The sequence below is a fragment of the Flavobacterium sp. PLA-1-15 genome (assembly GCF_049060005.1).
GTDB lineage: Bacteria > Bacteroidota > Bacteroidia > Flavobacteriales > Flavobacteriaceae > Flavobacterium.
This window is the reverse complement of the sequence record NZ_JBMGQS010000005.1, coordinates 114,751-160,707: the sequence shown is the minus strand read 5'-3', so window position 1 is coordinate 160,707 and position 45,957 is coordinate 114,751. Positions and strand designations below refer to the sequence as shown.

General features: G+C 37.4%; 37 protein-coding genes and 1 pseudogene (1 of these 38 only partly in view). 27 read left to right on the top strand and 11 right to left on the bottom strand.

Annotated features, from left to right (window positions below; genetic code table 11):
• Positions 1 to 7: 7 nt before the first annotated feature.
• Positions 8 to 1,453, bottom strand: a complete 1,446-nt coding sequence (gene miaB, locus ACI6PS_RS05875) for a tRNA (N6-isopentenyl adenosine(37)-C2)-methylthiotransferase MiaB (RefSeq protein ID WP_421011614.1) — start codon at positions 1,451 to 1,453, stop codon at positions 8 to 10.
• A 479-nt stretch (positions 1,454 to 1,932) separates the two neighbouring features.
• Between miaB and topA the strand changes: the two genes are divergently transcribed.
• The 7 genes from topA (at position 1,933) to ACI6PS_RS05840 (ending at position 11,591) form a co-directional block, all read left to right on the top strand.
• On the top strand, positions 1,933 to 4,452 hold the full coding sequence (gene topA / locus ACI6PS_RS05870) for a type I DNA topoisomerase (RefSeq protein ID WP_421011613.1): 2,520 nt from the start codon (positions 1,933 to 1,935) through the stop codon (positions 4,450 to 4,452).
• Between the two features lie 3 nt (positions 4,453 to 4,455).
• Positions 4,456 to 5,607, top strand: coding sequence for a formimidoylglutamase (locus ACI6PS_RS05865; protein WP_421011612.1), 1,152 nt, complete (start codon positions 4,456 to 4,458; stop codon positions 5,605 to 5,607).
• Positions 5,608 to 5,753: 146 nt separating this feature from the next.
• Complete coding sequence (gldK, locus tag ACI6PS_RS05860) at positions 5,754 to 7,145, top strand: gliding motility lipoprotein GldK (protein ID WP_421011611.1); 1,392 nt, start codon at positions 5,754 to 5,756, stop codon at positions 7,143 to 7,145.
• A gap of 59 nt (positions 7,146 to 7,204) precedes the next feature.
• Positions 7,205 to 7,852, top strand: coding sequence for a gliding motility protein GldL (gene gldL, locus ACI6PS_RS05855; RefSeq protein ID WP_421011610.1), 648 nt, complete (start codon positions 7,205 to 7,207; stop codon positions 7,850 to 7,852).
• A gap of 53 nt (positions 7,853 to 7,905) precedes the next feature.
• A complete protein-coding gene (gldM, locus tag ACI6PS_RS05850) occupies positions 7,906 to 9,441 on the top strand; it encodes a gliding motility protein GldM (RefSeq protein ID WP_421011609.1) in 1,536 nt (511 codons plus the stop codon).
• Positions 9,442 to 9,488: 47 nt separating this feature from the next.
• Positions 9,489 to 10,481 (top strand): gliding motility protein GldN, encoded by a 993-nt coding sequence (gene gldN / locus ACI6PS_RS05845; RefSeq protein ID WP_421011608.1) that lies wholly within the window; start codon positions 9,489 to 9,491, stop codon positions 10,479 to 10,481.
• Between the two features lie 63 nt (positions 10,482 to 10,544).
• On the top strand, positions 10,545 to 11,591 hold the full coding sequence (locus ACI6PS_RS05840; RefSeq protein ID WP_421011607.1) for an NAD(P)/FAD-dependent oxidoreductase: 1,047 nt from the start codon (positions 10,545 to 10,547) through the stop codon (positions 11,589 to 11,591).
• Here ACI6PS_RS05840 and ACI6PS_RS05835 read toward each other — a convergent pair whose 3' ends face one another.
• Positions 11,592 to 11,969, bottom strand: coding sequence for a DUF983 domain-containing protein (locus ACI6PS_RS05835; RefSeq protein ID WP_421011606.1), 378 nt, complete (start codon positions 11,967 to 11,969; stop codon positions 11,592 to 11,594).
• A 98-nt stretch (positions 11,970 to 12,067) separates the two neighbouring features.
• On the opposite strand from ACI6PS_RS05835, the gene ACI6PS_RS05830 reads away from it, so the two are divergent.
• On the top strand, positions 12,068 to 13,972 hold the full coding sequence (locus tag ACI6PS_RS05830; RefSeq protein WP_421011605.1) for an ABC-F family ATP-binding cassette domain-containing protein: 1,905 nt from the start codon (positions 12,068 to 12,070) through the stop codon (positions 13,970 to 13,972).
• A gap of 392 nt (positions 13,973 to 14,364) precedes the next feature.
• Here the strand turns inward: ACI6PS_RS05830 and ACI6PS_RS05825 are convergent, their stop codons facing one another.
• The gene (locus ACI6PS_RS05825) at positions 14,365 to 15,078 is read right to left on the bottom strand and encodes a hypothetical protein (RefSeq protein WP_421011604.1); all 714 of its coding nucleotides are present in this window, start codon (positions 15,076 to 15,078) and stop codon (positions 14,365 to 14,367) included.
• 24 nt (positions 15,079 to 15,102) lie between these two features.
• A complete protein-coding gene (locus ACI6PS_RS05820; RefSeq protein WP_421011603.1) occupies positions 15,103 to 15,381 on the bottom strand; it encodes a helix-turn-helix domain-containing protein in 279 nt (92 codons plus the stop codon).
• A 247-nt stretch (positions 15,382 to 15,628) separates the two neighbouring features.
• Here ACI6PS_RS05820 and ACI6PS_RS05815 point away from each other — a divergent pair, with 247 nt between their 5' ends.
• The 5 genes from ACI6PS_RS05815 (at position 15,629) to ACI6PS_RS05795 (ending at position 19,406) form a co-directional block, all read left to right on the top strand.
• The gene (locus ACI6PS_RS05815) at positions 15,629 to 16,402 is read left to right on the top strand and encodes a DUF2971 domain-containing protein (RefSeq protein WP_421011602.1); all 774 of its coding nucleotides are present in this window, start codon (positions 15,629 to 15,631) and stop codon (positions 16,400 to 16,402) included.
• A 162-nt stretch (positions 16,403 to 16,564) separates the two neighbouring features.
• Positions 16,565 to 17,182, top strand: a complete 618-nt coding sequence (locus ACI6PS_RS05810; RefSeq protein WP_421011601.1) for a hypothetical protein — start codon at positions 16,565 to 16,567, stop codon at positions 17,180 to 17,182.
• An 89-nt stretch (positions 17,183 to 17,271) separates the two neighbouring features.
• Positions 17,272 to 17,904, top strand: coding sequence for a hypothetical protein (locus ACI6PS_RS05805; protein WP_421011600.1), 633 nt, complete (start codon positions 17,272 to 17,274; stop codon positions 17,902 to 17,904).
• A 300-nt stretch (positions 17,905 to 18,204) separates the two neighbouring features.
• Entirely contained in the window at positions 18,205 to 18,819 is a 615-nt protein-coding gene (locus ACI6PS_RS05800) for a hypothetical protein (protein ID WP_421011599.1), read from the top strand.
• A 110-nt stretch (positions 18,820 to 18,929) separates the two neighbouring features.
• Complete coding sequence (locus tag ACI6PS_RS05795; RefSeq protein ID WP_421011598.1) at positions 18,930 to 19,406, top strand: hypothetical protein; 477 nt, start codon at positions 18,930 to 18,932, stop codon at positions 19,404 to 19,406.
• A 16-nt stretch (positions 19,407 to 19,422) separates the two neighbouring features.
• Here ACI6PS_RS05795 and ACI6PS_RS05790 read toward each other — a convergent pair whose 3' ends face one another.
• Complete coding sequence (locus tag ACI6PS_RS05790) at positions 19,423 to 20,391, bottom strand: App1 family protein (RefSeq protein WP_421011597.1); 969 nt, start codon at positions 20,389 to 20,391, stop codon at positions 19,423 to 19,425.
• Between the two features lie 60 nt (positions 20,392 to 20,451).
• Between ACI6PS_RS05790 and ACI6PS_RS05785 the strand changes: the two genes are divergently transcribed.
• Positions 20,452 to 21,321 (top strand): diacylglycerol/lipid kinase family protein, encoded by an 870-nt coding sequence (locus ACI6PS_RS05785; RefSeq protein WP_421011596.1) that lies wholly within the window; start codon positions 20,452 to 20,454, stop codon positions 21,319 to 21,321.
• 175 nt (positions 21,322 to 21,496) lie between these two features.
• Positions 21,497 to 21,814 (top strand): annotated as a pseudogene (locus tag ACI6PS_RS05780) (endonuclease domain-containing protein); the annotation flags it as partial.
• Between the two features lie 68 nt (positions 21,815 to 21,882).
• Here ACI6PS_RS05780 and ACI6PS_RS05775 read toward each other — a convergent pair.
• Positions 21,883 to 22,323: a hypothetical protein gene (locus ACI6PS_RS05775; protein WP_421011595.1), complete on the bottom strand. Its 441-nt coding sequence runs from the start codon at positions 22,321 to 22,323 to the stop codon at positions 21,883 to 21,885.
• 98 nt (positions 22,324 to 22,421) lie between these two features.
• Entirely contained in the window at positions 22,422 to 23,216 is a 795-nt protein-coding gene (locus tag ACI6PS_RS05770) for an SPFH domain-containing protein (RefSeq protein WP_421011594.1), read from the bottom strand.
• Between the two features lie 37 nt (positions 23,217 to 23,253).
• Between ACI6PS_RS05770 and ACI6PS_RS05765 the strand changes: the two genes are divergently transcribed.
• Positions 23,254 to 23,412, top strand: coding sequence for a hypothetical protein (locus ACI6PS_RS05765; RefSeq protein WP_421011593.1), 159 nt, complete (start codon positions 23,254 to 23,256; stop codon positions 23,410 to 23,412).
• Between the two features lie 78 nt (positions 23,413 to 23,490).
• Here the strand turns inward: ACI6PS_RS05765 and ACI6PS_RS05760 are convergent, their stop codons facing one another.
• The 3 genes from ACI6PS_RS05760 to ACI6PS_RS05750 all read right to left on the bottom strand — a co-directional run bounded on the left by ACI6PS_RS05760 (position 23,491) and on the right by ACI6PS_RS05750 (position 27,648).
• Entirely contained in the window at positions 23,491 to 24,063 is a 573-nt protein-coding gene (locus tag ACI6PS_RS05760; protein ID WP_421011592.1) for a hypothetical protein, read from the bottom strand.
• Between the two features lie 144 nt (positions 24,064 to 24,207).
• Positions 24,208 to 26,280 carry a TonB-dependent receptor gene (locus tag ACI6PS_RS05755; protein ID WP_421011591.1) on the bottom strand — a complete coding sequence of 691 codons (2,073 nt, stop codon included), beginning with the start codon at positions 26,278 to 26,280 and terminating at the stop codon, positions 24,208 to 24,210.
• 93 nt (positions 26,281 to 26,373) lie between these two features.
• Positions 26,374 to 27,648: a PQQ-dependent sugar dehydrogenase gene (locus ACI6PS_RS05750; RefSeq protein ID WP_421011590.1), complete on the bottom strand. Its 1,275-nt coding sequence runs from the start codon at positions 27,646 to 27,648 to the stop codon at positions 26,374 to 26,376.
• A gap of 188 nt (positions 27,649 to 27,836) precedes the next feature.
• Between ACI6PS_RS05750 and hpt the strand changes: the two genes are divergently transcribed.
• The 5 genes from hpt to ACI6PS_RS05725 all read left to right on the top strand — a co-directional run bounded on the left by hpt (position 27,837) and on the right by ACI6PS_RS05725 (position 33,856).
• Positions 27,837 to 28,367: a hypoxanthine phosphoribosyltransferase gene (gene hpt, locus ACI6PS_RS05745; RefSeq protein ID WP_421011589.1), complete on the top strand. Its 531-nt coding sequence runs from the start codon at positions 27,837 to 27,839 to the stop codon at positions 28,365 to 28,367.
• A gap of 56 nt (positions 28,368 to 28,423) precedes the next feature.
• Positions 28,424 to 28,996 carry an adenylate kinase gene (locus ACI6PS_RS05740; protein WP_421011588.1) on the top strand — a complete coding sequence of 191 codons (573 nt, stop codon included), beginning with the start codon at positions 28,424 to 28,426 and terminating at the stop codon, positions 28,994 to 28,996.
• Between the two features lie 37 nt (positions 28,997 to 29,033).
• Positions 29,034 to 30,308 (top strand): hemolysin family protein, encoded by a 1,275-nt coding sequence (locus ACI6PS_RS05735; protein WP_421011587.1) that lies wholly within the window; start codon positions 29,034 to 29,036, stop codon positions 30,306 to 30,308.
• A 51-nt stretch (positions 30,309 to 30,359) separates the two neighbouring features.
• The gene (gene obgE / locus ACI6PS_RS05730; protein ID WP_421011586.1) at positions 30,360 to 31,361 is read left to right on the top strand and encodes a GTPase ObgE; all 1,002 of its coding nucleotides are present in this window, start codon (positions 30,360 to 30,362) and stop codon (positions 31,359 to 31,361) included.
• A gap of 353 nt (positions 31,362 to 31,714) precedes the next feature.
• Positions 31,715 to 33,856 carry a S46 family peptidase gene (locus ACI6PS_RS05725; protein WP_421011585.1) on the top strand — a complete coding sequence of 714 codons (2,142 nt, stop codon included), beginning with the start codon at positions 31,715 to 31,717 and terminating at the stop codon, positions 33,854 to 33,856.
• Positions 33,857 to 33,933: 77 nt separating this feature from the next.
• On the opposite strand, the gene ACI6PS_RS05720 is transcribed toward ACI6PS_RS05725, so the two are convergent.
• Positions 33,934 to 40,458, bottom strand: a complete 6,525-nt coding sequence (locus ACI6PS_RS05720) for an MG2 domain-containing protein (protein WP_421011584.1) — start codon at positions 40,456 to 40,458, stop codon at positions 33,934 to 33,936.
• Positions 40,459 to 40,579: 121 nt separating this feature from the next.
• On the opposite strand from ACI6PS_RS05720, the gene ACI6PS_RS05715 reads away from it, so the two are divergent.
• The 6 genes from ACI6PS_RS05715 to ACI6PS_RS05690 all read left to right on the top strand — a co-directional run.
• Complete coding sequence (locus ACI6PS_RS05715) at positions 40,580 to 41,275, top strand: tetratricopeptide repeat protein (protein ID WP_421011583.1); 696 nt, start codon at positions 40,580 to 40,582, stop codon at positions 41,273 to 41,275.
• A 39-nt stretch (positions 41,276 to 41,314) separates the two neighbouring features.
• The gene (locus ACI6PS_RS05710; protein ID WP_421011582.1) at positions 41,315 to 42,676 is read left to right on the top strand and encodes a UDP-N-acetylmuramate--L-alanine ligase; all 1,362 of its coding nucleotides are present in this window, start codon (positions 41,315 to 41,317) and stop codon (positions 42,674 to 42,676) included.
• Positions 42,677 to 42,821: 145 nt separating this feature from the next.
• A complete protein-coding gene (locus ACI6PS_RS05705) occupies positions 42,822 to 43,394 on the top strand; it encodes an acyltransferase (RefSeq protein WP_421011616.1) in 573 nt (190 codons plus the stop codon).
• An 18-nt stretch (positions 43,395 to 43,412) separates the two neighbouring features.
• Positions 43,413 to 44,378 (top strand): Gfo/Idh/MocA family protein, encoded by a 966-nt coding sequence (locus ACI6PS_RS05700; protein WP_421011581.1) that lies wholly within the window; start codon positions 43,413 to 43,415, stop codon positions 44,376 to 44,378.
• Between the two features lie 14 nt (positions 44,379 to 44,392).
• Complete coding sequence (locus ACI6PS_RS05695) at positions 44,393 to 44,893, top strand: acyltransferase (RefSeq protein ID WP_421011580.1); 501 nt, start codon at positions 44,393 to 44,395, stop codon at positions 44,891 to 44,893.
• Positions 44,890 to 45,957, top strand: partial view of an oligosaccharide flippase family protein gene (locus ACI6PS_RS05690; protein ID WP_421011579.1) — the 5' portion only. 369 nt of this gene lie beyond the right edge of the window; the window shows 1,068 of its 1,437 coding nt (coding positions 1-1,068); the start codon lies at positions 44,890 to 44,892; its stop codon lies beyond the right edge, outside the window. The genes ACI6PS_RS05695 and ACI6PS_RS05690 overlap by 4 nt, the downstream gene beginning before the upstream one ends.

Genomic DNA, 45,957 nt, shown 5'->3' with positions numbered 1-45,957 from the left:
TTTATTTTTAATTCATTTCGCTATAACCCACAACTTCCCCAATCAAGGTTCCGCTGGTGCAAGTATTGATTTTTACATTCACGAAATCTCCAATTTTATAATTTTCTCTTGGGAAAACCACCGTAATACTTTGCGAATTTCTTCCTGAAAATTGTTCCTTTGATTTTTTAGAAGTTTTCTCGATTAGAACTTCAACGGTTTTTCCGATGAATTCCTCGCTTCTGAACCAGCTGTGTTTTTGCTGTAAATCCACAATTTCTTGTAATCTTCGAGCTTTTGTTTCTTCTGGAACATCGTCTTCCATTTTTCTTCCTGCCAAGGTTCCTGGTCGTTCTGAATACGAATACATGTAACCAAAATTATATTTTACAAATTCCATCAAACTCAATGTGTCTTGATGATCTCGTTCGGTTTCGGTTGGAAAACCGGCAATCATATCTTGCGAAATACTACATTCGGGAATGATTGTTCGAATTTTCGTTATCAAGTCAAAATATTCCGCACGTGTGTGCAAACGGTTCATTTCTTTCAAAATTCTATCACTTCCCGATTGAACCGGAAGGTGAATGTGTTTACAGATATTTGGATACTTTGCAATAATGTGCAAAACACTTTCGTGCATATCTTGCGGATTTGAGGTTGAAAAGCGAATGCGCATTTTTGGGAAAGTAGTTGCCACCATTTCCAATAAGTTGTCGAAATTCACGGCAGTTGCTTTTTGCATATCCGATGCTTTTTCGAAATCTTTTTTCAAGCCACCACCGTACCATAAATAGCTGTCCACATTTTGCCCCAAAAGTGTAATTTCCTTATAACCTTGATTCCAAAGATTGGTGATTTCGGTCATAATGCTTTGCGGTTCACGGCTTCGTTCGCGACCACGCGTGAACGGAACTACGCAAAACGTGCACATATTATCGCAACCTCTGGTGATAGAAACTAAAGCTGTAATTCCGTTACTGTTGATTCTTACAGGAGAAATATCTCCATACGTTTCGTCTTTTGATAAGATTACGTTGATTGCGTCGTTACCTGATTCTACTTCTGCAAGAAGATTTGGCAAATCTTTGTAAGCATCTGGACCTACGACCAAATCGACGATTTTTTCTTCTTCCAGGAATTGGCTTTTCAAACGTTCGGCCATACAGCCCAAAACGCCAACCTTCATTTTCGGGTTGATGCGTTTTACGGCGTTGTATTTTTCCAGACGCTTACGGATAGTCTGTTCTGCCTTGTCTCTAATCGAGCAGGTGTTTACCAAAACTAAATCAGCTTCTTCTAGGATTTGGGTCGTATTGAAACCATTTTCAGATAGGATGGAAGCGACGACTTCGCTGTCTGAAAAATTCATCGCACAGCCGTAACTCTCGATAAAAAGTTTTTTGGTATTCCCCGTTTTATGTTCTAAAACCAAGCTTTCGCCTTGTTTGTTCTCTTCAATAATCTTTTCCATACGTCTTCCTTCAGCGGAATTTATTCGATTTGCAAAGATAGGATAAATTTAAGGAATGTGACAAGTTGGCAGGAAAATTTTAAGAGTTGCTAAGTAGTTGAAAAAGCAAATTTTTAAGTTTTGGCTTCTGTGTGATTTTATTTGGAAAATTGTTTTTGAAAGAATACTTATACCTTAATATATATCATTTGAAATTTTTAAAGATTTCAATTGTCGACAATATTGGTCCAGAAGATTCCAAAAACTAAAATAGATTTTCAACTAGCCCCGATGGGAGGGAAAAGCCTTTTTGTTCCGCTTCTTTAGCGGACAAAAAGCTTTGGAAGGACAGCGGGAAAATGGATTCCCAAAATACCTTTTGTTCCGCTTCTAAAAAGATAAATTTTATGCGCTGAAAATCAGCTAATTTGAATTTAAAAAAATCTAAAAACGCAATATTTAAAAAATTCACATACTTTTGCGACAGAAATTAAAGCATTATGGCAAAGAATTTAGTGATAGTTGAGTCGCCTGCGAAGGCAAAAACCATAGAAAAATTTTTGGGAAGCGATTACCAGGTGGAGTCCAGTTATGGGCACATTGCGGATTTGCCTTCCAAGGAAATTGGGGTGGATGTATTGAACGGATTTACACCAAAATATGAAGTTTCCCCTGATAAAAAAGCGTTGGTGACGAAACTAAAAGGACTAGCGAAAAAAGCCGAAATGGTTTGGTTGGCGAGTGATGAGGACCGCGAGGGAGAGGCCATTTCTTGGCACTTGGCGGAAGAATTGAATTTGAAACCAGAAAACACAAAAAGAATCGTTTTTCATGAGATTACCAAAACGGCGATTTTGAAAGCGATTGACAATCCGAGAGGAATCAATTATGATTTGGTAAACGCACAACAGGCGAGAAGAGTCTTGGACAGATTGGTAGGTTATGAACTTTCTCCGGTCTTGTGGAGAAAAATCAAAGGCGGTTTGTCGGCAGGAAGAGTACAATCTGTTTCGGTTCGATTGATTGTGGAAAGAGAGAGAGAAATCCAGAATTTTAATGCCGTTGCAAGTTATTCGGTTGTGGCTGAATTTGCTAACGAAGCTGGAAAAACATTCAAGGCGAAGTTGCCAAAGAATTTCAATACTAAAAAAGAAGCCGAAGATTTTTTAAATAAAAATATCGGGTCTATATATAAGGTAGCGGATTTGGAAACAAAACCTACCAAAAAATCTCCTGCGGCGCCATTTACAACTTCGACTTTGCAACAGGAAGCGGCCCGTAAATTGTATCTTCCGGTTGGAATCACGATGCAGTTGGCACAACGTTTATACGAAGCCGGTTTGATTACCTACATGAGAACGGACAGCGTGAATCTTTCTGCGGATGCGATGAATGCGGCGGAAGCGGAAATCATCAAATCGTATGGCAAAGAGTTTTCAAAACCTAGAAGTTTTGTAACGAAAAGCAAAGGTGCTCAAGAAGCACACGAGGCAATTCGTCCAACGGATATGTCGCGTCACACAGTGAATATCGACAGAGACCAAGCGCGTTTGTATGATTTGATTTGGAAGAGAACGTTGGCTTCTCAAATGAGTGATGCGCAATTGGAACGAACCAACGTGAAAATTGAAGCGAATAATCACAGCGAATTATTTTCTGCAACTGGAGAAGTTTTGCTTTTTGAAGGTTTCTTAAAAGTGTATCTGGAAGGAAATGATGACGATGATGAAGAGCAAGAAGGAATGTTGCCTGCGATGAAAGTCAATGAAAAATTGCAAAACAATTATATTACAGCGACTGAAAGATATTCAAGACCGCCAGCGAGATATACCGAAGCTTCTTTAGTTAAGAAATTAGAGGAACTTGGAATTGGCCGTCCGTCGACTTATGCTCCGACAATTTCTACGATTATCAACAGAAATTATGTTGAGAAAGGAAATTTAGAAGGAAACGAAAGAAACTATACGCAGTTGACTTTGGTATCTGGAAAGCTTGGAGAGAAATTGCTCAAAGAAACGACAGGTTCTGATAAAGGAAAATTGGTTCCGACAGATATTGGTACAATCGTTACTGATTTCTTGGTGAAGAATTTCGAAAGAATCTTGGATTATAATTTCACGGCAAAAGTAGAACAGGATTTTGATGAAATTGCAGAAGGAAATGTGAACTGGGCAAAAATGATGCAGGAATTCTACGACCAATTTCACCCGAATGTAAAAGATGTGGAAGCGAATGCTGAAAGAGAAAGTGGTGAAAGAATTTTAGGGAAAGATCCAAAAACTGGAAAACCTGTTAGCGTTCGTTTGGGGAAATTTGGTCCGATGGCTCAGATTGGGGATGCGGAAGATGAGGAAAAGCAGTTTGCCAGTTTGATGAATGATCAGAATATCGGAAATATTACTTTGGAAGAAGCTTTAAAATTATTCTTGCTTCCGAAAAATTTGGGTACACATAAAGGAGAAGAAGTGGAAGTGAACAATGGTCGTTTTGGTCCGTATGTTCGTTTTGGAAAAATGTTTATTTCGCTTCCAAAAGGTGAAGATCCGCTGGATGTGACTTTTGACAGGGCCAAAGAATTGATTGCTGAAAAAGAGGAAGCGGATGCTCCGATTGCAACTTATAAAAGTGAGCCGGTTCAAAAAGGTGTTGGTCGTTTCGGTCCGTTTATCAAATGGAACGGAATGTTTATCAACGTGAGCAAGAAATATAATTTTGACAATCTTTCGCAATCAGATATCGTGGAATTGATTGAAGATAAATTACAGAAGGAAATCGATAAAGTTTTGCATCATTGGGAAGACGAAGGTATCAAGGTTGAAAAAGCGCGTTGGGGACGTTCGGTAATTACCAAAGGAAAAATCAAAATCGAACTAAGCAAAGATGTTGACGCAACGAAATTGACGTTGGCAGAAGTTCAAGAAATGATCGAGAAGAAATCGCCTGCAAAGAAAACGGCGGCGAAAAAAACTACAGCAACTAAAAAACCGGCTGCAAAAAAAGCAGTTGCCAAAAAGAAATAATATATGGAGTTTGATTTCCTGTCGCCCTTAGATGATGAGATCTTAGAATTTATCAACGGCCTTTCTTCTCAGAATCTGGGAAGCAAGGTTGTTTTGCATACAAGCGAAGATTTTCCGGATTTGAGTAAAATTAAATTGGTGATTATAGGCGTGAAGGAAAACCGAGGTGCGCACATTGAAGTTGAAAATACCAAGCTGAGTCATATAAGAAAAGAATTGTATGGATTGTTTCCGGGTAACTGGGAAGCATCGATCGCCGATTTGGGAAATATTTTAGCAGGAAATGATATCGAAGATACTTATTTTGCTTTGCGTAAGGTGGTGTCGTCGTTATTAAGAATGAGAATCATTCCGATAGTCATTGGTGGTTCGCAAGATTTGACCTACTCCTTATATAGGGCATACGACGAATTGGAGCAAATGGTAAACCTAGTTTCGATTGACAATAAATTCGATTTTGGTGATGCGAATAAACCTTTGTCTGCAGGTTCTTACTTAACAAAGATGATTGTTGAAGAGCCGAACAATCTTTTTAATTTTAGCAATATAGGTTATCAAACCTATTATAATTCGCAGGAAGAGATTGATTTAATAGATAAATTGTTTTTTGAAGGATATCGCTTGGGAGAAATATCGAATAATATATCGATTTCGGAACCGGTTTTTAGAGATGCTGATATAATATCATTAGATTTAACATCTGTAAAGTCTTGCGATTCGGGTAATTTTATTACTTTTACCCCCAACGGATTTAACGGTAAGGAAATATGTTCTTTGTCAAGATATGCAGGAATTAGTGATAAAGTGTCGTTATTTGGCATTTTTAATCATAATAATTCAAAACAAGAGTCCGTTTTGATTGCTCAAATCATCTGGTACTTTATAGAAGGCTATCATTATCGCTCAAATGAATATCCATTTGGAAGCAGGGAAAGCTATTTAAAGTACATAGTACCATTGGACGACGAGCAATTAGTGTTTTATAAAAGCGACAAAACTGAGAGATGGTGGATAGAAATACCATTTATTTCAAATGTTAATAATAAATTAAAAAGAAATACGTTATTACCGTGTTCCTATGATGATTATCTAGGAGCAATCAATCAGGAAATACCTGAGAGGTGGTGGAAAGCCCAGAGAAGAAATATTCTCTAGCAAAAATTCATAGTTGAGTGTAAATTAGAATTGTATATTTAATTTCACATAATTTTAAGTTTTTGTTTGTAAAAAAATTGTTTTTTAGAAAAATAATAAATAGGTTTACGCCCTTAAATTTACGAATATATCATAACCCAATTTATATGAAGAAGTTCATTGCATTTGCAGCATTATCATCATTATTATTTAGCTGTGGCTCTAGCGACAAAGGGGAACTAGTAGGTGTGAAAGGAAAGAAATGGCATCCTGAAAAACCATACGGTATGACTTTAGTTCCAGGTGGGTCCTATATTATGGGTAAGTCAGACGACGATTTAGCCAATATTGGAGATGCTCCAACTAAGACCGTTACAGTACGTTCTTTTTATATGGATGAAACGGAAATTACCAATAGTGAATACCGTCAATTCGTAGAATGGGTAAAGGATTCAACAATCAGAGTTCGTTTGGCTATCATGGCCGACGAGCAAGGTCAAACTGCAGGTACAGGTGGTGGTAAAAACGCTTCAGGTATTGGGGATTTTGCTTTCGCTGATGCTGATCCGGCTAAAATGACTCCTTATGACAAATATATGTATGAAAACTACTATAGTGTTGGTACGGAAGATGATATGTATGCTGGTAGAAAATTGAATAAAAAAGTAAAATTGATTACCGATACTTCAAAGTATCCAGATGAATTTTATTCTGAGGTAATGGATTCTATGTATCTTCCTCTTGAAGAGTCATACAATGGTTTGAGAACTATTGACAATAGCAAATTGAAATTCAGATATACTGAAGTAGATTTGAATGAGGCTGTTAAGAAAAAAGGAAGAAAAGGGTTTATTAAAAAATCTGAGCCGGTAGAGATTTATCCTGATACAACTTCTTGGATTAAAGATTTCTCTTATTCTTATAATGAGCCAATGCATAATGATTATTTCTGGCACCAAGCATACAGTGATTATCCTGTAGTAGGAGTTTCATGGAAGCAATCTAAAGCATTCTGTGCTTGGAGAACTTTGCATAAAAATGCTTACATCAAATCAAAAAAGAAAAAAGGACGCAACTTGATCAATTCATTCAGATTGCCTACTGAGGCTGAATGGGAGTATGCTGCTCGTGGAGGTCTGCAATCTGCAACTTACCCATGGGGAGGTCCTTATACAAAAAATGACAGAGCTTGTTTCTTGGCTAACTTTAAACCAAACAGAGGAGATTATGCTGCTGATGGGGCTTTGTATACAGTAGAAGCTAAGTCGTTTGATCCAAATGGATATAACTTGTATAATATGGCAGGAAACGTTGCAGAATGGACTGATTCATCTTACGATGCTGGTTCTTATGAATTCGTTTCAACAATGAATCCAAATGTTCCTGATGCTAAAAATCAGCGTAAAGTTGTAAGAGGCGGATCTTGGAAAGATGTAGCCTATATGTTGCAAGTAAGTACTCGTGATTTTGAATATGCCGATACTGCTAGAAGTTACATTGGCTTCAGAACGGTTCAAGATTACATGGGAACTCAAACAACAGGTAACGCACCTCGATAATTGAATTATTTAAACCAAACTTTATAAACTATCTAAATTAACTAAAAAAAATTATTATTATGGCATTATTAAGCAAAAAAGCTATGAATTTCGCTTACGGTATGGGAGCAGCAGTTGTAATCCTTGGAGCATTATTTAAAATTGCTCACTTCGAGATTGGATTTTTGACAGGAACCGTAATGCTTTCAGTAGGTCTTATCACTGAGGCGGCCATCTTTGCATTATCTGCATTTGAACCAGTTGACAATGAATTGGATTGGACATTAGTATATCCGGAATTAGCTGGAGGTCAGGCAACAAAAAAAGAAGCTAAAAAAGAAAATCCAGCTGAAGCACAAGGTTTATTGTCTCAAAAATTAGACAACTTATTGAAAGAAGCTAAAATTGACGGTGAGTTAATGTCAAGCTTAGGAAACAGTATTAAAAATTTCGAATCTGCTGCTAAAGGAATTTCTCCAGCTGCTGACGGAATTGCTGCTACAAAAAAATACAGCGAAGAATTATCTATGGCTGCTGCACAAATGGAATCATTGAACAGCTTGTACAAAGTACAATTGGAAAGCGCTTCTAGAAATGCTGAAGCTAACAAAGAAATCGCTGACAACGCATCTAAATTAAAAGATCAAATGCAATCTATGACTGCAAACATCGCTTCATTGAACAATGTTTACGGTGGTATGCTTTCTGCAATGAGTAACAAAGGATAATTAGTTTTATTACTATATTTCATAAACAAAATAAACTAAACTAATTAGAAAAAATGGCAGGAGGAAAATTAACCCCTAGACAGAAGATGATTAACCTGATGTACTTGGTTTTCATCGCTATGTTGGCAATGAACATGTCAAAAGAAGTACTTTCGGCTTTCGGATTAATGAACGAAAAATTTGAAGCCGCTAATGCATCTGCTAAACTAACTAACGAGCAAATGATGCAAGCTTTAGACGCTAAAGCAGCTGAGGCTGGTGGAGAGTTTGCTGGTGCTTCTGCAACTGCTCATAAAGTAGAGGCTGCAACAAAAAAATTCTACGATTTTGTAGGGACTTTGAAGGAAGAAGCTGTAAAGGGTGTTGAAGTAGAAGACGGAAAAATGTCTTATGAAGCAATGGATAAGGCAGATAATCTTGATCACAGCTGGTTTACTGGAGACGGTTATACAAAAAGAGGAAATGAAGTTATTGCTGGAATTGAAGCTTATAAAGCTGAAATGAAAGCTGCTTTAGGGAACGAGAAGAAATATGCAGCAATACTTAATCAAGTAAATAAAGCATTTGATCTTTCTGATGTTGCTAATAAAGAAGGTGTTAAAATTAAATATTTAGATTACCACTTTAAAGGTTTCCCGCAAATCGCTTCTTTGGCTAAATTGTCTGCTTGGCAAAATGATGCTAAAAAAGCAGAATCTGATGTAATCAGCGCTGCTTTAGGTAAAGCTGCGGTACAAGCTGCTTCTTACAGCAACTATCAAGCGATTGTAGTTTTGGAAAAAAATGCTTATTTCCAAGGTGAAAATGTAAAAGGTAAAGTGGTTTTAGGTCGTTATGATGAAAATACAAAACCAACTTCATTCAAAGGACCAGGAAAATTAGAAAACGGTCAAGCTGTTATCTCTTTAACTGCTGGTTCTGTAGGTGAACAATCTATCAATGGAGAATTTACTTTCTTGGAAGATGGAAAAACAATTCCTTTGAAATTTGCTGGAAACTATGTTGTAGTACCTCGTCCAAACTCAGCTACTATTTCTGCTGATAAAATGAACGTTGTTTACCGTGGTGTAGTAAACCCAATCACAATTTCATTTGCTGGAGTTTCTGATAACAATGTTACTGCTTCAGCTCCTGGAATGACTAAAGGTTCTGGAACTGGTAAATACAACATCAGCCCTGGACAAGGTAATGAATTGACTATTAATGTGAATGCTAAATTGCCAGACGGAAAAACTGTTTCTGACAAAAAAGTTTTCAGAATTAAAAGTATTCCTGCTCCAGCCGGTGCTATCGGTGGTGTAGTAGGTTCTACAAAAGGTCAAAAATCTAGATTAGAAGTTTCTCAAGTTTCTGCAGTATTGCAAGATTTTGATTTTGCTGTAAATCTTAAAGTAGTTCAATTTAGCTTCAAAGTTCAAGGACAGCCTACAGTTGTTGTGAATGGAGACAGAGTAAATGCTCAATGTAAAGCTGCATTGGCGAGAGCTACTAGAGGTGACGTAGTTATCATTTCTGAAATCAAAACAAAACTTGAAGGTTCTGAAATTAACTTGAAGCAAACTGCTCCAGTTACTTACGAAATACAATAAAATTATTACATTAGCGTTATTCTTTCAATAACTTGAATATAGATACCATGAATTTAAAGAAAATTTTAATAGCCGTTTTTGCATTAGGAAGTTTGACTTCTTTTGCTCAATCTAATTTGTTGAACGCAAGAACACCAGATGAGATTGGTAAGAAAACTGCGGCTCAATTGATTTCTGATAACGACAAACCACTACCTTACGGATTTGTTGATGATAGAGATGTATTAATGGGTAAAGCTGTATGGGAGATTATTGATTTGGATGAAAAAATCAATTTTCCTTTATATTTTCCTGTAGACACTGCTAACATCGGTACTGATAGAAGATCTTTGTACGACGTTATTATCAAAGGTATCAAAGCTGGTAAAATTACTGAAGTATATGCGGATAGTTATTTTACAACCAAGAGATCTTTAGGAGATTTAGAGAATACTTTCAAATTTAGAGATACTCTTGATGCAGGTAGAGAAGAATTAAACGCTAATCGTGATCTTTATTACGGTACCAAAGTAGCGGCTAAACCAGCTAAAAAGAACAAGAAAGGCGTAATCATTTCACCAGCAACTGAAGCTAAAGAATTACCAGCTCAAAAGCAATTGGATCCTCAATTTATTGACGAAAGAGTTTTAACTGGTTATAATGTTTCTGGTTATAAGCTAAAAGGATACTGGTATTTTGACAAACGTCAAGGTGAATTGAAATACAGACTTTTGGGAATTTGCCCATTGGCTCCTGAAGCAAAAGAATCTACTTCAGATAATCCTGATGTTATCGAATTATTCTGGGTATATTTCCCTTCTGCTAGAGATGTCCTCAATGCATCTTATGCTTTCAACGATAAAAACTCAGCAATGCCTATCTCTTTTGATAGATTGTTGAACTCAAGACGTTTCAATTCTACAATTTATCAAGAAGAGAACGTTTACGGAGATCGATTGATTGAAGATTACATGAAAGACAACTCACAATTGCAGTTGTTGGAATCTGAAAGAGTAAAAAGCAAAATCAGAGATTTCGAACAAGATATGTGGAACTACTAATCAGTTTCCATTTAAACATAAAAACTCTTACCATATCGGTAAGAGTTTTTTTATTTTTGTGCCATGATAGAGTATTTAATTATTGGTTCGGGGATTGCTGGGATTTCCTTTGCGGAAACTTGTATTCAGAACGGGAAAAGCTTTTTTGTTTTGGAGAACAATTCGCAGAATTCTTCCTATGTTGCAGGAGGGTTGTACAATCCTGTTATCCTTAAAAGATTCAGCAAGGTTGAAGGCGCCCAAGAGCAATTGGCTTTGCTTAATTCTTTTTATGGTTCTATTGAAGAACGTATCCATGCTAAGGTGAATTTTCCTCTTCCAATCCTAAGGAAATTCTTTTCGATAGAAGAACAGAATAATTGGTTTATCGCTTCTGATAAAATTGGACTATCACCTTTCCTTTCTACGGATTTATTGTTCAAACAGTATGAAGGTATTGATGCGCCTTATGGTTATGGAGAAGTATTGCAAACGGGTTATTTAGATACGACTGTCTTGTTGGATGGTTATAGAAATTATCTAAAGGAGAATGGCTTGATTGGCTATGAAACTTTTGAGTACGATCAGCTAGCAATTACTCCTGATTTTATTCAGTATAAGGATATAAAAGCGAGGCATATTGTCTTTGCTGAAGGATTTGGGATGCACGCAAACCCTTATTTTAGGCACCTTCCGCTTGACGGAACCAAAGGCGAACTCTTTATCATCAAAGCACCGGGATTGAAGATTGATGTAATCGTGAATACGAGTGTGTTTATTTTGCCCTTGGGTAATGATTTGTTTAAAGTTGGGGCTACTTATAATTGGGCAGACAAAACCGACTTGCCAACTGAGGAAGGAAAGCAGGAACTGGTTTCGAGAATCAAGGAGATTTTAAATTGCGAGTTTGAAATCGTAAAACATTTTGGTGGCGTTCGTCCGACGGTGAAGGATCGGAAGCCTTTGGTTGGGACGCATCCTGATTATGCAAATGTCCATATTCTGAACGGTTTAGGGACTCGGGGTGTAATGCTCGGACCGGCGATGGCTCAGGTATTATACGAAAATATTGAAAATGGAGTACCTCTGGATAGGTCTTGTGATATCAAACGATTTGATAAGAAAAAATAATTATTTCTTGAAATCCTTATCGTAGGAAACAAACATATTGATGTAGATGTTTCGGGAGAGTCGCATGACCAGAGGAAACGATAGGATGATGGCTCCAATGATTACACCAAAATTGATGAGCATGCTCTTGGTGAAATAAAAGCAGATGATGAAAGCAATAATCCCAACCCCTACATTCAAACCGTAGCTCACATACATCGCACCATAAAAAAAGGAAGGTTCAATCTGGTATTTCAATCCGCAGTGGCTGCAGTTTTCCTTCATCTTGATGATTTTGCTCAAATGCAACAGGTTTTGATCCTCGTACATGCTCTCATTCTGACATTTAGGACAAGTTCCTGTTAAAATGCTATATAATTTGGATCCTTTTTTTAACATTTGCAAAAAATTTGTGTGGGCTTCATTTTAGTGCTACAAATTTACAATTTAATTGAGGTTTAAATCCTTAAATCTCGCAATCTTAATAATTTTTTTAAATGCTTAATATACACAATTTGTCGGTTTCCTTTGGAGGAACTTATTTGTTCGAAGAAGTTACCTTTCGTTTAGGAGCCGGCGACAGGGTTGGTCTTGTTGGAAAGAATGGTGCGGGAAAATCTACTATGCTCAAGATGCTGGCTAGAGATTTTGCTCCTGATTCGGGCACCATTTCCCAAGAAAAGGAAATCCGAATGGGGTTTCTTCGTCAGGATATTGATTTTGAACAGGGGAGAACTGTTTTGGAGGAGGCCTATCAAGCATTTACCGAAATAAAAGAAGTAGAAAAGAAACTCGAGGAAATCAACCATCAATTGGTGACGAGAACCGATTATGAAAGTGAGGAATACAGCCAGATTATCGAGGATTTATCGGACTATACGCATCGTTTTGAATTGCTGGGCGGTTACAATTATGTAGGCGATACGGAGAAAATTCTGCTTGGATTGGGTTTCAAGAGGGATGTTTTCAACAACCAAACGGAGACTTTTTCGGGAGGATGGAGAATGCGTATTGAATTGGCAAAACTGCTTTTACAATCGAACGACATCCTGCTTCTGGATGAGCCAACGAACCACTTGGATATTGAGAGTATCATTTGGTTGGAGAGCTTTTTGAGAAATTTCCCTGGGGTGGTGGTGATTGTTTCGCACGACAAGATGTTCTTGGACAACGTGACGAACCGTACCATCGAAATCTCATTGGGTAAGGCTTATGACTTTAATAAACCCTATTCGCAATATTTAGAATTGCGTCATGAAATTCGCGAAAAGCAATTGGCTACGCAGAAAAATCAGGCGAAGAAGATTGAGGAAACCGAGAAGCTGATTGAGAAATTTAGAGCGAAGGCTTCGAAGGCTTCGATGGCACAATCGCTGATCAAGAAGCTGGACAAGGTGGAGCGTATTGAGGTGGATGAAGATGACAATTCGGTGATGAACATCTCGTTTCCAGTTTCGAAAGTACCGGGAAGAGTGGTGATCGAGGCGGAGAATGTTACGAAAAGCTATGGCGATAAAACCATCTTGAAGGACATTTCGCTTTTGGTGGAAAGAGGCAGCAAGATTGCGTTTGTGGGGCAGAATGGCCAGGGAAAATCGACTTTTATCAAGGCGATTGTAAACGAATTTGAATACGAAGGGAATATCAAACTGGGACACAACGTTCAGGTGGGGTATTTTGCGCAGAACCAGGCGGAGTATTTGGATGGCGAGATTACATTGTTAAGAACGATGGAGGATGCGGCAACGGACACGAACCGTTCAAAAGTGCGTGATATGCTGGGGTCGTTTTTGTTTAGGGGAGATGATGTGGAGAAGAAGGTGAAGGTGCTTTCGGGGGGCGAGCGTAACCGTTTGGCGCTTTGTAAATTGCTTTTGCAACCGATAAACGTCTTGGTGATGGATGAGCCTACGAACCACTTGGATATCAAGTCGAAGAATGTCTTGAAGGCCGCCTTGCAGAAATATGAGGGGACGCTGCTTTTGGTTTCACACGACAGGGATTTCCTTCAGGGGATGTCGAACCTGGTGTATGAGTTCAGGGACCAGAAGATCAAGGAATATTTGGGGGACATCAACTTTTTCTTGGAACAGCGCAATTTGGAAAACATGCGTGAGGTGGAGAAAAAGGATGTAGCGAAGAAGGAAGCACCGAAGGACAACAAGGCTTCGTATGAAGACCAGAAGAAAAACAAGGCGCTGCAGAACAGGCTGAGCAAGGTGGAAAGCCAAATCAAGCAACTTGAGAACGACATCCAGAAGGATGATAAGGCCTTGGCGGCCAATTACGACAAGCATATTGAGGATGCATCGTTTTTTATGGCCTATAATAAAAAGAAAAAGGATCTGGATCGATTGCTGGAGGAATGGGAAGCCGTTCAATTGGAAATTGAGAATGCATGATACTAGAAACCGAGGCTTTGTCCTCGGTTTTTTTGTTTCCATAAGCTGGGAACTCTTTCCATAGGCTGGGAGTTTCTTCCCTAGGCTGGGAACTTTTTCCCTAAGTTGGGATACTCTTTCCATAGGCTGGGGCAAACCTTCCCTAAGCTGGGATGGAGTTTCCCTAGGCTGGGATATACCTTCCCTAAGCCGGGGTACACTTTCCCTAGGCTGTGATACTCCTTCCCTAAGCTGGGATGCACCTTCCATGGGCTGGGATAGAGCTTGCCTAGGCTGGGATGCTCCTTCCATAAGCTGGGACAAAGTTTCCCGCACACATTAGCAAACAGCAAACGGCAAAAAAAAAAAACTTCCCTAATCAGGGAAGTTTCGCCAGCATACCGCCTATAAAGTTACACCACCTTTTTAACAGGTTTCATATTCAGGGCTTTAGATACCTTCGAAAAGCTAAACTGATCCCTCAGTGCAGGATTATTTTTATAAAAGTTAGACGCTATTTTACAAATACTAATCACCCTATCGTACATGCCATTAAACACCTTCACACCCTCGGCCGTAATTTCCTTGCGCTGTCCCTTACTGCCTTCTTGCGCTACATTTGCGTTCTTCAATTTTTCCGCACTTTCAACAATACCTTTAATCGTTTTGTCCGAAATTCCCTTCTGCATCATCAGCGCTCTATGAGTGCCAATGTTAGTTCTAAAGGCATACAGCAAATTAACCATCGATTCCTGATCATCGTTTTGAACCCCTTTATGATATGCCTCAAACCCCAATGTAGTCAGGATTTCTTTTTGCAATTTAGGCTCATATTTAAAATCCTCAATAATTTGAACCTTTATTTCAGACAATAAAGGCTCTACAAAAAGCATAACCTCTAGGAGCAACTTGGTTTGAGCACGCATATTTTTAGCACTATCAACACCCAGATAATTATTAAAAATGCTATCAATTTCAATCGACAAGTTTTTAAAATACGGAGGAGCCCAAGTAGATCGTTTTTCAGCCAAAAAAGTCTCGTTCTTCAACGCACTTTCAACAATTGCCGCACTCACAACAAGCATGTCCACATCCTTAATTCTGTAATTTCTAGTTTCCTTTTCCATAACGTTTTGGTTTAATTGGTTAATTTATTTTCTATTGTTTACTTCTATAACTTTCTGAAAGGGTTCCGACTGGAAACTGCCTGTGAGATAAAGCTCATAGACGATTTCCTCAAAAAGTTGCGTTGGATTGATGTTGAAAATTTCGGAAAGTTGAACGAGCCTGACGACCGAGAGTTCGTTATGGACGTTTTCGATCTTGGCATATTGGCTTTGGGAGAGTTGTAGCCTAAGCCCCATATAGTCTTGAGAGAATTTTTTCTCCTGACGAATTTGTTTTATTTTACTGCATACCCCATTTTTCATACTTATCGTATTTAATTAAAAATTCTTGTTGCAACCGAAATTTCTGGCTGCGTAATTTTAGGGGGTATTTCGTGAGGCAATTATAGCAATTATTTTATTTGGTTAAAAATTTATAGGCTAGAACTTTAGTTGTTTTATAACTAAAGTGGAATATTTTTTTTGTAAGGGGTGTTTTGTAGGGGATTTTGGGTATTTTTGGGGGAAGGGATAATTAGAAAGACGTTTAAGTGCAATCAAAATTTAACATATGATAAATTATACAATTGATGATTCTCATGAAGTAAAGTTCAATACAGCTAGCGGAAAGCATGAAATATTGAAAAATGGAAAAGCACTAGAAGAAAAACTCCCTATCTTGTTTAAATATCTACCCTTCAATAATAATACAATAGCTTCTCTGATGCAAGGTTATTTTTCGTTAACAAATCCTGCTGACTTTAATGATCCTTTTGATTGCAATAAAACTATGATTGTAGATTATGAACATCCCATACATTTGAAGGATAAAGTGCGAAACTATTTTGAAGATGTTGGTATTTGTTCTTTTTCAGAGAAACAAAATAATCCGCTGATGTGGGCGCATTACACAAATAATTATAATGGAGTAATGCTTGAATTTCAATTTAATGATTTTGAAGGTTTTTTATATCCCGAAAGATTTAAAAGTTTAGAATGGAGAAAAGTAATTTATACTAATTATGTAAATGGACTTCATAAAGGTTTCCCTCTGTCCGAAGCAATACTTTTGACTTCAAAAATAAAACATTGGGAGTACGAAAACGAGTGGCGAATTATCGGAAAACTTGGTGATAGTGAAAATAGATATTTGCCCTTTCCAAGAGATGCCCTAAAAAATATTTATATCGGTCATAACTTGTTTGACAACCATTCCAGCGAAATTCATATTTTATATACTATTCAACAAACTTATTATCCAAATGCAAAAATATTTCGAGTAATTCCTGACCAAACAAGAAATTTTGCATATCGAGTTCAGAGGGTTTTTGATTTTCCTAAGTAAAAAAACCTTAAGTACCTTTGTGTAACTATTGCTAATAAAAATTGACAATTTTCAGTAACCAAAGTTTCATTTTAAGAACTTTATCTTGGTGTAGAAATCCATTTGCTTTGTAACTACAATTACTGGTAAAACGTTAAGAGCAACCCTTAATGAAAAAATATAATGAAAGAATTTTTCCAAACTTTTACATTGAACGAAGGACTTACAATAACAATTGCAATTTTAGCTCTTGCAATTTCCGTTATTAGTTATTTTAATACATCCAATCGAGATAAAAGGCAATTGCGAATAGGTCGAATTGAGGAGATTATTGAAATAATTCATGTTTTAATAGGTAACTATAGATACTTTGATGATACTTTCTTTCTTCAAGAAAAAATTAGAAAAGGAATTGAAATAGAAAGTAAAAAAATAGAATTGATAAATTTAGAGAAACGACAGGTTGATTTGTTGCAAAACATCTCTAATGAAATAAACCTCCAAGAAAAGCTTATAAGAATGACTGTTATTGTAAATGCGTATCTTCCTGAAAACAAATTGCGAAACAAACTTCGGACTTTAGTTACTCTTTATACAAGTCTTGCCGAAGCCACGTTAAACAGAAAATATGATGATACAAAAGTGATTTTTTCAGTATATCCTCGGCCTTGGATTATCTTACCCTTTATAGAAGAGATTCAAACAGAATTAATTAAAGAAATGAAACTAGGCTACGACAATAACATATATGGAGAAAATCCGTTTGATGAAGAGTTCAAGAAGAAAATGAATTTATTATAATTTAATGTATTAGTGAATAACAGGTTAGAGCCTATCGTCCACGATCGATATCGACAATAGATTAGAGTGTGTTTTATTTTATGATAACAATGAAAGAAAATAAATATATTTGGTATGCAAGTTACGGTTCAAACATTTTAGAAGAAAGATTCCATTGTTATATCAGAGGAGGTATGCCGAAAGGATCTTCAACAATCTATAATGGCTGTAAAGACAAAACGTTGCCAATTGACAACGAGGATTTCTATATACCATACGAATTGTATTTTGCTAAAAAATCTATAAAAACATGGAATGGAGGCGGTGTTGCTTTTATTGCAAATACATTGAGCAATGAACGCACTCTTGGTAGATTGTATTTAATTACCATGGAACAATTTATTGATGTTTTAAAGCAGGAATGTAGTATCAAACAAGAAATCAAAATTGCTTTTGACTCCATTATCTCACACGGAAGTTATGTGATTAAAGAAACTAATTGGTACAATAAAATCATTTATTTGGGTAACCAATCTGGAAAGCCTATATTTACTTTTACGCATGATGGGGATTATTTTGATGAAATCAATAAGCCAAATGATAATTATCTTAAAACAATCATGGAAGGCATTAAAGAAATTACCAATTTCAATGAGCATGATTTGGCTTTTTATTTTAGTAATCTAAAAGGTATTACAGGAGCATATTCAACTGAGGAATTGATTGCGCTTGCGAATAAATAAGTTGCTTTCTACTGCGCAAATCTCTTCGGGTGGCGCAAACAAAAAAACTGCAAGCTTCAAACCTTGTAGTTTTTTTATAGAAGTTGATTCTGATAGTGCTTTCGCCTCGGCGAAAACGATCCTTCCTCGTAATGACTTTGCGGAAATTTGCTGTGGTCCCTCGACTGCGCTCGGGATGACAATACTCATGATGGAAGTTGATTGTGGACATGAATGGAGGAATGCATTTTAACTTAGCTTTAAAAATAATTGAAATTTTAAATTGTAACTTAACTTGTATTAACAACTTAAGTTATGATTATGAGAATTTTACTTTTTATATTCCTTGTTGTCACGATGCAATCGTGTGCGACAAAAAAGGATACCAAGAAACGAATGCTTCCTGAGGGAATAAAATCGGCTACGGAAGAACGATATGAAGTGGTGGGCAATCAGAAGAAACTCGTATCGAAGACGGAAATGGTTTTTACCAAGAACGGCAGAATCAAATCGTCTAAAACGGTTGATGGTTCGGGCAAGGTGTTGCAGGAAACCAAAAAGAAGTTATGGTTTGTAGAGGAAACCTCACCCGGTAAAGAAAAGCTGTACCGCAAGACACGCTGGAAACCGAATCAGCGCGAACGCATCAGCACGTATGCGAAAAAGCGGGACAAGGCAAGCGAGAGTATCTATCATTATAACAAAGACGGAACGATTGATAAAATTGTAGATAATTTTAAGACCTTCAACACGCAGTACTTTCATTACTCAAACAATGAGCTGACTAAAATTGTAACGAAAGACAAGAATGATAAGGTTATTGATGAGGTGGTGGTGAAGTGTTTCAAAAAAGACGAGAAGGGGGCTTGCTTGAGTGAAAGCAGGACTTCTGCTAAGAAGCAGGAAGAGATTGTTTTTACTCCGGTTTATGAGTGATAATTTAGACGGCAAGTTGAAAAGCTTGCCGTTTTTTTGTGGGGTGCTTTGAGAATTTTGGTAGATTTGATGAAGATTATTCATTCAATTTAAAACTAAAAATAAAACAGATGTATATCACTTACGTGCAGGATATTCTTCCGATGAAAAAAGTGCTCTCATTAGTACTTATAGTAGCAAGTCCATTTATTTTTCTTCAGAATATTTTTATAGGAGTATTTGCTTTTGGAATTGGAATCAACATGATTGCCAGAGATGGTTCTCAAATAGATTTGGATAACAAAAAATACAGAAACATTAAGCATATTTTAGGTTTGAAAATTGGCACATGGAAACCACTACCTGCTTTTGAGTATGTTTCGGTTTTTAAGACTAAAGAAAGTACCGACGTAAATGCTTTCGGAGCAACGATGGGTATTTTTAAAAGTGATATTATACTATTGAATCTGTTTTATCCGGGGAATAAATACATTACGTTTTACAAGACAGACAACAAAGAAGATGCGTTTAAAGTGGCTGACCATTTCAAATTGGCATTAGATGTTGATGTTTTGGATGCTACTGGTGAAGAGAAAAAATGGTTGTGAGTCAGAAGCAAGAACTTTATTTTATCAGTCCAATCCTTTTTGAATGCTCAATCGCTTCGTTGCTGTCTTGGAAATAGCAAACTTCAACTCCAAGGCTTTCGATGTTTTTCATAGTAGCCACGGCTTTTGATTTCTTACTTTTTCCCGTCTGGCGGATGTAAACAGCCTTGACGTTGATGGGGAAAATCTTGCAGATGTTTTCGTATAGATAAGGGTCTTCCTGAGAATCATCGCCCAAAAGGGTATAACAGAGATTTGGGTAGAATTCAAGAATGTGCTTTATCTTTTCGAATTTGTGATTATGGTCGCCCCGACCGGTAATGAAGAAATCGGTTAGGCTGGTTTTGATGTCCTTCAGCAACATTACAGCTCTCGGAAGCTGGTGCAATTCGGTAAACTGAACAATGAATCGATAAAGGTTCCATTCGCTACTGGAAACGTAGAAAAAAGCATTCTTTTCGTCCTTCTTGTTTCTGCCAGAAGAACTCAGTGCTTGGTAATGGGGTACAACACCGTCGAAAATCTTGCGGTCGTTTACATTTCTGAACAATAAAATATAGAGTTTCTTGAAAGGATTCCGCGTATGCGATACTAGAAATGTATCATCAATATCGGATATAAAGCCCAGTGTTCCGGTGTGAGGGCGAACGTAACTTCCCTTGACGCTTATTTCTTCGCCTTCGTGAAAAATACTCACACGGTAATCCATCCATCCATAGCCTAAAACTTCTTTTATGGGAATGCAGAATTTAAAATAGCCATCGTCCAACGTCTTGGTGTGTATCTTTATGCCTTCACGCTCCAGATATACATCGGCATTGCCCTGCGTCTTGACACGGAACATCCTGATAACCGACTTTGCATTCCTGAATTTCTTCTTTTGAAAGTCATAATCTTCTTTTGTGGTAGGCTTAAATACATGACCCATTACGATCAATTCTTCTTCGTTGGCATATCCGCGGTATAATTTTAAGACAGGCTTCATTTTTAGGATTTTTTTATACTACAAATTAGCTAAATTTACTCAATAAAAGAAATAAAAAGCGTGAAAAAGAATGTGTTGATGGTCGTAAACCCAATATCGGGGGATATGAACAAGTCGGAGTTTACCGAAACGGCGAAAGTTTTTGCCGAAAAAGAAGGGATGGATTTCTTTGTGTATGAAACCACAGGGGAAGGAGATGTTGTGAAGATCCGGGAAGCTTGTGAGAAGCACAATCCGCATCGTGTGTTGATTGCAGGAGGTGACGGAACCATAAAGATGGTGGCCGATGCCTTGCATGATATAGATGTTGTGATGGGAATTTTGCCGGCGGGTTCAGCAAATGGCCTGTCGGTTGATTTGAATCTGCCTGATTCGCTTGAGGAAAACCTGCATATCGCTTTCAATAATAATTTTATGGAAATGGATATGGTGTGCATCAATGATGTGAAAAGTTTGCACTTGAGCGACCTTGGACTCAATGCGCAGTTGGTAAAGAACTACGAAGAGAGCTCGACAAGAGGTATGATGGGCTATGCCCTGCAAGCGATTACAACCTTGAGCGAACAAGAAGAACCTTTTACAGCAACAATTACAACCAACAACCGAACGATTGAAACCGTTGCAAGAATGATTGTGATTGCCAATTCTCAGAAGTATGGAACAGGTGTGACCATCAATCCGAATGGGAAGATGAACGATGGAAAGTTTGAGATTGTGATCTTAAAGAACTTGGACTTGATTGTTTTTGGGAAAATCATAACCGGAAACATGCCTTTGGATTCTGATGATGTCGAGATAATTTCTACAGATAAGGCTACGATTACGACTACAACGCCTGTAAGTTTCCAGATAGACGGTGAGTATATCGGGAAGGAAAACAAGCTTGATATTCATATTTTGCACAAGCAGATGAAAGTGGCGGTGCCTTAGTCGGTTTTTTCAGATTCCCCTCCTTTGGAGGGGTGCCCAAAGGGCGGGGTGGTTATAAACTCAAAAATAGAAGTAAATGCACACAATTCTAACCCATATTAATCAAATCCCCATTAAACGAAATTTCATAGAAAATCTTCCTTATAATTACAAACTCCAATAAAGAGCACGAGCATTAAGAAAAGCAGGTAATTTTTCTGAGGTTGTATTTTGGAAACAAGTACATAAAGGAAATTTCTGGAGGATAGATTTTGATAGACAGCGAATAATAGGAAATTATATTGTTGATTTTTATGTAAAAACGCTTGGTTTGATTATAGAAATTGATGGTGAAAGCCATAATCATAAAGACCAATATGATAAAATTAGAGAAGATTACCTAATGTCATTACATCTTAAGATTTTCAAGGTTAGTAATTTTAGAATCTTGAATGATTTAGATAATGTGATGAAAGAGTTGGAAGAGTTTATTATTAAGGAATATTCTATGTAATCTTTTGCCACCCCGCCCTTCGGGCACCCCTCCAAAGGAGGGGAAGTATTGCGGTACTTTGCTGGTGCTTATTCCTTATTCAATCCCGTAAACGGCCTATACTCTTTTCCTAGCGGTACCATGCATTTTACATCCCGATCTATGTACCATTCAAGGCAATAGCCATTAGGGTCTACTTCGTGCTGTTCCAATAGTAAATCGAAAGCACGTTTAATGCCGTCGAGATTCTCGGCATAATTAGCTATGAATAGTGTATTGTAGGGGCCGTTTTTGATGGTAAACGTTTCGAGGTGGGATAATTCGTTTCCATCGGTTTCCATACTATCGGCGGCAGCTTTATAGATAATTGATCCGTCTTCTTTTTGCCAAGATATACCGTAATAATTTCGGCGATCATTTTGCGGAAGCAAGGCATGTAGTTGTTCGTGTGCGGCTTGGATGCCTTCAGGAAAACTGCTGGCGGTTACGCAATAGGTTTTTACGTCGTGCTGAAAGGTAAAACTTTCCATAGGATTGAGGTTTTGGTTTTCTCAAATTTAATCAATTTTAGGGACGCTGTGTATTAAAATTAAATTAAAAAAGCCATCCGAAGACAGCTTTTGAAGTATTAGTTTACGCTTTTAAAGAATGCGGGCGCATTGCCGTAAATTGGTGTTTTTCCGTCCCATTTTTCTATGAATTGCTGTTGGATCAGGAGTGCATTCAGCGAAAGTTTCCTTAACTCATTTGCTTTTGCTTCAGATTCTGCCAAGACGATGAGTTTTCTTGCTTCGGCCTGGGCAATTTTAAGTTCGTTTTCTACTCGCATTGCCTGTTGTACTGCCGCATTTTTGGCATTAATAGCCTGAGTGATGGTTTCCGGATATTGGATGCCGCTGGTCATCTGCTCAAGATTGAAACCTTCCTTATTGAGGAGTGCTCCCATATTGGTTTGTATGGCAAACTCAAACTTTTCACGATTGCTGATGATGCTGTCGGTAGTGTACTTGTTGAACTCTATCCTGAAAGCGTCCTTGATGTAATTGAACAGCGTAGTCTCAGTAATCTCAGCGATATCTTTTCTGTATTTTTTGAAGATGATAGGACTATGTCCGTCTTTTACTTTGAAGGAAAGGGTAGGATCAACAGTGAAAACCGAACCGTCCTTTGCATTTACGGTGAAGGAAGAATAGTTGATGGTTTGCACATACGTTGGAAATTCGTAAACACTTTCGGTTAAAGGATTGTACCATACGCGACCGGTAACCAAGCTAACATCCTGAACTCCCTTGTCTGTTCCGTAAAGTTTTACGAGGATACCTTCATAACCTGCATCAATGCGTTCGTTGCAGGAAACAAAGGCGATGGAAAAGAAAATAAAGAGGATGACAGCCGAAATGATTAAGGTAAATTTTGATCTCATAGATAAGGTTTTAAAGGTTTAGAAATATTTGTTTTTGATGTATAGTATTAGAAATATGACTGCCGAAAACGTGCAACCCATAAGCAGAAACCCAAAGAACACAGAAGTGTCAGACGGTGCACTTATGAGGTTGAATGCTATCGTTAGAAGGTACAGTATTGCCAACAACAGTAATGGAATTAAAGCAAGTATATAGTATCTGGATTTTTTCATTTGTGTTGTTCTTGTTTGGACAATATAATAATTATTTTTAAATGAAAAAAAGAAAAAAGAATTATGGCTTTGTCTTGGCAATCTTCTGTAGAATTTCCTTTGAAGCCGATTGATAGGCCGGAGAATGATGGGCGAAATCCTTGGACAGTATTTCTTGTAGTTCCGGATAGATCCAATCGTGCAGCTTTCCGAATTCAAAAAGCGCTCTCATGGCATAAGCTTTTGAAGCAACCTTGGTATCGCTTATCAGCCAATCGAATGATGTTTCTATGATCTGCTGTGCTTGTTTTTCGGTAAGAAAAGTGTTGTTGGTTTTTAAACTTTTGAGATGATACTTGGCGACAAACATACAAATCTTGGAGATGGAACGTATGGCACCGACGTGTGAGAAACTCGGGAGCGTGTTACAGAATTGGTCCACATAGTCTGTGAGCCAATTGATGTTGTGCTCTATTACAAGCTCGAGTGTCCAGCAGGCTTTGTAGTGATTTTCGTTGTTAACATCGAGTGCAATCCCCATAATAACAGGGAGCAGTTTTGTATTCTGAATGACTTCTCCAGATAGGATGTCCCTAATCGGTCGGTGGGCGGTACTGTTTTCCAGTGCGTGTATGAAATTGGATATTTGTGACACGATAATGGTTTTGAATTGTAAATGTATTAAAAAGTATCACAGATTTAATAAGGGTTGTAGCAGAATTATTGTAATGATAATATGGTTTTGACACCTTTGCGTATGAAAAATTACTGTTTTAATAAATTGAAATTCTAAGACTATTCAAAACAAATACTCAAAAGAAATATTCCCATAATAATTCACGGGAAGACCAGGATAATAATATCTAGGTGTGGCGTTTCCGAAAGCTGTAGCGTTTACCAAAATCATTGATGCATAATTTTCTTCGGTAATATTGTTGATGCCGAACGCAATTTTGGAAGTCAGTCCATCGAAAATCTTAAAATTGTAGCCCGTTTTTAGGTTGATGATCTTGTAGCTGTCGCTGTAAACCGAGTTGGCATCGTTGAGCGGTAATTTATCCACAAATTGATAGTCGGCTGAAAGATACAGACCTATTCTAGTTGAAAAAGTGATGCCGGCGTTTGCCTTATTTGCTGGAACTCCGGTTAATTTATTACCTGAAAAATCATTGCCGTTGTCGATGAATTCGCGGAACTCATATTTTCCGATGGAAGCAGAAACGAAAGGGTTTATGCTTAGAAAGGCGTTTACGATGAGACGGTAATCGGCTGAAAATTCAATTCCCTGATGTAGAGTCTTGCCGGCATTTATGCCCACGTATTGATCGTCGCCGACCCTTTGGGCTACGAGCAGATCGTTGATTTGCATCGAATAGACAGAAAATTCGGTGTAGAGCTTTTTATCCAGAAAATAAAATTTACCACCTACTTCAAAATTATAGCCGCTTTCGGGTTTTATATTGGAATTGATGTTGCCATTTTCGGTAAGGGTTTCTTCTACGCTAGGGAGCGAAAAACCGCGACTGCCCGAAACATAGAGTGTGTGGAAATGATTTGGTTTGTATAATAATGAAACTTGTGGCGACCAAATGGCATTATAACTGTAGCTTTCTTTGAAAGCATTTTCTGTTGGAAAAGTGGTGTCCAACTCAAATTGTGTCTTGTTGATGTTCAATCCGGTTTGCAGTTCCCATTGCTCTGAAAAGGCAAAACGAAGTTGGGCAAAGGCGTTGTAGAAGTTTCTTTTTTGAAGGTTTTGCGTGAGTCTGTTTCCTTCCAAGCTTCCGAGACCGTTGTTTTCCTGATAGAGATTTTCAAGTGTTTTTCCAGAATAATCGTCACGGAAATATTCCAATCCGAAATTGAAATTGCTTTTGACGCTTCCTAAAGAAAAGTTTCCTGTGAAGGCGGTTCTTGCGCCATAGGCAAAATTGGTCTGAAGTAAAACGTCGAAAGGCCTTGGCTCGTTATTGTCCTTATAATTGATAAAAACAGAAGTGGCATTGTTGAGGTTTTTATTGATTTCAAATTCATACGAAAGACCTCCCAAAATCGATTTGTATTGTTTGAAGCCCTTGGAATCGACCCAAGTTGGTGCTCCGGCTTGTGGATTTTCATCGAACATTTGCTTGTTGATGGAACTCGGAATAAACGCCTTCAGATAAGTATGGTTGAAGAAATAGCTGAACTTGCTTTTTTTCTTTCGTAACAATTCGCCCGCAAGCGTAATTCCTTCTCGGTTATAGGAACTGTTTTCGCGCCAGCCATCGGTTTTGAGGTTGTGGTAGCTGATGTTGAGGCTCGACGAGTTTGTATTTAAGCCATAAGAAATAGTGTTTTTTGATAATCCATACGAACCGTGCGTGGTACTGATGCTTGCGTTGTTTTTATGACTGTTTATTTTTGGCCTAAGCAGAATGGCACCACCTAAACCTGCTCCATAAATGCTTGAAAGCGGTCCCTTGATGATTTCTACTTGGCTGATGTTCTCCAGATCGATGTCTTCTATTGTGGTTTCGCTGTTGCCAGAAGTCAGTGGGATATTACCATAGAATGCACGGATTTTGTTGGTTCCGTAAGGTGTTCTGGCACCAATTCCGCGGATAGAAATTCGGTTTGTAGTAAGGTTTGCCGATTGCATGTAAACGCCCGGAATTCTATTTATAGCAATTGAAATATCGGTATTGTTATTGGCTTGCAATTCCTTTTGAGACAAGATTCCGATGGAGGCTGGAGCATTGAGCAAACTATCGTTGATGTGAAAATTGCTGATCGTAACTTCCTTTAGGATTTCGCCTTTTGGAATTGTATCGGATTGTGAAAATGTTTTTAAGGTGAAGAGGATGATTATTAAAATATAATTCTTTCGCATTGGGCATAAATTTATAAACACAAATTGCACAGATTTACACAAATTCTTTAATACGTTAATCTGTGGAAATCTGTGAAATCTGTGTTGACTTTTTTATTCATTCGCTTTCACCTGCCAGATGGTGTTTCCGCTGTCGTCGTTTACCAAAAGGGAACCGTCATTCATAACGGTTACGGCAACGGGGCGACCGTACACTTCTGCTTTTTCTTCATTGGCGATGAATCCAGTGAGGAAATCTTGTGGCTTTCCAGATGGCTTTCCGTCCTTGAACGGAACAAAAACCACCTTGTAACCGCTTAGTTTGGAGCGGTTCCAGGAACCGTGCTGTCCTACAAAAGCTCCATTTTTATATTGTGTCGGAAAAGCATCCTTTTTGTAGAATGTAAAACCAAGCGATGCGGTGTGGGCGTGAACGGAAACGTCTGGAACGATGGCTTTTGCCACCAAATCCTTGCCTTGTCCTTTCATTCTAGGATCTGGAATCTGACCGAAATAGGAATAGGGCCATCCGTAAAATCCGCCTTTCTTCACGCTTGTAATGTAATCCGGAACAAGTTCGTCGCCTAAGTCATCACGTTCGTTAACGGCTGTCCAAAGCTCATTGTTTGCGGGGTTCCAATCCATGCCTACGGGGTTTCTCAATCCGCTTGCGTAGATGATTTCGCCACTTCCGTCGGGATTGATTTCAAGGATGTTGGCACGACGTTTCTCGATTTCCATTCCGTGTTCGGCATTGTTACTTGCAGAACCAACCGAGATGTAAATTTTTGAACCATCGGCATTGGTAATCAGGTTTCTTGTCCAGTGGTTGTTGTAACCTCCGGCAGGAAGCTCTACAATTTTCTGACCTTCGCCCGTCAGTTTTAAATCACCTTCTTTATACGGAAAACGGTACAGGCCGTCGGTATTGGCAATGTAAAAATGGTTTTTTAGAATCAGCATTCCGAAAGGCATGTCCAGACCTTCCTTGAATATTTTTCGGGTTTCAAAAACACCGTCCTTGTCGGCATCACGAAAAACGGTAATCCTGTTTGCGCTGTTGAATGTATTGCTTTCCACGACAAAAATATCGTTGTTGGGAGCGATGTAGGTCCAACGTGGGTTCTTTAAATCGCCTGCAAATTTGGTTACGGTAAAGCCTTCGGGTGCGATAGGTGTTCTTCCTTCTGGCCAATCTTTCATTCCGCTTCTTTTGGTTGTTGATTTTGAAGAATAAGGAGCCGGAAGTGTAATTTCGCCAACGGCAGTCATTAAGGTGTTAGGCTTTTGTTGGGATGCTTTCTGTTTTTCTTCTTTGGAAATCTGTCCGTTACACGAGGCAACCGTCAGGAAAGAAAAAGACATAAGGCACAGGGTCGAGAATTTCATAGCTTGGGGATTTTGGGGTTTCAATTTTTGTAGCTTGAAATTACGGTTTTTATTTTTTTAAAGGCTTTTAAACGATTGAATATTAGATATTTTTTAACATTAATAAATTTATAATAAAACTGAAATTAATTATAAAATAGGTGCTTGTGTTTTTAGTATATTTGCACCTTATACTTAAATGAATTATTGTGATACAAATCCACGACAAGCACTTCGTTCCGTTTATTTCGGCTGAAGAAATTGATTTTGCATTATTGAATATGGCAAAACAAATGGATGATGATTTTTTTGATGAGATTCCTGTTTTTATAGGTGTCTTGAACGGTTCTTTCATGGTTTTGGCCGATTTGATGAAGCATTACAGAGGAATGTGTGAAGTGAGTTTTGTAAAAATGTCTTCGTATGAAGGGACTGAAACGACCAATTCTGTAAACGAATTGATTGGTTTGAATCAGGATTTGACTGGAAGAACAGTAGTGATTGTGGAAGATATTGTGGATACAGGAAACACAATTGAAGTTTTGAAAGATATTTTGAAGGCACAAAATGTAAAGCATTTTAAAATTGCTACTTTGTTCTTTAAACCTGAGGCTTATAAAAAAGACATCAAGCTTGATTATGTAGGAATTAGAATACCAAACAAGTTCATTGTGGGTTACGGATTGGATTATGATGGATTGGGAAGAAACTTGGCGGATGTTTATCAACTTGCGGAATAATTTTGAATTAAAATTAAAACACATAACTAACAACCATAACACACAACGCATACAAAATGATTAATATAGTTTTATTCGGGAAACCTGGAGCTGGAAAAGGGACACAAGCAGAATTCTTAAAAGGAAAATACAATTTGGTGCATCTTTCTACTGGAGATATTTTCAGGTTCAATATTAAAAACGATACAGAATTAGGTCGATTAGCAAAAACCTTTATGGATAAAGGAGATTTGGTTCCGGATGAAGTAACGATTAAAATGTTGCAAAGCGAAGTGGATAAAAATCCAGAAGCAAAAGGTTTTTTATTTGACGGTTTTCCAAGAACAATAGCACAGGCAGAAGCTTTGGATGCTTTTTTGAATTCTAAAGAACAAGAAATCACGGCTACGATTGCCTTGGAAGCAGATGATGAGATTTTGGTAAAGCGATTGCTGGAAAGAGGAAAAACTTCTGGAAGAGCCGATGACCAAGACGAGGAAAAAATCAGAAACCGTTACCAAGAATACAACGAAAAGACCGCTCCTTTGATGGATTATTATAAAGAGCAAAATAAATTTTATCCGGTAAACGGAATCGGTTCAATCGAAGAAATTACAGAAAGATTGAGCCAAGTGATTGAAAAATTGTAATTCAACACAACACTATTATTAACGAATAATCCCAACTTTGGAAATACTTATAATATTTTTCCTGATCATACTAAACGGTGTTTTCTCAATGTCAGAAATAGCACTGATTTCTGCCCGAAAGAATCGTCTTGAAAATGCTGCAAAAAAAGGAAATGCGAGTGCGAAAGCGGCATTGGAACTGGCCAATTCGCCAAACAAGTTTTTATCCACGGTTCAGATTGGGATTACCCTTATCGGAATTTTAACAGGTATCTTTTCGGGAGATAAAATCACAACGGATGTTCAAGTATTTGTTGAGGGATTTGCTTCGCTAAAGCCCTATGCTGACTCAATTGCTGTTGGAATTGTGGTAGTAATATTGACTTTTTTCTCGCTTGTATTGGGAGAGTTGGTTCCGAAAAGAATTGGTTTGAACCATCCTGAAGCAATCGCAAAAGCGGTGGCCTTGCCCATGAAAATCATTTCGGTTATTACAGCTCCGTTTATCTGGTTGTTGACTATTTCTACAGAATTCCTATTGAAAGTCTTAATGATCAAGCCTTCTGCCGAAGGTAAGGTGACTGAGGAAGAAATCAAGGCAATCATTAAAGAAGGAACTGAGGGCGGTGAAGTTCAGGAAATTGAGCAGGACATCGTGGAACGTGTTTTTCATATCGGAGACAGAAAGGTGAATTCACTGATGACGCACAGGAAGTCGGTTGTTTTCTTGCCCTTGGATTCTGCAAAAGAGAAGGTTCGTGACATCATGTTGAAAGAATTGCATTCGATCTACCCTGTTTATGGTGATAATTATGATGATATTGTTGGGGTAGTAAACCTCAAAAATATTTTTGCCAATATTGAAAACGATGATTTCAACTTAAACGAAATTATGACAGATGCTCCGTTTATTATGGAGCAAACAACTGCCTACAAAGCGTTGGAAAACTTCAAGATAAGCGGTATTCATTATGCTTTTGTTTCGGATGAATATGGTGTTTTTCAAGGGATTATTACCTTGAATGATATTTTGGAGGCTTTGGTTGGTGATGCATCTGATTTTTATAAGGAAGATTTCCAGCTAGTTGCAAGGGAAGATGGAACGTGGTTAGTCGATGGGCACTATTCGTTGCACGATTTCCTTACTTATTTTGAGTTGGACGAACTCATCAACGATTATGAGGTAACGACAGTCAGCGGTTTGATCATGACTGAACTTTCGTACATACCCAAACAAGGTGAAAAACTAATCTGGAACCACTTTGAACTCGAAGTTATAGACATGGATGGTGTAAAGATTGACAAGGTAATGGTGAAATCATTACAGAAATAATAGTTAAGATTCACAGTTTTAAAACTGAGATGAAAACTGAAAATTAAAAAAATGACAGAGGGAAATTTTGTAGATTACGTTAAGATTTATGTTTCATCCGGAAAAGGAGGAAAAGGTTCGACGCATTTACATAGAGAGAAATTTATTGAAAAGGGTGGCCCAGATGGTGGAGACGGTGGACGAGGCGGTCACGTATACTTGGTTGGAAACAAAAGTTTGTGGACCTTGTTCCATCTTAAATTTGCAAGGCACATCAAGGCTGGTCACGGTGGCGATGGAGGAGGCGATAGAAGTACAGGTCACAACGGAGAAGATAAATTTATTGAAGTGCCTTTGGGAACAGTTGTTCGCGATAAGGAAACCAATGAGGTGATGTTCGAAATTACCGAAGATGGCGAAAAGAAGATTGTTGCATTAGGTGGGAAAGGCGGTTTGGGGAACTGGCATTTCAGAAGCTCTACCAATCAGACGCCACGTTATGCACAGCCTGGTTTGCCTCCAGAGGAGAAAGATATTGTCCTTGAATTGAAAGTCTTGGCAGATGTTGGTCTGGTTGGTTTTCCAAATGCTGGAAAATCGACTTTGCTTTCTGTTTTGACTTCGGCTAAACCAAAAATTGCGGATTATCCGTTTACAACCTTGAAGCCAAATTTAGGAATCGTAGCGTATCGTGATTATCAATCATTTGTGATTGCAGATATTCCGGGTATCATTGAAGGTGCGGCGGAAGGAAAAGGTCTTGGGCATTATTTCTTGCGTCATATCGAACGAAACTCTACATTGTTGTTTTTAGTTCCTGTTGATACTCCTGACATCAAAGCAGAATATGATATCTTGGTAAACGAATTGAGCAAGTACAATCCAGAAATGCTGGACAAGGAACGAATGCTGGTGATTTCAAAATGTGATATGCTGGATGATGAGCTAAAAGCAGAACTCAAAACGCAGTTGGATAAGGATTTCAAGGATATTCCCTATATGTTTATTTCTTCGGTAGCCCAACAAGGCTTGACGGAATTGAAAGACAAACTCTGGAAGATGTTGAACGACTAAATTTCCAAATGATAAAATGAAAGCTATCCAAACGGGTAGCTTTTTGTTTTTTTGAGAGTTGATGATTGTTTTAAAACAAATCTTCAGGTTTAGCAACGACTGCGATAGGGATGGAAGTGGCATCCTTTTTCCTCTTTCTTCAAGGGGGAAAAGATAGAACGGACAGCCCGGCCATTCGCCCAAATTCTGAATACTCTAAAATAAAAGTTAAAAATCAACTATAACGTTATAGTTTGTATGCGTTTATGAGTGTCGGGTGGTTTAAATGGAGTATATTAGCACGCTTTAAAAAAGGGGGTATCTTGAGGTTTTTGCTTTGGATTTTCTCTGATTAACTTACTTAATTTACAAAAATGAAAAAAATTATTTTGTTCATTACCGTTTCACTGATGCTGGTTCCGGCTTCTGTGAAAGCTAATGAAGGAATGTGGTTCTTGATGTTTATTGAAAGACTGAACCACCGCGACATGCAAAAGATGGGCTTGCAATTGACAGCCGAAGAAATTTACAGCATCAACAACCATAGTTTGAAGGATGCGATTGTTCAGTTCAATGGAGGCTGTACGGCTGAAATGGTTTCCAAGGAAGGTTTGGTTTTGACAAACCACCACTGTGGTTATGATGCTATTGCTGAACTTTCATCTGAAGAGAGAAACTACTTGAAAAATGGTTTTTGGGCCGCAAATAGAAAAGAAGAAATGAAGCCGAAATCTTTATACGTGCGTTTCTTTGTGCGTATGGACGATGTTTCTAAAAGAATCTTGGGTGTTGTAAACGACAATATGAGCGAAGCTGATCGTGAAAAAGCGATCAACCAAGAGATTGCAAAAATCCAGAAAGAAAACGACGGTGGAGGAAAATATACTGTTTCTGTACGTCCATTTTTTCAAGGAAATGAATACTACTATTTTGTGTACCAAGATTATAAGGATGTTCGTCTAGTAGGAACTCCACCAGAAAGCGTTGGAAAATTTGGTGGTGATACGGATAACTGGGAATGGCCTCGTCATACGGGAGATTTCTCGATGTTTAGAGTATATGCCGATAAGGATGGAAATCCTGCGGAGTATTCTCCAGAAAATGTTCCATTGCAACCGAAGCACCATTTACCAGTGAGCTTGAAAGGTGTTCAAGAGAATGATTTCGCAATGATTTTAGGCTATCCAGGAAGAACAAACCGTTGGATGCCAGCCGGCGGAATCGATCAAAACGTGAAATTTGCTTATCCTGCTTGGGTGGAAGGTGCCAAAACAGGTATGGATGTGATGAAGAAATACATGAGTGAGGATGAAAAGGTAAACCTTCTTTATGCTTCGAAATATGCTTCTACAGCGAATTATTGGAAAAACCGCCAAGGTATGATTGATGCCTTGTCAAAATTTGGAACTGCAAAAACAAAGGCAGGTCAGGAAGCTAAATTTGACAAATGGGCAAATCAGAAAGAAAATAAAGCCAAGTACGGAAATGTTGTATCAACAATCAATAATTTTTACAGCAAAACCAACGAAAAATCAAGTCATGATAGCTACTTGCAACAATTGGTAAGAACTGCTACCTATGGCGTTTTGCCAATGAGTTTAGGAAACGGATTGATTGCTTATACGAAAGAAAATGCAACAAAAAGAGCTGAAATGTTGCCTAGATTGACAGAGGGCATTGAAGATTCATATGCAGAATTCTACGCTCCTTTAGAAAAAGATGTACTTGCTGCACAATTGAATTTATATGCGACTAAAGGTGCGCCGTATGGTTTGCCAGCAACTGTAAAAGAAATTGCCAAAGGTGATTTCAAAAAATACGTTGCCGATGCAACTGAGAAAAGTATCTTTTCTTCAAAAAACAGAGTGTTGGAATTCTTGAAAAATCCAAAAGAAGGTGTGATTGAAGCAGATCCATTGTATGTATTGTCTTCGGACCTAATGAAGCAACTTAGAAATAAAACTGATGACCAAAAGCAATTGGAAGACGGTTTTGCAAAATCATTCCGATTATTGGTAGAAGGTTTGAGAGAATCAAAATTGAACACAATTCAATATCCTGATGCCAACTCTACGCTTCGTTTGTCTTACGGAAAAGTAAATGCTTTACCGGCTGACAAGCGCAATGATGCAAAAATCAACAACTATACTACTATGGACGGTATGGTGAAGAAATACAAAAAAGGTGATGACGAGTTTGATATGCCAACCAAAATCATCGAAATGAACAAGGCAAGAGATTACGGTCAATACGTTGATAAAGACGGATCGATGCACGTTAATTTCTTGACGGATAACGACATTACAGGAGGAAACTCAGGTTCTCCAGTATTAAACGGAAAAGGAGAATTGATCGGTTTGGCTTTTGATGGAAACATCGAGGCAATGGCAGGAGATGTTATCTTCGATCCTAAATTGCAAAGAACCATCAACGTGGATATCCGTTATGTTCTTTGGGTAATCGACAAATATTCTGGTGCAAAACACATCATCGATGAAATGACAATCGTTAAATAAAGGTTCATTTTATTAATTCAAGGAAAAACCGTTTCAAGTGATTGAAACGGTTTTTTTTTATTTTGGAAAGATTAGGTTCAATTCACTTTAACTCTACTGGACTTGGAATGCTGGCTGAATTCTGGAGCATACATGCTTTGCAGTGTAGAAATTCCATCGCTGAAATGTCCCGCATTGTTCACCCGAACGTCGTATTCTAAAACATATGTTCCTGCTTTTATTTCATCAAAAAAGAAATGGGTTGCCACGTCCTTGGTACTTTTATAGTAGCTCAATCGGTCGCTCCATTGATAGCCGGATAGAACATCTACAGGTTCAAAACACGAAGCTCTTAGGTCTTTCAGATGCACAAATTCCAAATCATTTTCGGTTTTAATGATCAGTCGGATGGTAATCAAATCGCCTGTTTTGATGTTTTCAGCATTCAATTCAACTAGCTTTTCTCCTGAAGATGATTTCTCTTTTTTGAAAAGATTTTTCGTGATGGATAAGGTCGAGGTGCTATCGGTTTTAATGTTTTCAAGATTTTCAAAGTACTGCCAATATACACCGCCATAACCAGGAACAGCGGATTTGTTATCAACCGAAATATTCCCCATTTGGTTGTTTATTTCCGTAGCTTTCCAATTCATTTTGATATAACCTGTAGTGGCTTCCTTGTCTTTTGAAGCCAGTTTTTTGGTCAGCACTTTTTCATCGCCAATCTTGAATTTGGTGTTGTCCTTTATGTTTGTCCAATCGTTTCCTTGTAACAATAAAGCATAGATAGCTTCGGTAGTGGCTTTGGTCGTTGGCCAATGGTTGGCCTGCTTGTCTTTGAGCAACCATACTTTCATTTCATCGGCATAGGTTTTGTCTTTTTCAATTTCTGTAAAAGCTTCAATCAGCATGGCCTGCGTTTCTATAGACGATTGGTACCAGTAATAACCGTTTTTGTTTTCTATCCAATACATGCCATTATCTTCGTTTCTAGCGGCAGTTTCTTTGAGGTGACTAATGATTTTTTTAGCAAATTCACGGTCTCCAAAGCGGTGCATCGTCAAGGCCAAAAGTGCTTTTTTGTATAGAGTATAATGCAACCAATTGGTCTTGAATTCTACTTTTTGAACCGTAATGATGGAATCAATCTTTTTAGAGATTGGCATTTTTTCTGTATAAAAACTTCTAGCATATAGATAGTGGAGGTTCGAATAGGCATAATAATCAATTCTTTCGTTTTTCAGCGTACTGTGTTTGATGTAAAGGTTGTCCAGATAAGGAATTGCAGTCTTGTAAATACTTTCAAATTGAGCACTTTTTTGAGGAAACATTTTGCCTAAATGGCCAAAACTCGCCACAATGTGCTGTGTGATATACGGATTTTCATTTCCGCCTTGAAACCAGGAAAAAGCTCCCGAAGGCAGTTGCCGTTGTGCAATTTTCTTAAACGATTTTTCCATCGATTCCTTCATCATGTTCAAGTCCATCAGCAAAGCCAAGCGCTTGTTCTTTAGCTCATCATTTTCGGCATCGAGCAACCATGGAGTTTCGTTCAGCACGATAGATTTCAGTTCTTCGTTAAGGTTTAATTTTGAGGTTGAAGCAGGGTTGTTTTTCCAACTTTCAAATAAGGAAGCCACTTTAGGGTTGCTGTTGATGAGTTCTGTTGCAATAAAATTCCCATAATATTTGGAGAAGATTTGTTCGGCACATTCGTGTTCATATTGCATCAAATAGGGTAGGGATTGCAAGGCAAACCAAACGGGATTTGAAGTATATTCCAACGTAAAGAGATGTTTTTTTAGGGTTGAAGAGGTGTTGTTCTTCAAATTTTCAAAGGTGTATTCCTTTTTCGTATTGCCTTTCACCCAGATTGGAATGCTCTCGGTAATCAGGATTTTATTGGATAAAACCGGCACGATGTTTTCTTCGCCATCACTAAAATTCCCTGATTTTGCTACTATCTTGTACTGCAATCCTTGCAATTCCTCGGGAATGGCAATGGTCCAGTTTACAGGAACGCTTTCCTTGGGCTTGCAAGTAAAGTTTCGTGTATTTTGAGTGTTGAGTGAAATGCTGTCAATCGGCTTCATGTTTGTAGCATCATAAAGCATCAGCATTGCCAATCCAGATTTAGCTTCATTGGTCATATTGACCACTTTTGCCGAGATAGTGATGGTGTCCTTTTCGCGTACAAAGCGAGGCATATTGGTTTGCACCATTACATCCTTCTGTGAAATAATTTCTGATTGAAAATAGCCCGTTTCTGCTTTTTTGTTATGCGCATACAAACGCAACTTCCATCGTGTCAAGGATTCTGGATTGGTGAAATTGAAAGAGAATTGACCGTCAGCATTGGTTTTTATATGTGGATAAAAGAATGCTGTTTCGTTAAAGTTGGTTCTGGTTTTAACCTGAGCTAATTCCTTCAAGGCATTTTTTGTTGTGATGATGACAACGCCGTTTGCTCCTCTAGAGCCATATAAAGTGGCGGAGGTAGCATCCTTTAAAACCGAAAGCGATAGAATATCACTTTGATTAATATCCATAAGATCGCCCTCAAAAGGAATACCGTCAACTACAAAAAGAGGTTTGTTTTTTTCAGAATCATAGGAAGCGCCTCTTATTTGTATTGTGGTGTTACTTCCGGACTGTCCCCCTGCCGTTATCATGCTAATTCCGGCTATTGTCCCTACAAATGCTTTTAAAGGGGATCCATTTTGCTCTTCTTCTAAAGATTTACTCCACAAGGTTGTGATAGACCCAGTTACAGCTTGCTTTTTTTGAGTGCCATAGGCTACAACAACAACTTCTCCTAGTTGCTGACTATCTTCTTCAAGCATAATTTCATAATTCTTTCTTTTATCTACAACAAGAAATTGCGGTTTGAATCCTATATATGAAAAATCCAAAACTTCATCTTGAGCTGCCTCAATTTCAAAGTAGCCATCAAAGTCAGTTTGAACACCTCTGGTTGTACCTTTCACAATTATGGTCACGCCAGGCAGTGGCATGCCGTTTTCGGTTACGATACCCGTTATTATTTTAGAACTTCTCGGAATTACGGTTTTCTGCTGTATTTTACTTAAATATTTTTTTCTGCTGTATTCACTTTTAGGATTGTTGAAATCAAACCCGAACCAGTTTAAAGTGGTATTTTGAATGTAATTTGGGAGATAGAGGTTGTCTTGTCGAAAGTTATAAATGTACTTGTTCGTTACAGTATTTGAATTCAGGTCAGGATAATTGGGATACTTATAATCTTCATCAATAAATATATCAGTCCAGTTCTTTTCGGCAAATTGGTCCAAAGACATGTCGTACATGCTTGCTAAAACTTCGGCTTCGAGTTTTTGGTTTAAAATTTTAAAGGACCAATTCTCCAAGCTTCCCGGTTCGATTTTATTGCGCAAGCTGATGACTTCGATATTTAATTTCTGTTCAATGGTTTCTTTCGGAATGGAATAAGTATGTACGCCAGATTGGTTTTCCCAAATGGTAGAGAAATGAAGATTGATGTCTTCCTTGTAATTTGCTTTTTTTAGGAATTTAAAAATACCTTTTCCTTTTTGGAGTTGTAAAACTTGTTCGGTTTCAATTTTTTGATTCTCGTACAGACGCGCTGTAACATACAAATCTGGAATAATGGATTGCACTTCTATCTCAAAATAATTTGAATTTGGTTTAGAAATATCGCTATACGTAAACAGTTCTTTTTCAGATTTTGTATCTTTTTTTGATGCAAGGATAAAATGATTTTCGGTTACAATCAGATTGTTTTTGCTGTCCGTTGCCGAGGTGATGATTTCGTAGTTCCCTTTTTTGAAATTTTTCAGAAAATCCAATGCTATCTTTTTATTGACTTTGGTGTCGAAGGGCAATGTTTTTACCAGGATTTTTTTAATTTCAGTATCCGTATCATCATAAGGCTCGTAAGGAAAAAGTTGCTCAAATTCCGTACGGGATAGGGTTTGTATTTCCGGAATCCCCAAAAGACGGTACTTTAAGAAACTTTTTTGTTGCTTTTCGTAAATTTTAATTTCACCTTTTGCATCAATCGGGAAGTTGTTTAAGGTTGTGGTATTGATGGATAATACGTTTTCGTCTTCCAAGAATAATTTTGGTTTCAGGGCAACATGCAGCGAGAGTGTCTTTTTGCCAATATTTACAGATGTGTTTGCAGTCCTAGTTTCGCCATTGATATCCGTAACGGATGCTCTGATATAAAAATTAAAACGTTCTATAGAGTCATTGTCTACTCCATTTTCGATTGCCAGAAAATCAATCGAAAAATTGCCATTTTCATCGGTAAAAACCTCCTTGACTACATCATCCGTTTCATGATTATAATAAGATCCAATCCTTGTGGTGTTTTTAGAAACGGTATAGGCAACCTTGGCATTCGTTAGATTGTTCCCGGCTAAAGCTTTCGCATTTCCTTTAATTTTGATGGAATCTCCAATGGTATAGTTTTCCTTTATTTCATCAAATTTCACTTCAAAAGTAGGGCGTTTGTATTCCTCCACCTGAAAAGAGAATTGACTGTCATTAAAATCTACATTGTCCCAAAACAGATGTTCATTTTCTTCAACAACATAATATTTTTTATCCATCTTGATGTTATCAGCTTCATCAACCGTAATTGTAAACTGTCCGGTCAAGGTATTTTTAGGAATATCAAATTCTCCCGAAAAAGAACCGAATTCATTGGTTTGAAGATCTAACTCTTTTAAGGTAGTATCATTAACATCTTGAATTTTGATGTGGACACTGGCAAAAGGAACAACACTTTTCACCTTGTTTTTAGCTTGAATCAAAATACCTTTATAGTACATTTTTTGTCCAGGGCGATAGATGGCCCTATCGAAATAAACCATGGCTGTTGCTTGAAAACGATCCATTTCATCTTCCTCATGTTCGGTCGAACCTTTGTAGATGAATTCTCTATTGTATTTTTGTGCAATAGTATCGTTGCCTTTCGAAATTATTAGTTGGTTTGTATATCTTTTATTGGGTATGTGTTCCTGCTTTTTCAATGATGCCTTTCCAATATTGTTAGTCTTAGCGGAGTCATCTTCACTTTTAATCGTCACATCTGAAATGGGTTTCCCTGTTTTTCGGTCTAGAATATAAAACAGATTGTTTTGAGTATCTGTGTCTTCTACAGCCATAAGATTAGAAACGGTAATGTTTCCGTAAGTATACGCATCGGTTTCAGAAGCAATTTCGTTTTTAGTTTCAATAAAAACCAGATAATTCCCCATGTCCATTTTTTCCAGTAAAATTTCGGTAGCGTACTCAAAGTAATCATTCTTTGCAGGAAGTGCTCTGTAGTAACTTTTTACAGGAGTATTTTTGTTTTTAAACGCAAGAATCAGGGAATCTTTATTGATTTTATTTTCTCTGTCGTAGTAGTAGTTATTTTCAAACCATTGATTATTCTTTACAGGAAAGAGGTAATAGGTTATCCTGATGGAATCAACATTTTTAAAGTTGATTAGGGCACGGATATTTTCGTTAGGGTATAGTTTTTCCTGAAAGGAGATTCTTAGTCTTTTGCGGATGATCTCGTTTTTTAATGTTTCTGCACGATACATTGCATTCTGATTGCTTTTGGATTTGAAAACCGTATCAATAAGCGATAGTGCTTTTTTATGAAAATTTATTTCAGCTTCTTTCAAGGCGAGATAGGTATAAAGTTGAGCCCTTTCAACCCGTAGATCTTGTTTTAAAATAAGACTTGAAGTTTTTTTCTCCAGTTCGAATATGTTTTTTTGATAGAGTTCGTCGTCAAAATAAACCGAATGAATGTATTTGATTCTTTCATAATAGGCCAAATCGGCTTTTTCGGGATTGTGTTCCAGATAATATTTTTCATTTTTTTGAAGCAACTTCAATAGCTTTTTTAGATTTTCATCGGAAATATTGTCTAATTTCAATTCCATAAAAACTTTTGAGTTTTGGTACAGAATTTTAAAAAGATTGTTGCTTGCTAGTTTGTTTCTGTAAGTCCAATTCTCGATTTTTGATCTATAATACGCGCTGGTTTTCTCTGCCAAGAAATCATAGAGACTGTGGTTTTTCCCATCCGTGTAGGGTGAAATCTCAAAAATATCTTTGTAGGAATGAAGAAAAGTGGCTCTCAAAACGTTTTCATCTTCAATTGATTCAGAAAAAGCTTTATCTGTTTCTTTGGTAAAATCGCTAGTCGTCCAAGTTAGGAAATCAATGCTTTTTTGCTTTTCTAAAGCGGTTCTTCTAGAAATTTCATAGCGGTTGTTGTTGTAATAATGCTGAAGAATAGTGCCATAAATATGATTCAACACGGCTCTAGAAACAGGTTTTGCGTCCTTGATTTCTTTTTTCAAATTCTCAATAATTGTCGATTGTGCCTTTTCATCAAAAACCTGCTCAAATTTTGATAGATAGAAAAAACACTTGACTATTTGGATTTCCTCTTTTTTTCGCTTGGCTTTTTTATAGATGATCTGTACTTCTTCTTGAGCAGATTTTATTTTTCCGTCCAGTTCATATTGATAAACCTTTTTCCACTGTTTGTCAAAATCCTGTCCAAAAATTAGAAATGAAGAAAGCAATGCCAAAAGGAGTAAAATATTTTTCATAAGGAGGTGTTTATAGTATGGAGCATCTTTCGCGGAAAAAGGTTGGGATGCTACCAAACATTTTCTAAAAATAAATCATTTCTCTTATCGTTTTACTATTTTTGAGCATCAATTTAAAAATATGAAAATAGTCTATTTTTTAATCTTTTTGTTTTCCATTCAAATGATGGCTTCTGATTTTGAAAAGGCTGAGAAACTTTTCAATCAACAGAAATATTCGCAGGCAGAACAGATTTTTGAAAAATACTTGGAATCGCATCCTAATCATTCCAAAACAATTGAATATCTGGGCGATATTGCAGGTCATGCAAAAGATTGGGACAAGGCAATTGGCTATTATGAAAAGCTGAAAAATCAGTTTCCAAAAGAAGCTAATTATCATTACAAATTTGGTGGAGCAATGGGAATGAAAGCAAAGGAATCCAATAAATTCAAAGCCTTAAGTTTGATAGGGGACGTTGAAGATGCTTTTTTAGCCGCTGTAAAATTAGATGCAAAACATATAGACGCAAGATGGGCATTGATTGAATTATACCTGCAATTGCCTGGAATCGTTGGTGGAAGCGAAAAGAAAGCCACCAAGTATGCTGAAGAATTGCAAAAGCTTTCACCCGTTGACGGCTATCTCGCAAAAGGAAAAATAGCTGAGTATTTCGACCGATATAAAACTGCCGAAAAGAATTACATTCAGGCACATGAAATAGGGAACTCCAAAACCACATTTCAAAAGCTATATGATTTATATTTGAAGAAATTAAAGGAGCCTAAAAAAGCGCAAGAACTAAAAACAGAATTTGAAAAACAGGTTAGAAGTTAGGATTTAAAACCTATAGCCTATAACTCATAACTAATAAAAATGAGAACACATTTTATAGCCATCGGCGGAAGCGCCATGCACAACCTAGCCCTAGCATTACACAACAAAGGATATAAAGTTACAGGAAGTGACGATGCTATTTTTGAACCTTCCCGAACACGTTTGGAGAAAAAAGGAATTTTGCCGGAAGAAATGGGTTGGTTTCCCGAAAAAATTACTTTCGATATTGAAGCTGTAATTCTAGGAATGCACGCCAAAGCAGATAATCCAGAATTGTTGAAAGCTCAAGAATTAGGACTAAAAATATATTCCTATCCTGAATTTTTATATGAACAGTCAAAGAATAAAACCCGTGTGGTTATTGGCGGTTCTCATGGAAAAACTACCATTACTTCGATGATTTTGCACGTTATGCATTATCATGGAATCAACGTTGATTATATGGTTGGAGCACAATTGGAAGGCTTTGATACGATGGTGCATCTTACGGAAGAAAATGATTTTATGGTGCTGGAAGGTGATGAATATTTGTCTTCACCAATCGATAGACGCCCAAAATTTCATCTCTATCAACCCAATATTGCCCTGATTTCAGGTATCGCCTGGGATCATATAAATGTTTTTCCAACGTATGAAAATTATGTAGAGCAGTTTGAAATCTTTATCGAAAAAATTACAAACGGCGGTATTTTGGTCTATAATGAAGACGATTCGGAAGTAAAAAGAGTTGCTGAAAATGCTACAAATCCTATCCGAAAATTGCCGTATTCAACTCCAAAATATACCGTTGAAAATGGAACCACATTGCTTGAAACTCCAGATGGCGCAATGCCAATCGAGGTTTTTGGAGCCCACAACCTGAACAATCTTGCAGGAGCAAAATGGATTTGCCAAAACATGGGTGTCGATGAAGCCGATTTCTATGAAGCCATTGCAAGTTTCAAAGGTGCCTCAAAACGATTGGAGAAAATTGCTTCAAATGAAAATAACGTAGCCTACAAGGATTTTGCACATTCTCCAAGCAAGGTTTCGGCCACAACAAAAGCTGTAAAAGACCAATATCCGGACAAGAAATTGATAGCTTGTTTGGAGCTCCATACCTATAGTTCGCTCAATGCAGAATTTTTAAAAGAATACGAAGGAGCGCTGGAATCTGCAGATGTAGCCGTGGTTTTCTATTCGCCGGATGCTGTTAAAATCAAACAACTAGATGAAGTAACCTATGAGCAAATTGCAAAATCTTTTAATCGTGAAGATTTAATTATCTATACAAACCCTGAAGCTTTCAAGGAATTTTTATTCCATTTGAAATTCGATACCGAGAAAATCGCCCTGCTTTTGATGAGTTCGGGCAATTACGGAGGGCTGAATTTTGACGAGGTGAAGCAATTAATTGGCTAAAATACTAATGTAAATTCCGTGTAAAATTTATGTTAAATATTTTTTTATAAAAACCATTAATGTTAATATTTAATAATTATATTTGTTTTTAGGCTGTGTTATTACATAGCCTTTAACAAAACTATTTTTAAATGTTGATTTAATGATGAAAAACTACTTTGTACACGAGAGTGCATACGTGGACGAGAACTGCCAGATTGGTAATGATACCAAGATTTGGCATTTCTCTCACATAATGTCAAATTGTATTATTGGCGAAAAATGCAACATTGGTCAAAATGTTGTGATATCCCCTCAAGTTATCCTCGGCAATAATGTAAAGATCCAAAACAACGTGTCGGTTTATACCGGTGTTATTTGTGAAGATGATGTCTTTCTTGGACCATCAATGGTTTTTACAAACGTAATTAATCCCAGAAGCGCCGTAAATAGAAAAGAAGAATACCAAAAAACACTTGTAAAAAAAGGCGCCTCAATTGGTGCAAATGCTACAATTGTTTGTGGTAACGATATCGGGCAATATGCTTTTGTAGGAGCTGGAGCTGTGATCACAAAAGAGATTCCAGATTTTGCGTTGTTTGTAGGCAATCCAGCCAAGCAAATAGGTTGGGTTAGCGAATACGGTCATAGATTGACTTTTGATGATGTGGGTAAAGCCGTCTGTTTGGAAACGAACGATGAGTATATCCTAGAAAACGGAAAAGTTAGAAGAGCTTAATTTAAGACATTATTTGCTATGAAAAATTTTGCATTAATCGGGGCAGCTGGTTTTATTGCTCCACGACATCTACAGGCTATAAAAGAAACCAATAATACTTTAGTTGCCGCATTGGATAAATTTGACAGTGTTGGTATAATTGATAGCTATTTTCCAGATGCTGATTTTTTTACTGAATTTGAACGTTTCGACCGACACGTATCGAAGTTGGTATATGAAAAAAACCGACCATTGGATTATGTCTCAATCTGCACTCCAAACTATTTGCATGATTCCAATATACGATTTGCCTTGCGTCAAAACGCGGATGCGATTTGTGAAAAACCATTGGTTTTAAATCCATGGAATTTAGATGCTTTGCAAAAAATTGAACAGGAAACAAAGAAAAAAGTCTATACGATTTTACAACTCAGGCTTCATCCGAGTATCATAGCTTTGAAGCAAAAAATAGAAAACGGTCCGAAGGATAAAATATATGATATTGATTTAACCTATATCACCTCGAGAGGACATTGGTATTATACTTCTTGGAAAGGCGATCCTGCAAAATCTGGTGGTGTTGCCTCAAATATTGGAGTTCATTTTTATGATATGCTGTCGTGGATCTTCGGTAGCTTAAAAACCAACAAAGTGCATTTGCATACCCATGATAGAGCGGCTGGATATTTGGAGTTTCAAAATGCCAGAGTAAGATGGTTTCTTTCGATTAATTGTAATACATTGCCTAATGAAATAAAGGAGAAAGGGCAAACGACTTATAGATCAATTAAGATGGAAGGCGAAGAAATCGAGTTCAGTGATGGTTTCAAGGATTTGCATACAGCAAGCTATAAGCATGTGCTAGAAGGGCATGGATTTGGTCTTGAAGAAGCTAGAGAATCTATTGAGATTATCCATCTTATTAGAAATGCTTCAATCACACCATTGAATGGAGATTATCATCCGTTTGTGAAATTAGATCCGGCTGTTCATCCCTTTAAATAATTTTTTTGCGAGTTATGAAAAGTATCCTATTTAAGATACCAAAGATTAAAAATTTAAAAGAAAAAGGCTATCTGAGCAAAAACGTCAGAAGGCAATTGGCTATTTATTATTTTTTTAAGATTTTTTTTGGATTGAATAGGGAATCTAAATTTGCTGTAAATTTTTCAACAACAGTTGTCTGTCCAGAAAATATCAAAATGGGCAAAGGTGTTGAGAAGAGTTTTATTGTTTCGGGAAATTGCTATTTTCAGGCCATCAACGGAATAGAAATTGGCGATAATACCATTTTTGCACCTGGAGTAAAGCTTATAAGTGCCGATCATGATTTAGACGATATTTCAAAACACTCGGCAACTCATCCTATAAAAATTGGAAAAAACTGTTGGATTGGTGCCAATGCTGTCATTTTACCAGGAGTTGAATTGGGAGATAATACTATTGTTGGTGCTGGTGCTGTAGTAACAAAGAGTTTCAAAGAAGGAAATATTGTTGTAAAAGGAATTCCCGCAAAATGATTACGAGTCTAAAATTGTCAGGCTTTTGGTTGAATGTATCGAAATTAGTTTCGGGTACAATATTGGCGCAGGTTGTTGCAATAATTCTAACGCCTTTTATCGTCAGGGTTTATTCGCCAGAGGCAATTGGTGAATTGAATGTTATCAACAGTTTTGCAGGACTCATTATTATCATTGTGGCTTTGAGACTAGAAAGGGCAATTGTGCTCGAGGAAGGAATCAACAGGACTATTCTTTTCAATTTATGCAATTCTATTGTAATATGCTTTGTTGCGCTGATTTCAATAGTGGTGTTTTTTTTTAATGGATATTTCACGGATACCTTCAATTTAACAAATTCATCTCTCGTGTATTTTATTCCGCTAATTGTTTTGTTAAACGGTTTGCTTAGTAATACGGTAAGCCTGAACAATTCGCTTCAATTTTATGGTATAATTGCCATAGGAACAATTTTAAATTCGATACTTTCAAATGTTTTCAAACTCTCGTTTGGTTTTTTAGGAAATAGGACGTCAGAACTGCTATATGCAGAAATTACAGCTTTGTTGGTAACAATTACAACACTTATATTTTTTTTAAAAATCAAAAAAGGCATAAATTTTTTCTTGTTTCCAGATAAGCTATTTGTAAGAAGGATTTTCAAAGAACACGATTTGTTTTTTAAATATGATATACTAACCAGTTTGATTAATAATTTTTCATGGCTGGTGCCGGCATTCTTGATCTCATATTATTTTAATAATACCTATGTTGGATATTATACATTGGGCTTTACGATGTTGCGATTGCCAATGAACCTAATAGGCAAATCAATAGGTGTTGTATATTATAAATCTGTCGCCTCTAAACAAAACAATGAAGAAATAGCTTCTGAGACATTAAATGTTGTTAGAACTTTGCTTTTCTTCGGTTTCCTGCCATCGCTAATTGTTTTATTATTCGGGGAAGAAATTTTTGCGCTTGTCTTTGGGAATAATTGGGGAGAAGCAGGAATATATTCAGAAATATTGAGTTTTTGGACACTGTTTTGGTTAATATCATCTCCAATTTCAAACTTGTATTAC

What these genes read in the sequence shown, in the direction of transcription:
- ACI6PS_RS05835 (WP_421011606.1), bottom strand. Translation starts at nt 11,969, where the DNA reads ATGTTAAAAAAAGGATCCAAATTATATAGCATTTTAACAGGAACTTGT.
- ACI6PS_RS05800 (WP_421011599.1), top strand. Translation starts at nt 18,205, where the DNA reads ATGAGAATTTTACTTTTTATATTCCTTGTTGTCACGATGCAATCGTGT.
- ACI6PS_RS05750 (WP_421011590.1), bottom strand. Translation starts at nt 27,648, where the DNA reads ATGAAATTCTCGACCCTGTGCCTTATGTCTTTTTCTTTCCTGACGGTT.
- ACI6PS_RS05715 (WP_421011583.1), top strand. Translation starts at nt 40,580, where the DNA reads ATGAAAATAGTCTATTTTTTAATCTTTTTGTTTTCCATTCAAATGATG.
- miaB (WP_421011614.1), bottom strand. Translation starts at nt 1,453, where the DNA reads ATGGAAAAGATTATTGAAGAGAACAAACAAGGCGAAAGCTTGGTTTTA.
- ACI6PS_RS05820 (WP_421011603.1), bottom strand. Translation starts at nt 15,381, where the DNA reads ATGAAAAATGGGGTATGCAGTAAAATAAAACAAATTCGTCAGGAGAAA.
- ACI6PS_RS05810 (WP_421011601.1), top strand. Translation starts at nt 16,565, where the DNA reads ATGAAAGAATTTTTCCAAACTTTTACATTGAACGAAGGACTTACAATA.
- ACI6PS_RS05705 (WP_421011616.1), top strand. Translation starts at nt 42,822, where the DNA reads ATGAAAAACTACTTTGTACACGAGAGTGCATACGTGGACGAGAACTGC.
- ACI6PS_RS05805 (WP_421011600.1), top strand. Translation starts at nt 17,272, where the DNA reads ATGAAAGAAAATAAATATATTTGGTATGCAAGTTACGGTTCAAACATT.
- ACI6PS_RS05775 (WP_421011595.1), bottom strand. Translation starts at nt 22,323, where the DNA reads ATGGAAAGTTTTACCTTTCAGCACGACGTAAAAACCTATTGCGTAACC.
- ACI6PS_RS05755 (WP_421011591.1), bottom strand. Translation starts at nt 26,280, where the DNA reads ATGCGAAAGAATTATATTTTAATAATCATCCTCTTCACCTTAAAAACA.
- ACI6PS_RS05695 (WP_421011580.1), top strand. Translation starts at nt 44,393, where the DNA reads ATGAAAAGTATCCTATTTAAGATACCAAAGATTAAAAATTTAAAAGAA.
- gldM (WP_421011609.1), top strand. Translation starts at nt 7,906, where the DNA reads ATGGCAGGAGGAAAATTAACCCCTAGACAGAAGATGATTAACCTGATG.
- ACI6PS_RS05765 (WP_421011593.1), top strand. Translation starts at nt 23,254, where the DNA reads ATGTATAGTATTAGAAATATGACTGCCGAAAACGTGCAACCCATAAGC.
- ACI6PS_RS05790 (WP_421011597.1), bottom strand. Translation starts at nt 20,391, where the DNA reads ATGAAGCCTGTCTTAAAATTATACCGCGGATATGCCAACGAAGAAGAA.
- gldN (WP_421011608.1), top strand. Translation starts at nt 9,489, where the DNA reads ATGAATTTAAAGAAAATTTTAATAGCCGTTTTTGCATTAGGAAGTTTG.
- gldK (WP_421011611.1), top strand. Translation starts at nt 5,754, where the DNA reads ATGAAGAAGTTCATTGCATTTGCAGCATTATCATCATTATTATTTAGC.
- ACI6PS_RS05830 (WP_421011605.1), top strand. Translation starts at nt 12,068, where the DNA reads ATGCTTAATATACACAATTTGTCGGTTTCCTTTGGAGGAACTTATTTG.
- ACI6PS_RS05865 (WP_421011612.1), top strand. Translation starts at nt 4,456, where the DNA reads ATGGAGTTTGATTTCCTGTCGCCCTTAGATGATGAGATCTTAGAATTT.
- ACI6PS_RS05740 (WP_421011588.1), top strand. Translation starts at nt 28,424, where the DNA reads ATGATTAATATAGTTTTATTCGGGAAACCTGGAGCTGGAAAAGGGACA.
- ACI6PS_RS05815 (WP_421011602.1), top strand. Translation starts at nt 15,629, where the DNA reads ATGATAAATTATACAATTGATGATTCTCATGAAGTAAAGTTCAATACA.
- obgE (WP_421011586.1), top strand. Translation starts at nt 30,360, where the DNA reads ATGACAGAGGGAAATTTTGTAGATTACGTTAAGATTTATGTTTCATCC.
- ACI6PS_RS05725 (WP_421011585.1), top strand. Translation starts at nt 31,715, where the DNA reads ATGAAAAAAATTATTTTGTTCATTACCGTTTCACTGATGCTGGTTCCG.
- gldL (WP_421011610.1), top strand. Translation starts at nt 7,205, where the DNA reads ATGGCATTATTAAGCAAAAAAGCTATGAATTTCGCTTACGGTATGGGA.
- topA (WP_421011613.1), top strand. Translation starts at nt 1,933, where the DNA reads ATGGCAAAGAATTTAGTGATAGTTGAGTCGCCTGCGAAGGCAAAAACC.
- ACI6PS_RS05710 (WP_421011582.1), top strand. Translation starts at nt 41,315, where the DNA reads ATGAGAACACATTTTATAGCCATCGGCGGAAGCGCCATGCACAACCTA.
- ACI6PS_RS05840 (WP_421011607.1), top strand. Translation starts at nt 10,545, where the DNA reads ATGATAGAGTATTTAATTATTGGTTCGGGGATTGCTGGGATTTCCTTT.
- ACI6PS_RS05825 (WP_421011604.1), bottom strand. Translation starts at nt 15,078, where the DNA reads ATGGAAAAGGAAACTAGAAATTACAGAATTAAGGATGTGGACATGCTT.
- ACI6PS_RS05770 (WP_421011594.1), bottom strand. Translation starts at nt 23,216, where the DNA reads ATGAGATCAAAATTTACCTTAATCATTTCGGCTGTCATCCTCTTTATT.
- ACI6PS_RS05700 (WP_421011581.1), top strand. Translation starts at nt 43,413, where the DNA reads ATGAAAAATTTTGCATTAATCGGGGCAGCTGGTTTTATTGCTCCACGA.
- ACI6PS_RS05720 (WP_421011584.1), bottom strand. Translation starts at nt 40,458, where the DNA reads ATGAAAAATATTTTACTCCTTTTGGCATTGCTTTCTTCATTTCTAATT.
- ACI6PS_RS05795 (WP_421011598.1), top strand. Translation starts at nt 18,930, where the DNA reads ATGTATATCACTTACGTGCAGGATATTCTTCCGATGAAAAAAGTGCTC.